The 57,671-nt window shown below is 58.6% G+C and carries 48 protein-coding genes and 2 tRNA genes (2 of these 50 only partly in view); 12 read left to right on the forward strand and 38 right to left on the reverse strand.

Annotated elements, in window-relative coordinates; translation table 11 throughout:
- From JJO78_RS06900 to JJO78_RS06915, 4 genes are all read right to left on the reverse strand, one after another.
- Positions 1–6,014, reverse strand: the 5' portion of a protein-coding gene (locus tag JJO78_RS06900; RefSeq protein ID WP_075194963.1) for a non-ribosomal peptide synthetase. 3,691 nt of this gene lie to the left of the window's left edge; only the first 6,014 of its 9,705 coding nucleotides appear in the window; it begins with the start codon at positions 6,012–6,014; its stop codon lies off the left edge, out of view.
- A 68-nt stretch (positions 6,015–6,082) separates the two neighbouring features.
- Positions 6,083–7,396, reverse strand: coding sequence for a lysine N(6)-hydroxylase/L-ornithine N(5)-oxygenase family protein (locus tag JJO78_RS06905; RefSeq protein WP_075194962.1), 1,314 nt, complete (start codon positions 7,394–7,396; stop codon positions 6,083–6,085).
- A gap of 134 nt (positions 7,397–7,530) precedes the next feature.
- Positions 7,531–9,195: a multidrug ABC transporter permease/ATP-binding protein gene (locus tag JJO78_RS06910; RefSeq protein ID WP_075194961.1), complete on the reverse strand. Its 1,665-nt coding sequence runs from the start codon at positions 9,193–9,195 to the stop codon at positions 7,531–7,533.
- Between the two features lie 39 nt (positions 9,196–9,234).
- Positions 9,235–9,828, reverse strand: coding sequence for a sigma-70 family RNA polymerase sigma factor (locus JJO78_RS06915; protein ID WP_126810535.1), 594 nt, complete (start codon positions 9,826–9,828; stop codon positions 9,235–9,237).
- Between the two features lie 279 nt (positions 9,829–10,107).
- Between JJO78_RS06915 and JJO78_RS06920 the strand changes: the two genes are divergently transcribed.
- Together JJO78_RS06920 and JJO78_RS06925 are read left to right on the forward strand one after the other, a co-directional pair.
- A tRNA-Met gene (locus JJO78_RS06920) sits at positions 10,108–10,184 on the forward strand.
- A 111-nt stretch (positions 10,185–10,295) separates the two neighbouring features.
- Positions 10,296–10,721 carry a PACE efflux transporter gene (locus JJO78_RS06925; protein WP_075194959.1) on the forward strand — a complete coding sequence of 142 codons (426 nt, stop codon included), beginning with the start codon at positions 10,296–10,298 and terminating at the stop codon, positions 10,719–10,721.
- Here the strand turns inward: JJO78_RS06925 and JJO78_RS06930 are convergent.
- The 7 genes from JJO78_RS06930 to JJO78_RS06960 form a co-directional block, all read right to left on the reverse strand.
- Positions 10,714–11,325, reverse strand: coding sequence for a transporter substrate-binding domain-containing protein (locus tag JJO78_RS06930; protein WP_226909953.1), 612 nt, complete (start codon positions 11,323–11,325; stop codon positions 10,714–10,716). The two genes, JJO78_RS06925 and JJO78_RS06930, sit on opposite strands and share 8 nt — an antisense overlap.
- A gap of 196 nt (positions 11,326–11,521) precedes the next feature.
- On the reverse strand, positions 11,522–11,959 hold the full coding sequence (locus tag JJO78_RS06935; RefSeq protein WP_075194957.1) for a VOC family protein: 438 nt from the start codon (positions 11,957–11,959) through the stop codon (positions 11,522–11,524).
- A 104-nt stretch (positions 11,960–12,063) separates the two neighbouring features.
- Entirely contained in the window at positions 12,064–13,068 is a 1,005-nt protein-coding gene (locus JJO78_RS06940) for an oligopeptide/dipeptide ABC transporter ATP-binding protein (RefSeq protein WP_075194956.1), read from the reverse strand.
- Positions 13,065–14,033: an oligopeptide/dipeptide ABC transporter ATP-binding protein gene (locus JJO78_RS06945; RefSeq protein ID WP_036203948.1), complete on the reverse strand. Its 969-nt coding sequence runs from the start codon at positions 14,031–14,033 to the stop codon at positions 13,065–13,067. Before JJO78_RS06945 ends, JJO78_RS06940 begins: the two co-directional genes overlap by 4 nt.
- A gap of 19 nt (positions 14,034–14,052) precedes the next feature.
- Positions 14,053–14,985, reverse strand: a complete 933-nt coding sequence (gene oppC, locus JJO78_RS06950; RefSeq protein ID WP_087148987.1) for an oligopeptide ABC transporter permease OppC — start codon at positions 14,983–14,985, stop codon at positions 14,053–14,055.
- Positions 14,985–15,905, reverse strand: coding sequence for an oligopeptide ABC transporter permease OppB (gene oppB, locus JJO78_RS06955; protein WP_036203943.1), 921 nt, complete (start codon positions 15,903–15,905; stop codon positions 14,985–14,987). The genes oppC and oppB overlap by 1 nt, the downstream gene beginning before the upstream one ends.
- Positions 15,906–15,913: 8 nt before the next feature.
- On the reverse strand, positions 15,914–17,656 hold the full coding sequence (locus tag JJO78_RS06960; protein ID WP_075194955.1) for a peptide ABC transporter substrate-binding protein: 1,743 nt from the start codon (positions 17,654–17,656) through the stop codon (positions 15,914–15,916).
- A 145-nt stretch (positions 17,657–17,801) separates the two neighbouring features.
- Here JJO78_RS06960 and JJO78_RS06965 point away from each other — a divergent pair, with 145 nt between their 5' ends.
- The 3 genes from JJO78_RS06965 to JJO78_RS06975 all read left to right on the forward strand — a co-directional run bounded on the left by JJO78_RS06965 (position 17,802) and on the right by JJO78_RS06975 (position 22,857).
- Positions 17,802–19,079 (forward strand): O-acetylhomoserine aminocarboxypropyltransferase/cysteine synthase family protein, encoded by a 1,278-nt coding sequence (locus tag JJO78_RS06965; RefSeq protein WP_036203937.1) that lies wholly within the window; start codon positions 17,802–17,804, stop codon positions 19,077–19,079.
- A gap of 140 nt (positions 19,080–19,219) precedes the next feature.
- Positions 19,220–20,266, forward strand: a complete 1,047-nt coding sequence (gene lipA, locus JJO78_RS06970; protein WP_075194954.1) for a lipoyl synthase — start codon at positions 19,220–19,222, stop codon at positions 20,264–20,266.
- 104 nt (positions 20,267–20,370) lie between these two features.
- Positions 20,371–22,857: an efflux RND transporter permease subunit gene (locus JJO78_RS06975; protein WP_075194953.1), complete on the forward strand. Its 2,487-nt coding sequence runs from the start codon at positions 20,371–20,373 to the stop codon at positions 22,855–22,857.
- A 181-nt stretch (positions 22,858–23,038) separates the two neighbouring features.
- Here JJO78_RS06975 and JJO78_RS06980 read toward each other — a convergent pair whose 3' ends face one another.
- Positions 23,039–23,479, reverse strand: coding sequence for a Spy/CpxP family protein refolding chaperone (locus JJO78_RS06980; RefSeq protein WP_036203929.1), 441 nt, complete (start codon positions 23,477–23,479; stop codon positions 23,039–23,041).
- A gap of 220 nt (positions 23,480–23,699) precedes the next feature.
- Between JJO78_RS06980 and ylqF the strand changes: the two genes are divergently transcribed.
- Positions 23,700–24,587 carry a ribosome biogenesis GTPase YlqF gene (gene ylqF / locus JJO78_RS06985; RefSeq protein WP_041333456.1) on the forward strand — a complete coding sequence of 296 codons (888 nt, stop codon included), beginning with the start codon at positions 23,700–23,702 and terminating at the stop codon, positions 24,585–24,587.
- On the opposite strand, the gene JJO78_RS06990 is transcribed toward ylqF, so the two are convergent.
- On the reverse strand, positions 24,560–25,381 hold the full coding sequence (locus tag JJO78_RS06990; protein ID WP_226909954.1) for a helix-turn-helix transcriptional regulator: 822 nt from the start codon (positions 25,379–25,381) through the stop codon (positions 24,560–24,562). The two genes, ylqF and JJO78_RS06990, sit on opposite strands and share 28 nt — an antisense overlap.
- 40 nt (positions 25,382–25,421) lie before the next feature.
- Complete coding sequence (locus JJO78_RS06995) at positions 25,422–25,946, reverse strand: Mpo1 family 2-hydroxy fatty acid dioxygenase (protein WP_075194952.1); 525 nt, start codon at positions 25,944–25,946, stop codon at positions 25,422–25,424.
- Positions 25,947–26,164: 218 nt separating this feature from the next.
- On the opposite strand from JJO78_RS06995, the gene fabB reads away from it, so the two are divergent.
- Positions 26,165–27,373, forward strand: a complete 1,209-nt coding sequence (fabB, locus tag JJO78_RS07000; protein WP_075194951.1) for a beta-ketoacyl-ACP synthase I — start codon at positions 26,165–26,167, stop codon at positions 27,371–27,373.
- 13 nt (positions 27,374–27,386) lie between these two features.
- Here the strand turns inward: fabB and JJO78_RS07005 are convergent, their stop codons facing one another.
- A complete protein-coding gene (locus JJO78_RS07005) occupies positions 27,387–28,265 on the reverse strand; it encodes a sugar nucleotide-binding protein (RefSeq protein ID WP_075194950.1) in 879 nt (292 codons plus the stop codon).
- 249 nt (positions 28,266–28,514) lie between these two features.
- Here JJO78_RS07005 and JJO78_RS07010 point away from each other — a divergent pair, with 249 nt between their 5' ends.
- A complete protein-coding gene (locus JJO78_RS07010) occupies positions 28,515–28,874 on the forward strand; it encodes a hypothetical protein (RefSeq protein ID WP_075194949.1) in 360 nt (119 codons plus the stop codon).
- Positions 28,875–28,878: 4 nt separating this feature from the next.
- On the opposite strand, the gene alr is transcribed toward JJO78_RS07010, so the two are convergent.
- The 8 genes from alr to rnr all read right to left on the reverse strand — a co-directional run bounded on the left by alr (position 28,879) and on the right by rnr (position 37,184).
- The gene (gene alr / locus JJO78_RS07015) at positions 28,879–29,979 is read right to left on the reverse strand and encodes an alanine racemase (protein WP_075194948.1); all 1,101 of its coding nucleotides are present in this window, start codon (positions 29,977–29,979) and stop codon (positions 28,879–28,881) included.
- Positions 29,979–31,376: a replicative DNA helicase gene (dnaB, locus tag JJO78_RS07020; protein ID WP_036203907.1), complete on the reverse strand. Its 1,398-nt coding sequence runs from the start codon at positions 31,374–31,376 to the stop codon at positions 29,979–29,981. Before dnaB ends, alr begins: the two co-directional genes overlap by 1 nt.
- 183 nt (positions 31,377–31,559) lie before the next feature.
- Positions 31,560–32,006, reverse strand: a complete 447-nt coding sequence (gene rplI / locus JJO78_RS07025; protein ID WP_036203904.1) for a 50S ribosomal protein L9 — start codon at positions 32,004–32,006, stop codon at positions 31,560–31,562.
- A 20-nt stretch (positions 32,007–32,026) separates the two neighbouring features.
- Positions 32,027–32,893 (reverse strand): hypothetical protein, encoded by an 867-nt coding sequence (locus tag JJO78_RS07030; protein WP_273623170.1) that lies wholly within the window; start codon positions 32,891–32,893, stop codon positions 32,027–32,029.
- A gap of 27 nt (positions 32,894–32,920) precedes the next feature.
- Positions 32,921–33,151 carry a 30S ribosomal protein S18 gene (rpsR, locus tag JJO78_RS07035; RefSeq protein ID WP_007154918.1) on the reverse strand — a complete coding sequence of 77 codons (231 nt, stop codon included), beginning with the start codon at positions 33,149–33,151 and terminating at the stop codon, positions 32,921–32,923.
- Positions 33,152–33,180: 29 nt separating this feature from the next.
- A complete protein-coding gene (gene rpsF / locus JJO78_RS07040) occupies positions 33,181–33,597 on the reverse strand; it encodes a 30S ribosomal protein S6 (protein ID WP_036203898.1) in 417 nt (138 codons plus the stop codon).
- 233 nt (positions 33,598–33,830) lie between these two features.
- A complete protein-coding gene (rlmB, locus tag JJO78_RS07045; protein ID WP_036203896.1) occupies positions 33,831–34,568 on the reverse strand; it encodes a 23S rRNA (guanosine(2251)-2'-O)-methyltransferase RlmB in 738 nt (245 codons plus the stop codon).
- 3 nt (positions 34,569–34,571) lie between these two features.
- Entirely contained in the window at positions 34,572–37,184 is a 2,613-nt protein-coding gene (gene rnr, locus JJO78_RS07050) for a ribonuclease R (RefSeq protein ID WP_127400800.1), read from the reverse strand.
- A gap of 273 nt (positions 37,185–37,457) precedes the next feature.
- Here rnr and JJO78_RS07055 point away from each other — a divergent pair.
- A tRNA-Leu gene (locus JJO78_RS07055) sits at positions 37,458–37,544 on the forward strand.
- Between the two features lie 120 nt (positions 37,545–37,664).
- On the opposite strand, the gene JJO78_RS07060 is transcribed toward JJO78_RS07055, so the two are convergent.
- The 4 genes from JJO78_RS07060 to mpl all read right to left on the reverse strand — a co-directional run bounded on the left by JJO78_RS07060 (position 37,665) and on the right by mpl (position 43,020).
- A complete protein-coding gene (locus tag JJO78_RS07060) occupies positions 37,665–39,518 on the reverse strand; it encodes a hypothetical protein (protein WP_075194966.1) in 1,854 nt (617 codons plus the stop codon).
- Positions 39,519–39,671: 153 nt separating this feature from the next.
- Positions 39,672–40,817, reverse strand: coding sequence for an acyl-CoA dehydrogenase family protein (locus tag JJO78_RS07065; RefSeq protein WP_036203889.1), 1,146 nt, complete (start codon positions 40,815–40,817; stop codon positions 39,672–39,674).
- Positions 40,818–40,935: 118 nt separating this feature from the next.
- Positions 40,936–41,583, reverse strand: coding sequence for a flavin prenyltransferase UbiX (locus JJO78_RS07070; RefSeq protein ID WP_036203886.1), 648 nt, complete (start codon positions 41,581–41,583; stop codon positions 40,936–40,938).
- Positions 41,584–41,625: 42 nt separating this feature from the next.
- Positions 41,626–43,020: a UDP-N-acetylmuramate:L-alanyl-gamma-D-glutamyl-meso-diaminopimelate ligase gene (gene mpl / locus JJO78_RS07075; protein WP_075194946.1), complete on the reverse strand. Its 1,395-nt coding sequence runs from the start codon at positions 43,018–43,020 to the stop codon at positions 41,626–41,628.
- Positions 43,021–43,174: 154 nt separating this feature from the next.
- Here mpl and JJO78_RS07080 point away from each other — a divergent pair, with 154 nt between their 5' ends.
- The gene (locus JJO78_RS07080) at positions 43,175–44,437 is read left to right on the forward strand and encodes a 6-phosphofructokinase (protein WP_036203882.1); all 1,263 of its coding nucleotides are present in this window, start codon (positions 43,175–43,177) and stop codon (positions 44,435–44,437) included.
- A gap of 63 nt (positions 44,438–44,500) precedes the next feature.
- Here the strand turns inward: JJO78_RS07080 and JJO78_RS07085 are convergent, their stop codons facing one another.
- Together JJO78_RS07085 and JJO78_RS07090 are read right to left on the reverse strand one after the other, a co-directional pair.
- Positions 44,501–44,752 (reverse strand): GrxA family glutaredoxin, encoded by a 252-nt coding sequence (locus JJO78_RS07085; RefSeq protein WP_036203869.1) that lies wholly within the window; start codon positions 44,750–44,752, stop codon positions 44,501–44,503.
- A 185-nt stretch (positions 44,753–44,937) separates the two neighbouring features.
- On the reverse strand, positions 44,938–47,064 hold the full coding sequence (locus JJO78_RS07090; protein ID WP_075194945.1) for a methyl-accepting chemotaxis protein: 2,127 nt from the start codon (positions 47,062–47,064) through the stop codon (positions 44,938–44,940).
- 105 nt (positions 47,065–47,169) lie between these two features.
- Between JJO78_RS07090 and JJO78_RS07095 the strand changes: the two genes are divergently transcribed.
- Complete coding sequence (locus JJO78_RS07095; protein ID WP_036203863.1) at positions 47,170–47,610, forward strand: YqaA family protein; 441 nt, start codon at positions 47,170–47,172, stop codon at positions 47,608–47,610.
- Here JJO78_RS07095 and JJO78_RS07100 read toward each other — a convergent pair.
- Positions 47,553–48,995: an ABC1 kinase family protein gene (locus JJO78_RS07100; protein ID WP_075194944.1), complete on the reverse strand. Its 1,443-nt coding sequence runs from the start codon at positions 48,993–48,995 to the stop codon at positions 47,553–47,555. The genes JJO78_RS07095 and JJO78_RS07100 overlap by 58 nt on opposite strands.
- 259 nt (positions 48,996–49,254) lie before the next feature.
- Here JJO78_RS07100 and JJO78_RS07105 point away from each other — a divergent pair, with 259 nt between their 5' ends.
- Complete coding sequence (locus JJO78_RS07105; protein WP_075194965.1) at positions 49,255–50,343, forward strand: GGDEF domain-containing protein; 1,089 nt, start codon at positions 49,255–49,257, stop codon at positions 50,341–50,343.
- A gap of 36 nt (positions 50,344–50,379) precedes the next feature.
- Here JJO78_RS07105 and lipB read toward each other — a convergent pair whose 3' ends face one another.
- The 8 genes from lipB to rlmH form a co-directional block, all read right to left on the reverse strand.
- Complete coding sequence (gene lipB / locus JJO78_RS07110) at positions 50,380–51,018, reverse strand: lipoyl(octanoyl) transferase LipB (RefSeq protein WP_036203857.1); 639 nt, start codon at positions 51,016–51,018, stop codon at positions 50,380–50,382.
- A 4-nt stretch (positions 51,019–51,022) separates the two neighbouring features.
- Complete coding sequence (locus JJO78_RS07115) at positions 51,023–51,292, reverse strand: HP0495 family protein (RefSeq protein ID WP_036203854.1); 270 nt, start codon at positions 51,290–51,292, stop codon at positions 51,023–51,025.
- A 32-nt stretch (positions 51,293–51,324) separates the two neighbouring features.
- On the reverse strand, positions 51,325–52,491 hold the full coding sequence (locus JJO78_RS07120) for a D-alanyl-D-alanine carboxypeptidase family protein (protein ID WP_075194943.1): 1,167 nt from the start codon (positions 52,489–52,491) through the stop codon (positions 51,325–51,327).
- A 31-nt stretch (positions 52,492–52,522) separates the two neighbouring features.
- The gene (locus JJO78_RS07125) at positions 52,523–53,392 is read right to left on the reverse strand and encodes a septal ring lytic transglycosylase RlpA family protein (protein ID WP_075194942.1); all 870 of its coding nucleotides are present in this window, start codon (positions 53,390–53,392) and stop codon (positions 52,523–52,525) included.
- Positions 53,392–54,417 carry a lytic murein transglycosylase B gene (gene mltB, locus JJO78_RS07130; RefSeq protein WP_075194941.1) on the reverse strand — a complete coding sequence of 342 codons (1,026 nt, stop codon included), beginning with the start codon at positions 54,415–54,417 and terminating at the stop codon, positions 53,392–53,394. Before mltB ends, JJO78_RS07125 begins: the two co-directional genes overlap by 1 nt.
- A 138-nt stretch (positions 54,418–54,555) precedes the next feature.
- Entirely contained in the window at positions 54,556–55,698 is a 1,143-nt protein-coding gene (gene rodA / locus JJO78_RS07135; RefSeq protein WP_075194940.1) for a rod shape-determining protein RodA, read from the reverse strand.
- A complete protein-coding gene (gene mrdA, locus JJO78_RS07140; protein ID WP_075194939.1) occupies positions 55,698–57,590 on the reverse strand; it encodes a penicillin-binding protein 2 in 1,893 nt (630 codons plus the stop codon). The genes rodA and mrdA overlap by 1 nt, the downstream gene beginning before the upstream one ends.
- Positions 57,591–57,604: 14 nt before the next feature.
- Positions 57,605–57,671: the final stretch of a 23S rRNA (pseudouridine(1915)-N(3))-methyltransferase RlmH gene (gene rlmH, locus JJO78_RS07145; protein WP_075194938.1), read on the reverse strand. 404 nt of this gene lie beyond the right edge of the window; the window shows 67 of its 471 coding nt (coding positions 405–471); its start codon lies beyond the right edge, outside the window; it ends in the stop codon at positions 57,605–57,607.

The raw sequence follows: 57,671 nt of genomic DNA on the forward strand, positions 1-57,671 counted from the left end.
AACCAGCCCACCGTGCGACTTACGTCCGGCGCCCCATCCGGGGCATTGCGGCCATGACCTTCCAGCGTGATCACATGGCGGCTGCGGCCGGACCACTCTCCCAGTGCCTGGGCCAATGCCGCCAGCAGAAGATCGTTGATCCGGGTGCGGAAGGCCGTCGGCGCGTCGTTGAGCAGTCGCTGGGTCTGCCCTTCATCGAGCGTCATTCGCAAGTGATCGCCGTCGGCAACCCGCGCTGTGCCATCCGGGTTGTCGCAAGGCAGAGCCGCGTCTTCGGCAGAAAATGCCTGCCAATACGCCAGTTCCTCATCGAGGCGACCATGGGCCAGATCCCGGTGCAGGTAATGCACCCAGTCATGCAGGCCGTCAATGTCCCCTTCGAGCTCAATGGCCCTGCCGCCTGCGGCCTGCTCATAGGCAAGCTGCAGATCCTCAAGCAACACCCGCCAGGAAACACCGTCCACCGCCAGGTGATGGGCGGCGATCAGTAATTCCTGACGCTCGCCCGGCTGAGAGACCAATACACAGCGCAGCAGTGGTCCGTTCGACAGGTCGAGACTGCCCTGCGCGTCGTTGAAGGTCGCCAGTAGGGTCTGTTCATCGTCGGTTTCCAGGGTCCAGAGCAAATCAGCCTTTTCCTCGCGGCTGTAGGCCTGCGTGCGCTGGTCTGCGTCAAAACGTAACCGCAAGGCCGGATGGATATTGACCACGGCGGCCAGGGCCTTGCTCAGGGGCTCCGCCTCCAGCGGTGAACGGATACCCAGGCGCAGCGCCTGGTTCCATTGGTTGCGATCATCAACGGGCTGATTGAAAAAACGTTGCTGGATCGGGGTCAGCGGGAAGGCCTGCGGAACCGACTCCCGGGCCGCCGATTTCGGCGCGGCAGCGGCCTCCTGGAATTCGGCCACGTGAGCCAGTTCAGCAATGGTCTGCTTCTCGAACAACTGCTTTGGGGTGAGCTTCACGCCCTGCTTTCGCGCTCGGGCAATCACCTGGAGGCTGATGATGGAATCTCCGCCCAGGCTGAAGAAGTTGTCGTTACGGCCGACTCTCTCGACATGCAACAGCGACTGCCAGAGTTCTGCAAGCATGGTTTCCACACCCGCCAGCGGCGCAGCGAAATCCTCACCCTGACGCTCCGGTTGCGGCAACGCCTTGCGGTCGAGCTTGCCGTTCGGGGTCAGCGGAAATTCAGCCAGCGGCAGGATATGCGCCGGTAACATGTAGTCCGGCATTTGCAACGCCAACGCGGAAAGCATGGCTTCAGTGTCCAGTTCGGCCGCCAACGGATACGCCACGATCAGGCCATTATCGTCGACCTGGACATGGGCATCGCTGACGCCGTCGAACGCGCGGATGCGCTGAGCAATCTCTCCCAGTGAGACCCGGTAGCCGCGAACCTTCACCTGGTCGTCGTTGCGGCCGTGAAAGCTCAGCCGCCCATCTTCCAGCAGCCGTACCCGGTCACCGGTGGCATAAAGCCTTTCCCGCGACGACTGGGGATCATCCACAAATGCGGCGGCCGTCTGTTCCGGCTGACCAAGGTATCCCCGCGCCAGGCCGGCGCCGCTCAGATAGAGCTCGCCGATGGCACCCAGGGGCAAAGGTAAACGCTCTTCGCTCAGCACCTGCGCACGGATGTTCGGCAGTGGCGTGCCCAACGGAACGATTGAATCCTGCTCGTCGCCCGGTTCCGTGGTCAGCACGCCCACGGTGGACTCGGACGGCCCGTAATGGTTAAACACACGGCAGTCTGGGTTCAGTTCCCGAACCTGGCTCAGCAACGCTGATGGCAACGCTTCACCGCCCAGCACCAAAGCCTCACGGGGCAGCACCCGGGCCGGCTCGGCAGCCTGCAGTAATCCGGAAAGGTGGGGGGGCACGATCTTCAGGATGTCGACCTGATGCTCCGCCATGTAGCTGGCAAAGGCGTCCGCGTCCATAACCCGGTCGGCACTCAACAGGTGCAGCGTGCGACCACTGCATAGGGCCCCGAACAGCGTGGTATGGCCCAGGTCCGCCGCGACGGTGGATACCATCGCCATGGTGGCCTTCGGCGAGGGATCGATGACCTCCAGAACACCCTGTACATAGTTCGCAATGGCACCGTGGCTGACCACCACGCCCTTGGGAGTACCACTGGTGCCGGAGGTGTAAATCAAATAGGCTGCCTGGGCCGGCTCAATCAGCGTCCCCAACGGTTCAACGGGTTCGCTCCGCCAATCGGCCGCCGCGTTGAAACCTATCAAGGCGCCTTCGAAGCCGGGCACGGCTTCATGACCCAGCAGCCACCCGGCACCGCAATCCTTCAGTACAAATGCCTGGCGGTCGGAGGGCCATTTCGGGTCCAGGGGAACAAAAGCCCCGCCCGCCTTGAGCACCGCCAGAACGCCAACCACGAATTCCGGTGAACGGTCGAGGCAAAGCCCCACCGACGACTCCGCTGCCACGCCCTGCCTTTGCAGGTGCTGTGCCAGCCGGTTGGATTCCGCCTCCAGCCAGCCGTAGTCGAAAGACTGGTCCTCGTATTGCAGAGCCTGTTGCCCGATGGTGGACTGAATATGTCCATTCCAGAGCGACACCAGGTCCCCTACGGGAAAGTCCGCCTTCGGTCCTTCCAGCGCCGACGGTGTCGCCAGCAACTCCAGCTCGCCCAGCGGCCGCGAGGGATTCGCGGTGACCTGCTCCGCCAGGTTGACCAGTTCCTCGGCAAACTCCCGAATACGCGGCTCGTCGAACAGGTCACACGCGTAGGTGAGCACACCCTTAATACCTTCAATTCCCTCAGTGCCCTCAATACCCCCCGGCTGATCGGTGATATCGAAGCCCAGATCGAAGTGCGCGCTGTCGTCGTCCCGCTGGCGCATGGTGAGTGTCGCCCCGGGTAACCCGACATTCTCGGGCAACGGGAACTGCTGGGTGAACTTCACCTGGCACAGGGGGTTGTGGCGCAGGTTACGCTCCGGCTGCAGCGCGTCCACCAGTTGTTCGAACGGCAGATCCGCATGAGCCTGCGCCCCGAGGGTAGCGTCGCGGACCGAGGCCAGAAAATCAGTGAAGCCCTGCGTCGCGACGGGCTGGCTGCGCAACACCAGGGTGTTGACAAACAGACCGACGAGACCTTCGGTTTCCGGCCGTGACCGACCGGACACAGGCACACCTATCCGCAGGTCCCGCTGGCCGGAATAGCGATACAGCTGGGTTTTATAGAGCGCCAGCATGACCATAAAGAGCGTAACGCCCTGATCCCTGGCCAATTGCCGAAGCTTCTCACTGAGCGGTTCCGGGAAGGCAAAGGCCACCCTGGCGCCACGATGGCTCTGGGACTCGGGGCGCGGCCGGTCAGTTGGAAGTTCAAGCACCGGGTGCTCGTCGCCCAACTGCTGCTTCCACCAGCTCAACTGGCGTTCGGCTTCGCCAGCCTCCATGGTCTCCCGGTGCCAGTGGGCGTAGTCGGCATAACGGATGGGCAGGACCGGCAGATCCGGGTCATGTCCCTGTGCAAAGGCGGTGTAAAGCTGCCCGAACTCCTTCACCAGCACCTGCGCCGACCAGCCGTCGGCGATAATGTGATGAATCACCATCAACAGGCGATGGTCGCTGTCCCCGAGGCGTACCCGGTGCACCTGCCATAACGGACCCTGCTCGAGATCCATGGGCTGGCTGACCAGGGCTCGACTGAGGTTGTCCAGCGCGCTTGCGGGAGAATCCTCGCCGCTGAGGTCATGACTTTGCACAGTTACCGGTGCCGCTGGCTGTATCCGCTGCAGGCCACGGTTTTCATCCGTTTCGGCAAACACCGTGCGCAGGCTTTCATGACGCTCCGCCAGGGCGTCCAAACTGCGCTGGAGCGCGTCTTCATCAAGACTGCCCATGAACTGCCATTCGCCGCACAAGTGATAGGCGCTGGAGCCGCCTTCCAGTTGGCCCAGAAACCAGAGCCGCTGCTGGGCGAAGGATTGCAGGGGCTCCGCGTCGTCCGGAAGAAGTGTGATTGGGTGGACTTCCTGGCCATTGGCACTCTGCTTGGATACCCAGCGGGAGAAGTCACCAAGGCGGGGATGCTCGAACAGGACCGCCGGTTCAATGGTCAACCCCAGGTCACGCTCCACCCGGGACAACATCTGCATGGCGCCGACCGAATCGCCGCCCCAGGTGAAGAAGTGGGCGTTGCTGTCCAGGTCGTCGCGCTCAAGCGCCGCCTGCCAGGCCGCCACAACTTCCGGGAGCAGTGTCGGCCCTACTTGAGCCGATGTTTCAGCCGGGGCCGAGGCGCCCTCTTCCAGCATGCGACCGTCCTGCCAGCCGGCAAACACGGACAGCTCGCCGCGCTCCCATCCCTGGCGACAGGCCGCACGTTGCAGCTTGCCACTGGTAGTGCGCGGCAGGGTTTTGGGCTCCAGCAGCAGGATCACCTGGGGCGCAATGCCGAGGGTGTCGCTCATGGTTTCCGCGATGGTGGCGCAGATCATGGCCGGCTTGATCATTCTGCGGGTGGTCCGGCCCACTTCAAGGGCCAGCCCTATACCTTCCGCCTGCCGGGCTTCCGTGGTGGCAAAGGCGGCCAACCGACCGGGCATCAGGAGTTCTATCTCCCGCTCCAGGGTGCTCTCGATATCCTGGGGATACAGGTTCTGGCCATTTACGATGATGACGTCCTTCTGACGCCCCGCCACGTATAGGTGGCCGTCCTCGACGATGCCGAGGTCGCCGCTGCGCAACCATCGGCTATCCCGCCACTGCACAAAGGTTTCCGCCGTAGCCGTGGGTTTTTCCCAATAGCCCTGAGCAACACTGGGGCCGGATATCCAGATTTCGCCCACTCGACCGTCCTCGACGGGCTCCCTCGTCTGGGAATCAACGATGCAAAACGTGTCTTCCCCATATGCATCCCCACACCCCACCAGCCTGCTGGGCTGATGGGCACTGCTAAGGCCTGCCGTGGAAAGCTGCTCCGGCTCAAAGGTACGGGTCTGGACATCGCCGTTGAACCCATGGGTGGTTACGAACAGGGTGGCTTCTGCAAGACCATAGCTGGGCGCAAAGACATCACTGCGAAAACCATGGGGCGCCATACGATCGGCAAAGCGCTCCAGGGTTTCCGGGCGAATGGGTTCCGACCCGGTGAAGGCCAGGCGCCAACTGGACAGATCCAGGCCTTCCAGTTGTTCATCGGTCACCCGCCAGCCACAGAGCATATAGGCGAAATCCGGGCCGCCGGAGTATGTCACCCGGTACTGGCTGATAGCCTCCAACCAGCGTGCCGGGCGGGCCAGGAAGAACTGCGGTGCCATCATGTTGGCGCAGTGGCCATGCAGGATCGGCAACAGCAAACCCGACATCAGTCCCATGTCGTGAAACAGCGGCAACCAGGTCATCCAGACATCGTCATCAGTGGCCTGGAAGGCTTTGGCCATGGTGTATTCGTTGGCCATCAGGTTGGCGTGGGACACCATGACCCCCTTGGGTGCAGAGGTCGACCCTGAGGTGTACTGCAGGAACGCCAGATCCTGGCTTTGGGGTGGCACCACCTGCAACGCATTCTGCCAGTGCAGCCCGATGCGGTCCGCCGCCACCACTCGCCCACCGTCCGGCAACAGCGGCGCCAATCGAGACTGATAACGCCGGATGTCCTGCTCCAGGGCAAGGACGGCCATCGGTTTCGAGTCCCCGATCATACCGCCGAGGCGATCAATATAGGCCTGACGGTCGTGCTCCGGTGGGTACGCGGGTATGGCGATAATGCCGGCATAGAAACAGCCGAAGAAAGCGGCCGCGAAATCCGCGCCTCCTGGCAGCATCAACAAGCAACGTTCACCCGGTGCTAACGCCAGTTCGTTCTGTAGATATCCCGCTAGCGCCTGTGCCTTCTGGTAAAGCTCACTGTAGCTGGTTACCAGGGGTGGCGCGTCATCCGAGACCAGTTGCCGGATGGCAAGTGATTGGGGTTGCTGCTCTGCGTAAAAACGAAGGACATCGGCGAAATTCGGAAACCGTTCCGCGTGTAGGCTCATCTTGTCACCTGCATGATTTCAGAACACATTACCGCGAGGACTTGCTCCCCGCGGTTTCCCTCAGGCCATCACACCATGGGGGCGGCGTGGGCTTTGCGATCAGCAACGGCGGAGTGCCCGCGGTCCCGACCTTCGAGAATCGACTCGAGCACTTCCCGTGACCGAACAGCGAGCACGGACAACAGCGTGTCGCTCAGGCCGTGCGTGGTCTCGCAGCAGCCCTGGAGATAAATCCGGGCATCGCTGTCCCGCAGGTTGAGACAGTACTGACGGTCAGGCGTGAGGTTTTCCAGGTGGCCACCCAGCCCCGCCAGCAGTTCGTGGTGCTGATTCCGGCGGTAACCGGTGGCCAGGATGACAGCATCAAATCCCAGTTCCTGCTGGCTATCGGTAGCCAGGTCGTGCAGGGTCAGGCGCAGCTCACCGTCACCCACGTCAACCCGGGCAACATCCCGGCGGGTCAACATTTGGTGTCGCTCCTCTCCCCGCAGCTTCTGGAGATAGAACATCTGGAAGATGCGCTCGATCAGCTCAAGGTCGACCACCGCGTAGTTGGTGTTGCGGAACTCTTCAAGCAGTTGCAAGCGTCGCGACTCGGGTTGCTGATAGATCTGGTCGATAAACGACGGGTTAAAGATTTCATTGACGAACGGGCTATCATCCGAGGGCTTCAGAGCGGTTCCACGCAGAATCATGGACGCATCCACCTGGGGGAATCGCTGGGTAAGGTCTTCGAAGATCTCCGCCGCACTCTGGCCGCCCCCGACCACGGCAATCCGCGCCTTGCGACCCTGGTCGGCAAGCAGGGTGTCAATGCGCCCCCGATACTGCGACGAGTGCACGATGCGCGGGTCGGTTATTCCTTCAAACGCAGCAGGAACCTGAGGCGCACCGCCCATACCAAGTACCAGGTTACGGGCCCTGCGGCTTTCAAGCTCGCCCCCTGCGGTTCGGGAGAGCACGTCAAACCCGATCAACCGGCCGTCTTTCAGGAAAGGCTCAACACCCTCTACCTCGCGACCGTAGTGCACCTGATCGTCAAAGTGACTGGCAGCCCACTGCAGGTAATCGTTGTATTCCTCCCGCGCGGGGAAGAACGTCTGAATGTTGATGAAATCTTCGAGCCGCCCCTGCTCCTTCAGGTAGTTGATGAAGGTAAAGCGGCTTTGCGGGTTCCGCAGGGTGGCCAGATCCTTGAGAAACGAAATCTGCATGGTGGAGCCGTCAATCAGCATACCTTCATGCCAGTTGAATTCTGGCTTGCGCTCCAGAAAACAGGCATCGGGCGAAGACCCGCCCTCAGCGTACTCCTGTGTCGCTATTGCCAGCGCCAGATTCGACGGGCCAAAACCGACGCCAAGAAAATCATGCATGTGGCTCATCACCGTTCTCCCGTAATAATGGATTGCGAAAACATTGCCTGAAGGCCTGTCGATACCCGGCCAACAAAGCAAATAATTCTCATTTACATACAGACGAACTGGAACGCCGGATGTTTAGGCCTGGCCGGAAAAAGTCACTCTCCGATCATCTGCAAGGCGTCATGGCGTGACTGCTGGCGATCCTCGGCTGACAACTCGACCAGTCGGCCACTGTCCATCTTCAGCAGCCGGTCCGCGTGGTGGAAATAACGGTCGTCGTGGGTAATGGCGAAAATGGTTTTGCCCTGCGCTTTCATCTCCGGTAGCAGCTCCTGGTAAAACAACCGGCGGAAAACCGGGTCCTGGTCGGCGGCCCATTCATCCAGCAGCAGGATGTCCCGCTTTTCCAGCAAAGCCAGCAACAGCGCCAGCCGCTTTCGCTGCCCCTGTGAAAGCCGGGTATCCTGAAGACGGCTGCCGGCCACCTTCACCTTGTCCTCCATGCGGAGGCGTCCAAGCCAGTAATTCACGTCCGCCGGGTCTGCGTTCTGACCCTGCTGGGCGATGAGCTGGTCAAACAGAAAGAAGTCGGTAAACACGGAACCAAACAGGCGGCGATAGCTGCTCCAATCCTCCGGTCGCAGGGGCTGGCCGTCGATCTGGATCTCGCCCTGGTGCGGCAGATAAAGACCAGACAGCAAACGGGCCAGAGTGGACTTACCGCTGCCATTACCACCGACCAGGAAGAGGGTTTCGCCACGACGGATCGTCAGGGTGACCGGCCCCACGTCGAACCCCTGCTCACCATGCTGGGCCGGATAGCGATACCGCACCGCATGCAACTGCAGTTCCTGCCATTCACCCGTCGGATCACGGCTCATATCCTGGAAGCCGGGCTGATACTCCGCCAGCGCCAGGGTATCGAGCTTGTCGAGCGAGACCCGAGCCGACAGCAACGCGGGCAACGCCGCCACGGCAGAAACCAGAGGGGTACGCATGAAAAGAATGGTCAGGGCATAGGTAGGCGCCACGGAGGCCGCTGCCCACCCCAGGCCATTGACCAGATAGAACACCAGGCCAATGGTGCCGAGCACCATGATGTTGGCCCAGTTGCTGGCGATGCTGTGATAGCGGTCCGCCAGCGTGACATGGCTGCGATAGGTTTCTGCGCTCAGATCAAACTCGTCGTCGTAGTAACGGCGAGCACGGTCACGGTTGAGGCTCAGCTCTTTCCGCCCTTCAATAGCCGCCTCGTAGTCCTGATAAATGCGATCTTCAGATTCGCGAAGCTGCTGGAGATGGTGACTCAGGGCCCTGATCAGCACCCACCCCACACCAATGGTGAACGTCATCCAGAGCAACGTCATGACAAATAGCGGCAGTGACAGGTAGGCCAGGTACGCGAACGCTGCGACACTCAGGCCAAGGCCGTATATCAGCTGAGGCAGATTGACAAATGCCAGGGTGATATTACGGATATCGCTGGACAGACTGGCCAGAATATTCGCCCCGCCAATCTCTTCCAGGCGCTCAATTCCGGTATCAAGAACCCGCTTGACCATCGACCGCCGCAATCCGTAGACAAACCGATGACCAAGCGCCGTCAACAATATCTGGGCGTAGGAGGCGATGATCAGCAGTACCACCAGCAGGCCGGTAAACTGCCAAAGCAGACCTGCCCCGCCTTCTGTCGCAGACACCAGGCGCTCGTTAATAAACGCCACCACCCCGACACTCAAAAGCGCACTCACAACGCTCAGCAAAAGCGCAACGGTCAGCGCCCCCGGGTTGTGACTAAATACCAGACGGATCAGTCTCATGAACAACAGTCCCCAATTCGCGAATGAGAAAGGCTTGGATTAAAACGGATAGGATTGGTCCAGGCTGCCACGGCAATGAGCCAGCGCATCCTTCAGCATGAAGTTGATCAATGTGGGAGAGACCCCAATAGCGAGAGCCACCTCCCTCTGGGTCAGACCTTCAACCCGGGTAAGCATTAACACCTTCTGTACACGAGCAGGCAGCTCTGCGAGAGAAGACAGCGCATGGTGCAGTGCCCGGGTTCCAGCCAACTGCCGTTCTGGTGAAGCCGAAAGCACACCGGCTTCCTCCTCCACATCGACATCGCAGGCTGCGAAGCGGTTTTCCAGGGCCAACCGGCGAAGACGATCGATGGCGAGGTTACGCACCACCCGGTGAAGAAAGCGGCCCTCGTCCCTGACATTGTCGGCGAATCCCTGGTCCCACACTTTCAGGAACGCATCCTGTACCACATCCTCAGCCTTTGCCCTGCACCCAAGGAGATATTGAGCGGTGTCCACCAGGGGTTTTCGATGCTGCTGGTAGGCCGCTACAAGGCGCCTCTCCCAATTCGGCGCTCCGGTAACGTCAACGGATCTTAGGTCGGACAGGTTGCGAGCCTGTTGATCCAATTCGTGCCTGAAAGAACTCATAGCAAGCCGTCCCTGGGTAGTTTATAAATGACAATCATTTGCATTTAACCATCATTAACATTTGGGATTCAAGGCCTGAAAATGAACAACCGGCAACAATCACGGAATGAGTCGAAAACCCATGCTTTACAGCCGGCTCGTTTAGATCATTGTTTATATGGGTGTTTTCAGGCGAGAAATGCCAAAGACAGATAAAAAAAGAGTCGCGGCGCAGGCTAGGCTCTTGACAGCCCACACCCCCAACCATAAGATACGCGCCGCTTCCATTGGTGAAGTGACGGCAAGGTAGCTCAGTTGGTTAGAGCACGGCACTCATAATGCCGGGGTCGGCGGTTCGACTCCGCCCCTTGCTACCAGAATTTAAAAGGTCGCGACTCACGTCGTGACCTTTTTTCGTTTCGGGGACGCCCCCGCCCTTCCCGGGAATTGAACGCGGGACGACCCGCCTCCATTGTTCCTGAATTTCCATGAGAACCACTAAAGACAGAATCCGTCAGGCCGTCTCGTTCGAGATCATCGGCCTGCTTATCGCCATCCCATTAGCCGCACTTGTGTTTGGCTTCGAGCTCGACAAAACCAGCGTCCTGGCTGCCATAGGTGCAACCATGGCAACCGGCTGGAACTACCTCTTCAATCTCATGTTCGATCACGGCCTGAAACGGCTTACCGGCTCTACTCGTAAGTCACTGAAGATGCGGTTATTTCATGCGCTCAGCTTTGAACTTGGCCTGATGATAACCTTCCTTCCGGTCATCGCCTGGTGGATGGGCATTGGGCTGGTTGAGGCACTGATCGTCGACATCGCCTTCGTGGTCTTTTATCTGGTGTATGCGTTCGTTTTCACCTGGTGTTACGACACGGTGTTTCCTGATGACGACGCCAGCCTCAGTTGAGATCGTTTCGATACCGGCACCATCGAATGGCATTGCGCAGCTCTTCCGTCAACTGGCCATTCCCATGCTCATGGGAAACGTATAGGGAAAGGTCTACCCAGGCCGCCCTACGCACAAAATAATCGCCCTCATAATTGTCCATAAACTTGTCCACGAGCACCCAGGGAATGACCACAACATCTGCCCGGCCCAACTTGAGCAGGTAGACTGCCTGGCGCCATTCGGAGACGTGTAGAATCTTTGCGTTTTCGCCTTGAACCAGTTGATCCCCGACGAACTTCCTGACGAACGCGTAGGTGAGGCCAGCCGTCTGGTTGAGGGGAGGCATCTCTTCCAGAAACAGGTAAACGTACTCTGTCTGGAAGAGTCGCCCACCGAAATCAGCGTAGCGGTCCCGTTCAGAGGTCTGGACCAGGGGAAGGCCTACCGCAACACCGCCCTTTCGCAGTTGGTAAAGCAGCTGGGCCAAAGGCATTTCAACGAACTGAAAATCCCCGGGAACCCGTTCGAACACGCACCGATAGAAACCGGAAAAGCGCCCCTCCAACGCTCCCTCCGAAACCGTTATTTCCCGCTCTATCCCAGCAGCAATTCCGACGCGCACTGGTTCCTGCGCGTGCGAAAGATTCAAGGGCATAGCGATCGCGAGGAGGGCGATTAGTAGAGGCTGATAGCGCGCAGACTTCCTGTCCATAAGAGTGACTCGTCAACGGAGATCCATTCACACCGCAAGCTTAGTTCAATTTTTCATCGCGCTCCACGTAATGACAGGCCACCCAGTGCCCGGCCTGGTCTTGCCGTCAAGCACCGGCACTTCCCTGGCCTTCGTCATTGGCTCCGGGAATCGCTGTCGGGTCCATCCACATGGCTTCCCATACGTGCCCGTCCGGGTCGGCGAGATTTCTGTTATACATGAACCCCAGGTCCTGTAACGGGTTGATGTCTGCAACGCCGCCGTTGTCAGCGGCAGCGTTATTCATCGCGTCGACGGCTTCGCGGTTGCTGCAGGAGATGGCCAGCATCACCTCGCTGGAGGTGGTCGGCGGAATTGGGCGGTCAGTAAACGTGCGCCATTTGTCGTGGGTGAGCAACATGACGTGAATGGCCTCGCTCCAGACCATGCATGCGGCAGTATCGTCGGTGAACTGGGGGTTGTTCCTGAAACCAAGCGCCTCGTAGAAGGCCATGGAAGCATTGAGGTCTTTTACCGGCAGGTTTACAAAAATCATTGATGTCATGGTTCACGCTCTCCAGATTGTAGGTGGTAGAAACAGGTTGTTAGTGCCCTGTTACCTTCTTGTCGGTTCACCATTGCGAATTTCGACATCGTTTCCACACTTTATTACGACTCCTGTCGTTCTACGTAGTGACAGGCCACCCAATGCCCTGCCCCGGTTTTGTCTTCCAGTGCCGGCACTTCCCTACTGCAATAGTCCGTCGCCAGCGGGCATCGTGTACGAAACACGCAGCCGCTGGGGGGATTCATCGGCGACGGCAGGTCGCCTTCCAGTTCCGCCGGGGGCTTGGCCCGTTCCCTCTCCGGGTCAGGGATCGGCACCGCGGCCATCAGAGCCTGAGTGTAAGGGTGCCGGGGGTTGGCAAACAGTTCAGCACGGGGGGCGTTTTCGGCCACATTGCCCAGGTACAGCACCATCACCCGGTCACTGATGTGTTTGACCACGCTCAGGTCGTGAGCAATGAAGATCAATGACAGGCCCATGTCCCGCTGCAGGTTTTTGAGCAGATTAATCACCTGAGCCTGTACCGACACATCGAGGGCGGAGACGGGCTCGTCGCAGATGATCAGTTTCGGCTCCAGTATCAACGCCCGGGCAATGCCCACCCGCTGGCACTGGCCACCGGAGAATTCGTGGGGGTAACGGTTTTTCTGGTGAGGGTGCAGGCCAACGCGATCCATGATGGCATCCACTTTCTCCCTCAGCTCGGCGCCCTTGATATCCGGGTAGTGGGTACGCAGGGGCTCAGCAATGATGTCGCCGACGGTCATTCGTGGCGACAGAGAGGCAAGCGGATCCTGGAACACCATCTGCAGGCGTTGGCGACGCTTGCGCAGTTGTTTCAGGTTGAGCCCCCGCAGGTCCTCGCCCAACCACACCACCTTTCCCGCCTGGCTGGGCACCATGCCCATGATGGCCCTTGCCAGGGTGGACTTGCCGCAGCCGGACTCTCCCACGATGCCGAGGGTTTCGCCCTCGTTGAGGGTGAAGCTGACGTTGTTCACCGCTTTTAGTGGCTGCGGCCGGGTCCAGGGCCAGGCGTTGCGAGGCATGATGTCGAAGGTAACCCGCAGGTTTTCCACCGTCAGCAGGCGCTGTTGTTCGCTCATCGAATCGCCTCCCTTGGCAGATTGCATACACGAATCCGCTCTGCCCCGAATCGCTCCGGTGGGTCGAGTTCGTGATAGCAGCGCGGCTCCGCCACGGGGCAACGGTCGCAGAATGGACAGCCCGGCGGCAGGTTCATCAGGTTGGGCGGGTTGCCGGGGATGGTGACCAGTTCATCCATCTGCTCATCAATACGCGGAATGGCGCCCATCAGGCCTTTGGTATAGGGATGGGAGGGATCCCGGAACAGGTCCCGGGTGGCAGCGAATTCCATCATCTGGCCACCGTACATCACCAATGTCTGGTCGCAGCTTCCGGCCACTACGCCCAGGTCGTGGGTGATCAGGATAATCGCGGTATTGAATTCCTGTTGCAGCTCCTGCAACAAGTCCATCACCTGAGCCTGTACCGTAACATCCAGGGCGGTGGTGGGTTCGTCCGCAATCAGCAGGCGCGGCCGGCACAACAGGGACATGGCGATCATGACCCGTTGACGCATACCCCCGGAGAATTCATGGGGGTAACAATGAATTCGGTTGCGGGCCTCGGGGATACGAACCGCTTCCAGCATCTGCAGGGATTCCTGAAGAGCCTGTTTGCGGCTGATGCCTTTGTGTTGCACCAGCACTTCGATGAGCTGGTCGCTGACTTTCATGAACGGGTTCAGGGACGTCATCGGGTCCTGGAAAATCATACCGATGCGGGCCGCACGGATCTGATTCATCCGCTTTTCCGGCAAGTTAAGCAGTGGCTCGCCTTCAAAGATCACCTCGCCATTGACCCGGGCGTTGTCCGGGAGCAGGCCCATCAGCGCAAATACCCCCTGGCTTTTACCCGCGCCGGACTCACCCACGATGCCCAGAGTCTGCCCAGCCTCCAACTGGTAGCTGAGCCCCCTCACTGCCTGCAAGGTGCCATCCGGTGTATCGAAGGCCACTTCGAGATTATTGACTTCCAGCATTGCCATAGATCGAGTTCCTGCCGGCTCAGCGGTCTTTAGGGTCAAGGGCATCCCGCAGCCCGTCGCCGAGAAAATTGAAACAGAACAGGGTGAGCACCAGCATCAGCATCGGGAAAATCAGGGTCCATGGCGCGGTCCACATGGCATCCGCGCCTTCGGAAATCAGCGCACCCCATGACGTGTAGGGTTCCGACACCCCAAGCCCCAGGAACGAGATAAAGGATTCGAACAGGATCATCTCCGGCACCAGCAGGGTTGCATAAACAATCACCACGCCCAGCACATTGGGCACGATGTGGCGGAGCACGATCAGGAAGGGATGCACACCGACGGACATGGCGGCCTCAATGTACTCCTTGCGCTTCAGGCTCAGGGTCTGGCCCCGCACAATCCGGGCCATATTCAGCCAGCTCACCGCGCCGATGGCTACGAAAATGAGCAGTACATTGCGTCCGAACACCGCCATCAGAACGATCACCAGGAACATGAAGGGAAAGGCGCTGAGCACTTCGAGCGTCCGCATCATGATGGCGTCGGTACGGCCACCCACGTAACCGGAAATGGCCCCATAAAGCGTGCCGATGACCACCGCCGTCAGCGCTCCGAGAACGCCGACCATGAGGGAAATACGGCTGCCCTGCACAGTGCGTTGGTAGAGGTCCCGGCCGATGGGATCAAGACCGAAATAGTGCTGGCTCGCCAGGCTGGGCAAGCCATCTTCATCCAGGTTTGGCAAACTGGCCCAGTCGATGGACTCGTTATCCCAGGGTGACAGGTACTGGCCGAAGGCCGCGAACAACAGCAACAGTGCCAGCACGACCAGGCTAGCCACCGCCGCACGGTGGTTCATAAAACGCCGTCGCGCGTCACGCCACAGGCTGCGGCCTTCGGTGTAGGCGTCTTCCGCAAGGGTGTCCGCCAGTTCGCCCATGCCCGCATGTTTGTCGGAGAAAAACATCAGTAACGCACCCTCGGGTCCAGCCAGGTATAGAGAATATCCACCGCCGCGTTAAAGACGATGGTCAGTACGCCCACCAGAATGGTGACCCCGAGAATCAGTGAGTAGTCCCGGTTGATGGCACCGTTGACGAAGTGCTGGCCAATGCCGCCCGTGGAAAATACCTGATCAATGATCACCGAACCGGTGATGATGCCCACGAAAGCCGGCCCAAGGTACGACACCACCGGAATCAACGCGGGCTTGAGGGCATGACGCAATACGATCTTGTGGCGGGGAATGCCCTTGGCTCGGGCGGTGCGGATGAACGGACTGCGCAGGGTCTCTATCATGCTGCTACGGGTAATCCGCGCCACCTGCGCAATGTAGGACGTCGCCATGGCGATGATCGGCAGCACGATGTATTCCACCTGACCGCCTTCCCAGCCGCCGGCAGGCAACCAGCGCAACGTGACGGCAAACAGCAGCACCAGCAACGGCGCCATCACGAAATTGGGGAACACCACCCCGGTCATGGCGGCGGTCATCACCGTATAGTCCGGCCAACGGTTTTGTTTCAGGGCCGCAACCACACCCAGCCCCACCCCGAACACAACCACGAACAGGAAGGACCAGGCACCGATGTAGGCGGACCGGGGAAAGCTGGATTCGATCAGCTCATTGACCGTGAAGTCCTTATAACGAAACGAGGGCCCCAGGTCGCCCTGGGCGACGTTGCCCACGTAAATGAGGTACTGCTGCCACAGGGGCTTATCCAGGTTGTATTTGGCCTCGATGTTTTCCATCACCGCTTCCGGCACATTACGCTCGTTGGTAAACGGGCCGCCAGGTGCCGCGTGCATCAGCACGAACGAGACAGTGATCAACGCCAGAATGGTTGGTACCGCTACCGCCAGACGCCTGATGATAAAACTGAACATGGCTTCCCTCAGTCCGCAGTGATGTACATATCCTTGCTGTAAACAATGTTACGGGGATTCTTCTCCGGATAGCCCTTCAGGGACGGGCTCACCAGCGCCACCGTGGTGTTGAAGTACACCGGCACCACCGGAAACGCCTGCCACAGGATCTCCTCGGCCCTGACATAGTAGGGATTAGGGTCGTCGCTGGAACGGGCATCCAGCAGCAACTGGTCGTATGTTTCATTGCTCCAGCCGCCGTCGTTATTACCGCTGTCGCTGGTTAGCAGGGTCAGGAAGGTGGAGGCTTCGTTGTAATCCCCTTTCCAGCCAAACCGGGCGATACCATAGTTGCCAGCCTGCTTCTCGGAGAGGAAGGTTTTCCACTCCAGATTGCTGATGGTGACCTTTGCCCCCAGCTTCTCTTTCCACATCTGGCTGACCACGATGGCCAGCGCCTTGTGGCTCTCGTCGGTGTTGTAGAGCAGTTCGAATTCCAGTGGGTTGTCTTCATTGTAGCCGGCTTCCTCAAGGGCTTCGCGCGCCTCTTCGTCGCGGCGGGTCTGGGACCAGGTAGCGTACTCCGGCTGCCGGAAGTCGAAACCGCTGACGTAGGGCGGTGTCAGTGTGAATGCCGGCATCTGGTTGCCCCGGGTGATGTAGCTGACGATGATATTGCGGTCAATGGCGTAGGTCAGCGCCCGACGCACTCTCACGTCGTCAAAGGGCGGCCTGTTGACGTTGAACGCATACATGTACGTGGCCATGCTGGGTACCATCACCAACTCTTTGGGCCGCTCTTTTTTCAACCGGGCCATCTGGGACACCGGCACCGTGGAGGTCATGTGCAGCTCGCCACTGGCGTAGCGCTGAAGCTCGGCGGACGAAGATTCGATCGGCAGGTAAACCACCCGGTCGATGATGGTGCTGTCATCCCCCCAGTAGCGGGGATTGCGAGCCGCCACCAGCTTCTCGCCAATATGCCAGGCGTTCAACGTATAGGCTCCGTTGGAAACCATCTTGCCAGGCCTGGTCCAGTCCTCGCCGTGGGCCTCGATGGCCTGGCGGGGGGCAGGAAACATCGTGTAGTGGACGGTCATATCCGGCAGGTAGGTGATCGGCTCGTCCAGGGTCACCTCGAAGGTGAAGTCGTCGACAGCGCGCACACCCAGCGTATCCGGTGTCTTTTCCCCTGCGATGATCTCGCCGGCATTGGCCACCCCGGCAGACTCGATGTAATACGCATAGTTTGAGCCTACCTCCGGGTCGACCGCCCGGCGCCACCCATACACGAAATCCTGGGCGGTAACGCGACTGCCATCGCTCCAGCGGCCGTCTTCACGGAGCTGGAATGTCCAGGTCAGGTTATTGTTCGATGAGGCCCAGGACGTCGCCATCGCCGGTTCGGTATCCCCTCTAGGGCCGCTGCGGGTCAACCCTTCGAACAGGTCAACCACGATGGCGCCACCCACGCTGTCCTGGACCAGCTGGGGGTCCAGGGAAGCAGGTTCACTGGCATTGCCACGAACAAGCACCTGCCTTTCGGCCAGTCTCTCACCGGTTTCCGGATGTTCCAGCAGACGGCTTTTCGGAGCGTTTACATCAGCGCCGGCTGGGGCCCGCCCACCATCATCTTCCGGATAATCATCACTGCAAGCGATCAGAAACAGGGAAAGCAGGACGGCCCAAGCGGCCCTCGTCTTGGAGCCAAGGGGGGGCGTTGTTGTCTGGCGGATGATGCCTGTTGTTATTTGCAGGTTTGTGGCTGTCATATCTGTTCGAACCTAGCGCGGAAACACGGAAGTCACAAGCCGATGAGGGTCAACATGAAACAATGCTCACGTTCCTGTGCCTGTGGCATACTCAATCGGGATGTTCGACCTCAACAACAACGCTTGATAAAAGGGATGCTCAACCATGAAACCGGAAACTCTCGCCCTTCACGCTGGCTTCAACGGCGATCCGACAACCAACGCCGCGACCACGCCCATCTACCAGACCACCTCCTACACGTTCGACGACACCCAACACGGTGCGGACCTGTTTGACCTGAAGGTACAGGGCAACATCTACACGCGCATCATGAACCCCACCAACGCCGTACTGGAGGAACGTATGGCGCAGCTTGAAGGTGGTGTGGGTGCGCTCGCAGTAGCCTCGGGCATGGCGGCCATCCTTTACTCGCTCCAGACCATCTGCAAAGTGGGGAATAACATTGTCAGCACCGGCCAGCTCTATGGCGGCACCTACAATCTGTTCGCCCACTCGCTGCCGAACCAGGGCATCAACTGCCGCATGGTACGACACGATGATTTTGACGCGGTGGAGAAAGCCATTGATGACAATACCCGCGCCCTGTTCTGCGAATCCATTGGCAACCCGGCCGGTAATGTGGTTGATATCCAGCGCTGGGCGGACATTGCCCACAAACACGGCATTCCGCTGATCGTCGACAACACCGTGGCAACGCCTTTCCTGTGCCGGCCCTTCGAACACGGTGCAGACATCGTGGTGCACTCGCTGACCAAATACATCGGCGGCCACGGCACCACCGTAGCGGGTGTGGTGGTCGACTCCGGGAAGTTCGACTGGGCCGCCAACAAGGCGAAGTTCCCCATGCTCAACGAGCCGGACCCGTCCTACCACGGCGTGGTCTATACCGAAGCCCTTGGCGCAGCGGCTTTCATCGGGCGCTGCCGCGTGGTTCCCCTGCGCAATACCGGCGCCGCTCTGGCTCCGTTCAATGCCTTTTTGATCATGCAGGGCCTTGAAACACTCGGCCTGCGCATGGAAAGACACTGTGAAAACGCCGAAAAAGTGGCCAATTTCCTGCAAAACCATCCGTCGGTGGAATGGGTAAACTATGCCACCCTGGACGACAGCCCCTACAAAGCCACCTGCGACAAAATCTGCGGCGGCCGTGCGTCAGGCATTCTCAGTTTCGGCATCACCGGCGGGCTTGAGAATGGCGCGAAATTCATCGATGCCCTGCAACTGATCTACCGCCTGGTCAACATTGGTGATGCCAAATCCCTGGCCTGTCACCCCGCCACAACGACACACCGGCAGCTCAATCCGGAGGAACTGGCAAGTGCGGGTGTCAGTGAGGATCTGGTGCGCCTGTCCATTGGCATCGAACACGTGGATGACATCATTGCCGATATCAGCCAGGCGCTGGACAAAGCAACCGCCTGATGTGATTGCCGGGTACGACGAAAGTCGTGCCCGGAACCCCCGTGATTGTCCGTACCTGCCTTGTATCCTCCGCCGGCGCAGATTACCCTTTAGGGTCAGCCAAGCCCTTTATCCGCCGCCGAGAAGAGAGTCCCCCAGTAATGAGCGACAGTGCCAAATCACGCGTCACCAGTGGTTCAAAGTTCCGCAACGAACATGGATTCTCAGCGATCAAGGATGGCATCAAGCGCTCGGGCTCGGGCATCATCGACACCAAAACCCAGCGTAAACCGTCCTGGCTGCGTGCACGCATGCCCGGCGGCGAGCGCTATGAAGCGGTGCGCAAGAACGTCAGCGAACACCGGCTGAGCACGGTCTGCCAGGAATCCCATTGCCCGAACATCGGCGAATGCTGGGCCAACGGTACCGCCACCATTATGGTGATGGGCTCCGTGTGCACCCGCGCCTGCCGCTTCTGCGCCGTTGATACCGGCAACCCCAAAGGCTGGCTGGACCATGAGGAACCGGAAAATACCGCGAAATCCGTTGAACTCATGGGCCTGCGCTATATCGTACTAACCTCCGTAGACCGGGACGATCTGGACGACGGCGGCGCCGCTCACTACGCAGCCTGCGTGTCCGCCATCAAGCAGCGCACTCCCCATGTCGCAGTGGAAGCCCTGACACCTGACTTTGACGCCGTCATGGCGCACGTTGAGAAGGTCGTGGACTCGGGCCTGGACGTTTTCGCACAGAACGTGGAAACCGTGAAGCGCCTGACCACTCGCGTGCGGGACCCCCGCGCCGGCTACGAGAAAACCCTCAGCGTACTGGCGCACGCCAAGCAATACCGTCCGGACGTGCTCACCAAGACCAGCCTGATGCTGGGCCTCGGTGAAACCGAAGAGGAAATCCTCGAAACCATGGACGACCTGCGGGCTATCGGCGTCGACATACTGACCCTGGGCCAGTATCTGCGCCCCACTCAGAACCACTTGCCGGTGGAAAAGTACGTAACCCCGGACGACTTCAATCGCTACCGCGAGATTGGCCTGGAAAAAGGTTTCATGGAAGTGCCGTCGGGCCCCATGGTGCGCTCCAGCTACCGTGCCGATCGCGTGTTCGAAAAGAACAACCTGGGCCTTGCGGTGCCAGACGTACCTGCTTCCTCCAACGCCCAGCAGATTCCGGTCAAAGCGGTAGACTGAACCACTGATCAATTCCCTGGAATAGACCTCAAACAGGGGCACCGTCGACGGACAGTTTGTGGCACACTCTGCACTCGCTTTCACTGTGTAGGGTAATTCTTACGATGTCCTGGCTTCGATCTTTCTATGACCGGCTGATTTTCCCCCGTCCTGTTCTGGTACTTCTGCTGTTTGGCGCCCTGCTGTTGATCGCCAGCCTGCGGCTGGACCAGTTCCGCCTGGATGCCTCGGCCGAGTCGCTGGTTCTTGAGGATGATCGCTCCCTGGAGCAGTACCGGGAAGTGAATCGCCGCTTCACCACCTCTGACGATTTTCTCGTTGTCACCTACACGCCGGACCAGGAATTGTTCAGCAACGAGGGCCTGGCGTTGCTGGCGTCGTTGCGAGATGAGCTCGCAGCCCTGGAGAATGTCAGCTCCACCAACAGCATCCTCAACGTCCCCCTGCTCCACAGCCCGGACCTGACCCTGGACACCGTCGACTCAGAAATCCAGACCATTGACGAGGATGACGTTGCGCCGGACACCGCCAAAAAAGCGCTACTCAACAATCCGCTCTACCCGAACCTGCTGATCAGCGAAGACGCGCGCACCACTGCGATACAGGTGAACCTGCCCACTCCCGAGCGCTATTTTGAACTGCTCCGGGAGCGCAACGAGCTGCGGGATAAAGTGCAGAGCGGCCAAGCCTCGGCAGAAGAACAGCAAAGACTGGAAACCGTCAGCCAGGCATTCATCGAGTTCACCGAGGCCCAGGGCGAGGAAAGGGACCGCACCATCAAACGGGTCAGGGACATCCTCGACAGCTACCGTGACCGCGCCGAGATCTACCTGGGCGGCGTACCCATGATCGTTGCCGACATGATCCGTTTCATCCAGAACGACCTGTCCACCTTCGGTGTTGGTGTGCTGATCTTCCTGCTGTTGACCCTGGCAATCATTTTCCGCCAGTGGCGCTGGGTGCTGGTACCACTGTTGTGCTGCAGCTTTACGGTGTGGCTGGTGATCGGCTATCTGAGCTGGGCGCAATGGCCAGTCACGGTGATCTCATCCAATTTCGTGTCGTTGCTGCTGATCATGACCCTCTCGCTGACCATCCACCTGATCGTTCGCTATCGGGAGTTCCAGCACGACGACCCTGAAGCCGAATCACGGGATACGCTGCGGCACACCTTGCTGGCGATGATCAAACCCTGCTTCTACATGGCCATCACCACCATTGTTGCTTTCGGCTCGCTTACGTTCAGCGGTATCCGCCCGGTGATCGATTTTGGCTGGATGATGACCATCGGCCTGACCGTGGCCTTCCTCATCACATTTATCATCTTCCCGGCCCTGCTGGCACTGCTGCCACCGCCGGTGGACGACCGGGTTCGCTCCAACCGAATTCCCTTTACCGATTGGTTTGCGCGGTTTACCGAGCACTACGGCAAAACCGTACTAGTCGGCTCCGCCATCCTCGCGGTGCTCTGCGTCATCGGCCTAAACCGCCTGACGGTGGAAAACAGCTTCATCGACTACTTCAAGTCCAGCACCGAAATCCACCAGGGCATGATCACCATTGATGACCGTCTGGGAGGCACGACCCCACTGGATGTGGTAATCACAGACGAGAAACCACCCGAAAGCGAAGCCGGCGGCGACCCCTTTGCCAGTGATTGCGATCCGTTTGTGGAGGACTGCGAGGGTGCCGAGGAATACCGGGACACCTGGTTCACCTATCAGAAGATGGACCGCCTGGGTAAGGTTCACGACTACCTGGACAGCCTGCCAGAGACCGGCAAGGTCATGTCCATCGACACCACCCTGGACATCCTTGCCCAGGTTAACGGTGGCGAGGCCCTGAATGCCCTGGAACTGGCGTTCGTCCCCTCGGCGGTGCCGGACGGTCTGAAGGACATTCTTCTGACCCCCTACATCAGCGAAGAGCATGACCAGGCCCGCTTCAGTATCCGCATTCTGGAGACTTCCCCTGACCTGCGCCGGCAGGCATTGCTGGACCGCATACGCACTCACCTCACCGAAGAAATGGGCTTTGAGGACGATCAGGTGAAGCTTACGGGCATGACGGTGATGTACAACAACATGCTGCAAAGCCTGTTCGATTCGCAGATCAAGACCATCGGCATTGTCTTCCTGGCCATCATGGTGATGTTCCTGATCCTGTTCCGGTCGATAAAGCTGGCGCTGATCGGCATGGCCCCGAACCTGATCGCGGCGGGTTCGGTGCTGGGCCTGATGGGCTGGCTGGGGATTCCGCTGGATATGATGACGATCACGGTGGCGGCCATCACGGTGGGGATCGCAGTGGACGATACCATTCACTACATCCACCGTTTCAAGACGGAATTCGAGAAAGACGGCGACTACCTCGCCACCATGCACCGCTGCCACCGCAGTATCGGACAGGCGATGTTCTTTACCTCGCTGACGATTATTACCGGCTTTTCGATCCTGGTGCTGTCGAACTTTATTCCGACCATCTACTTCGGGTTGTTTACCGGCTTTGCCATGTTCATGGCACTGGTGGGGGCGCTTACGTTGTTGCCTCGGCTTATTGTGCTGGTTAAGCCGTTCGGGGCTGAATTGTGAGTAACACTCTCCTAGCCTTCACAATTTGGTGATTGTCGCACCGATGTAGGCCCTTCCCGCCGCGACCTGACTCCCAACCAGCAGGCTACAGTCACAAAAAAACCGCCCAAGCCAGAGGCAAAGGCGGTTCTTTCAGGCCCCGGGCGTTAACCCGGAAGGCAGCAGTACGAGCTATTGGTGCTTACTGCATGCCCTGCTGCATCTGACGCTGCTGTTGCATCTGCTGCTGCATTTGCTGCATACGCTTGTTCAGTTCATCACGCTGCTCCTGGGTGAACACCGCATCAACCTTCGCCTGCATCAGGGTAGACATGGCCGTCATCTCGCCAGTTACATCACCCAGCTTCTCGGCGTTGTCACGAATCGCGTCTTCGTCGTAATCCGGCTTGATCTGAGCCTGGATCTGCTGCTGCAGTTGCTGGGCTTCGCCCTGAAGCTCCTGAATCTCAGCCTGCATCTCTTCAATGATGCCGCGAATTTCTTTCTGCTGGTCTTCACTCAAGCCAACCATCTGAGCCAGCTGATCAACCTGGTCCGGCTGCCCGCCAGATTGCTGCGCCATCGCCGGAGAAGACAGCCCGATAGCAATCAGGGCAATTCCGAACAGTTTCACGAGCTTCATAGAAATCTCCACTAATCGATTATTTAAGTCGCTTTGGGTTTTCGAGCCCTACACCCTAAATCAAAACAACCGGGTATTTCACCCCGAACCCCCTTCTTTTTGTACATACTTCACACCCTCACATGCCTCAGCTCCCACCATGGGCGGGTTGAGAGAAATGTGAAAATTTAGTCATTCCCGTCCATAATGGCGCCGTTCAGCCACTTCAGGAGTATCAACCATGGCCATTAACTGGTTTCCAGGGCACATGCACAAGGCCCGCAAGGAAATCAAAAAGGTAATGCCCCAGATGGATCTCATTATCGAGGTCGTGGACGCGCGCCTGCCGTTCAGCAGCGAAAATCCGCTGGTCCCTGCCCTGCGCGGCGATACGCCCGTCATCAAGGTGCTTAACAAGCGAGACCTGGCTGACCCGGCCATTACCGAACAATGGCTCGGCTGGCTGGAAAAGGAACGTGGCGTTCGGGCCATCACCATGACCCACAACCAGCGCGCGGAAGCCCTCGACATCCTGCGACTGGCCGGTGAAATGACGCCGGATCATGATCGCCAGAAACGGGCGCTGCGGGTGATGATCCTGGGCATCCCCAATGTCGGGAAGTCCACGCTGATCAATACCATGGCGGGCCGGCCGGCGGCCAAGACTGGAAATGAGCCCGCAGTGACCCGGGCGCAGCAGGCCATCAAACTGCCAGACAACGTTCTGCTCTATGACACACCGGGGTTTCTCTGGCCCAAGCTGTCTCCGGAAGCCTGCGGATACCGCCTGGCTATTAGTGGCGCCATTCGCAGTGCGGTGATTGAGTTTGAGGACGTGGCGTTATTCGAGGCGGATTACCTGCTGGACGCGTATCCCGAACTGGCAATGGCGCGCTACGGGTTTGAAGAAAGGCCCCGGGACGGCCTGGCACTGATGGACGGCATCGCGGAAAAACGACGGTTCCTGGGGAGAGGTGGGGTTCCGGACCTGCACAAGGTGTCGGAAATACTGCTTAACGAATTCCGCTCCGGGAAGCTCGGGCGAATTTCGCTGGAGACGCCCGCCATGGTCGAGCAGGAAGCCCGGGAAGAGGCTGAACGTCAACGCGAGAAATCCGACAAAGCCTGATCATCGAGACCACAACGGCATACGTTGAACCATCCCGCCGCCACATAGGCGGACGGCAGTGCGTCGAACATATCACGTGCCGTGCGAACCAGATGGGGCTGGTCGTAGAACCCGGCCTCTGTCGCCAACCGGGAGACGGATATACCCGGTTTCCAGAACGCCAATGCCCGGTTGATCTTCAGGTGCAGGAGAAAGCGGCGCAGCGGCACGCCCGTTTCCTGGCGAAACAGATGCGTCAGCCGTGACGAGGACAGCCCGACACTTTGAGCCAGAGAGTTCAGTTCCAGGCGTTCCGGCAGTTCTGCCCTCAGCTTCCCGCAAATGGCCGCTATACGGTCGTCCAGCGCAACGGGCGCGTGCCCGCTCCGGGAGATTACTTTTGCCAGCGCGCCGGCCATGGCCTCGCAGCCTGTCTCCCCGGGGTCAGGCAGATCCACACCGGTCAACGAAAGATCCGTGGAGGCCATGCCTGCCGTAACAGATTTCAGGGACCGCCAGTAAACGCTGTCGGGGTCGAGCTGGACGCTCCAGATTCTGGCCTCCCCAGGCTCCAGTGCCTGGGGAACGTCAGGGGCGACGATGGCGGCGCGGGTTTCCCGCCATTCACCGTCCACAGCCAGCCGAAAGGGACGGTCGAGCCCCACCAGCAAAGAAGCGCTTATGTGGCGGTGGGAGCGGTTGGGCATCAATTGCCCGAGTACCTGCCAGTGATCCTGCCACAAAAACACGGTGCCCTTGTGGCTCTGATCGCTGGTTGGTGTTTTGAAGGGCGGTGCCTGCATGGTGTCACTCAACTCTGCATTTCCCTGCAAGCATACCTCAAGCAGCCTTGTTTCAGTGACTCTGAGGCTGGCGCCCACCGTTATGGCCACCTTGGGCATGAGGCACCGGTATTCCCAGCTTCGCCGCAAGCTCGATGCTAACGAAGATCGGCCCGATCAGCAGGAACACAAGGTCTTCCACGAACGACGGCTTCTTGCCTTCAATTTTATGGCCGACCACCTGGACCGCCCAGGCAACGATCCAGACCACAAGACTGGTCCAGAACAGGGACAGACCACTGGCCAGCACACTCTGTATGGCCCACAAAGACAGTACAAACCAGCCCGCCATCAATACGAACACCCAAAGCGACAAGCGCAGATAAACGATACCCGACAAGCCCGCGAGAATCGTGGCGCCGTTGACCCAATAGGCCCCAGAGCCAGAAAGGCCAAGCCAACTGCCTACCGGTATCAGCCAGAACAATCCCAGTGTTGATATCAGGATTGCCGGAACGCAGGCAATATGGACCCACTGGTTGACGGTGTTCTGATGGCTATCGCCGTAGTCATGCAGAAATTGAGACAGTGAACGCACGGTGAATCTCCCTCGGGTTATTGTTGATAAACGCCATCTTACCAACGTCCATGATCGCCGCCTTGTACGTAACGGCTATGCCGGCTCGCCTGGCCTCTTCTTGCACCTTACCAAGGTCAAATATCGCCGCAGCGCCAAAGCGCCTAGACTGATGGTTATAGTCAGAGACAGAGGGGACCGGCCCGGTTCGCGGTGCAGGCCCTGCTAAGGAGGAAAGTATGAGACGGGTTGTAGTTACCGGAATGGGCATTGTTTCCTGCCTCGGCAACTCCACGGATGCGGTGCTGGAAAGCCTCAAGGCCGGCAAATCGGGCATCCGGTTCAATGAAACCTATCGTGACATGGGCTTCCGCAGCCAGGTGGCAGGTTCTGTTGATGTGGATACGTCGGTCATCGACCGTAAAACCCGACGCTTCATGGGCCAGTCGGCGATGTACAGCTACCTTGCCATGGAGCAGGCCATTGCGTCCTCACGATTGACAGACGATCTGGTCTCCAATGACCGTACCGGCCTGATTGCCGGCTCCGGCGGCGCGTCCAGTGCCAGCCAAGTGGAGGCCGTCGACATCATGCGTGAAAAAGGTGTCAAACGCATCGGGCCCTACATGGTGCCACGGATCATGACCAGTACCGTGTCGGCCTGCCTGGCCACCGCGTTCAAAATTCGCGGTGTGAACTACTCCATGTCGTCTGCCTGCGCCACCAGCGCCCACTGTATTGGCCACGCCGCGGAGCAGATCCAGTCCGGCAAGCAGGACATCGTATTCGCCGGCGGTGGTGAGGAAGAAGACTGGAGCCTGACCATGTTGTTCGACGCCATGGGCGCCTTGTCCACCAAGTATAACGATGCCCCGGAAACCGCATCCAGGCCCTTCGACGCCGGTCGTGACGGATTCGTTATCGCAGGCGGTGGCGGCATGGTGGTAATGGAAGAGCTTGAGCATGCCCTCAAGCGCGGTGCCCCCATTATTGCCGAGCTGACCGGTTATGGCGCCACGTCCGACGGACACGACATGGTCGCCCCCTCTGGCGAGGGCGCCATGCGTTGCATGCAACAGGCGCTGTCCACGGTTGAAACACCGGTGGACTACATCAATGCGCATGGCACCAGCACGCCGGTAGGCGATGTGGCGGAGATGAAGGCGGTACGGAACGTCTTCGGTGATAAAGTGCCGCAGATTTCGTCCACAAAGTCGCTATCCGGCCACTCTTTAGGCGCATCGGGTGTTCATGAAGCGATCTATTCCCTGATCATGCTGCAGAACGGATTTATTGCGGGCACTAAAAACCTGACAAACCTGGATGACACCATTGCCGGAATGCCGGTTGTGGGGCCTGATTCCAAAGCGGCGCCACTGAATACAGTGATGTCCAACAGCTTCGGGTTCGGCGGCACCAATGCCTCGCTGGTATTCGGAAAAGCCTGACTTCCTGACGAGCCTAGCTTGTGGGCTCGTCCGTGAGTTCCTTGCCGCCGTTCAGGGACAGTAGCTCCAGCTCCTCGGCCAACCCCGAACGCCACGGGAGCTGCTTGACGCCAAAGGTGTTGCGGATCTTGGTGCAGATCATGGTGGCGTTCGCGGGCTCCAGGGTTGCCCATGCGGGCGTTTCATCCACCACCCGGATACCATCGGGAATACCCCTCAAACCGGTGATTGCAAGCCCCAGCTCATAGAGAGAGATATCTTCCGCACCGGCATACTGATAGGTGCCCCACACCTCCGCACCACAGTCTATCTGCTGCACAATCGCGGTAATCACCCGGGCAAGATCACTGACAGTCACAGGTTGGCCACGGCATTTACCGGGTAACTTGATGGTGTCGGACCCTGCGGCAACGGACTGCACCTTGCGGACAAAGCGCCCCAGGCTCCAGCCCGTCCTCAGAATGATATGCCGCGGCAACAACGTTCTCAGCGCCTGTTCGCATTCCCACTGCCAGTTACCCAGCTCGTTACAGGGCTGACCGGGATTGGAGGCAATATAGGCACTCTGCTTTCGGCCGTCGAACACGTAGGAAGACGACAACTGCAACAACGCGATATTGTGCTCACAGGCGTGCTCAGCCAGTGCCACAGGCAACGAAAACGACGCCTTGTGGGCCAACTCGGGGTTCTTTTCCGCACTTTCAGGGTCCGCAAGCCAAAGCGCGTTCACGATCAGATCAGTGTCGTCGGGAACCCAGCCTTCCAGCGCCGAAAGATCCGCGGTTTCAAGCTCGCTGATCAGCAACGGGCTGACATGGAGCGAGGTATTCCTTAAACGCTCCAGCAATACCCGCCCCAATGGGCCATAATCATGAACAACAAGAACGTGCACGAGCGCTCATCGCCTCCGGTTTCTATCTTCGCAACGGGTAACAATACCGTTGCCACTTTATCGGTATGCTGCTGTAAGTCTTTACCACACTGTAATCGTTCCCACAGCTTGTTGGAACGCGTGCACGGGATATCACTGATATGACGGGCACCCGATACCGTTCGAGCCAATGGCACGCGGTGTACACCCCATAGAATACGTGTCGGAGTACTGAGCAGACCTGACGAGCATACAACAACAGGATCCTACATGCTGAAACAACAAAGCCATATCGTTGCCCCCATTCCGGATGAGCTCCGCACCCGCGCACTTTATACCGTCAATGAGCTCCGGGAGCGGGGAAAGGCGGACAAGATAGCCATCGACAAACTGTTCGAACTGATTGTCGAGATGACCGACAACGGTCTGGATTTCTTTTTCCTGGAACCCCTGCGCCGGCTGAATGCCAGCAGCATGCTGATGGGTATGGCCAGAATGGGCATCGGCAGCATGCTCAAAGGCAGCAAGATGGTCGTCCACAAAGTCCTGAAGAAACTGGACGACCGCAGCCTGGCCGCGATTCTCGACTTCATCGAGGAAATCATCCACGAGCCGGAACCCGCTTCCTGATCACCTACCCTGCTGCGGTGTTGCCCGAATCCTCGTACAGCCTGGGCACCCGGGCTGTAATACCCGTTAGCAGTTCGTAGCCAATGGTACCGGCGTGTTGCGCCACTTCATCCACACTGACATGCCGCCCCCAGAGCTCCACAGAGTCGCCAGGACAGGCGTCAGGGGCGCCCTTCAGGTCCACGGCCAGCATGTCCATGGACACCCTGCCAATCAGGCGTATGCGGTTACCGCCGACCCACGCCGGAGTGCCCGTGCCGGCATGGCGAGGATAGCCATCACCATAGCCAATGGCCACAATCCCCATTCGTGTTTCCTGAGTCGCGGTCCAGCTGTAGCCATAGCCCACGGACTCTCCCGGTTGTAGCGTTCGCACGGCGGTTAAAGGGGCTTCCAGTGTCATTACCGCTTCCAGTCCCAGCTCCGGGCCAGTCTTGCCCAAGGTCGGGGAGGCGCCGTAAAGCATGATGCCGGGACGGGTCCAGTCGAACGACGGCTGGGCAGGAAGAAAATGGGCGGCGGAATTGGACGCGCTTTTCTCAAGTTTTGGCCAGTCCACCACGGCTTCACTGAATATTCGCGTCTGCTGGTCCGTGTCATCGCTGGAGATATCGTCCGCACAGGCAAAGTGCGTTACGAAACCCGCCACCTTCTCCGCCGCGGCAATGGTACCCAGTCGTGCCATAACATCGGCCAGTGCGCTCGGCGCGAAACCAAGCCGATTCATGCCGGTATTCACTTTTACCCAGACCGTCGGCGTCCCACCAGCCTGCTCCAGCCAGTCCAACTGATAATGACTGTGGACCACCACTTCAAAACCTTCGCGAACACACATCGCGACGTCCTCGGCACTGTGCATGCCCTGCAACAACACCACAGGATGGTCAACACCGGCCTCACGGATCGCCAGGGCTTCTTCCAGACAGGCAACGGCAAATTTGGGTGCATCGCTCGCCAGGGCCCGTGCGACTTCACGGATGCCATGGCCATAGCCATCGGCCTTGATAACGGCCATCGCCCGGGCCGGGCTGGCCAGCCGACAGGCGAGGCGATAGTTGTGGCGGAGTGCACGGGTATCAATACGGGCAAGGGTCTTCCGTGGCATTAATAATCCCCGCCGTAATCGCCGTGGGCCAGATCCTCGAACTTGGTGTACTTGCCGATGAAGGCCAGTCGCACAGTGCCAATGGGGCCGTTACGTTGCTTACCGATGATGATTTCGGCAATGCCCTTGTCGGAGGTGTCTTCGTTGTAGACCTCATCCCGATAGACAAACATGATGACGTCCGCGTCTTGCTCGATCGCACCGGATTCCCGCAGGTCCGAGTTGACCGGGCGCTTGTTCGGCCGCTGCTCCAGGCTCCGGTTCAGCTGCGAAAGCGCCACGACCGGGCAGCTGAGCTCCTTGGCGATCCCTTTCAGGGACCGGGAGATCTCGGAAATCTCGGCGGTCCGGCCCTCGGTGTTGCCGGGCACCCGCATCAACTGGAGGTAATCGACCATGATCAGGCCAAGCTTGCCTTCGTTCTCCCGGGCAATACGACGAGCCCGGGAACGCATTTCGGTTGGGCTCAGACCAGGCGTGTCGTCGATATAAAGCGGCTTGTCTTTCAGCAGACTCACCGCGGATGTCAGCCTGGGCCAGTCGTCCTCTTCAAGCTTACCGCTACGAATCCGGCTCTGATCAATACGCCCTAGTGACGACAACATACGCATGACCAGCGCATCCGCCGGCATTTCCATACTGAACACCAGAATCGGCGCGCCGGTGCTTATCAAGGCGTTCTCGACGATATTCATGGCAAAGGTGGTTTTACCCATGGACGGTCGCCCCGCCACGATCAACAGATCCGAGGGCTGCATCCCCGACGTCCACTCGTCCAGGTCCTTGAAGCCCGTGGTCAGACCCGTTGTAGTCTCGCCGGACTCGAACAGCTCCTCAATGCGACTGAGGGCCTTGGTGAGAATCGGGTTGATGGCCTGGGGGCCAGAGCCTTCCTTGACCCGCGATTCGGCGATCTGGAAGACGTTACGCTCGGCTTCATCCAGGATCTCGTTGCTGTTCCGGCCCTGGGGGTTAAACGCCGAATCGGATATCTCGCCGGACACCTGCACCAGTTGTCGCAGAATAGAGCGCTCCCGCACAATCTCGGCATAGGCGCGGATATTGGCGGCACCGGGTGTCTTCTCGGCCAGCTCTGCCAGGTAGGAAAGCCCACCCGCGTCTTCGATATCACCGGCACGCTCCAGGAATTCGGTCAGCGTGACAACATCAAGCGGTTCGCTTTCGCCCGCCAGTCGCTCGGCAGCACCAAAAATGAGGCGGTGATCCTGGCGATAAAAGTCGCCAGCGGAAATGATCTCCGAGATTTCATCAAATCGGCGGTTGTCCAGCATCAGGCCACCAAGCACCGCCTGTTCGGCCTCCACGGAATGAGGTGGAACCTTGATTCGGCTGGTCTCAGGGTCGCTGTTTACCGGTTTGAAATTCGGGTTGGCCATGGAAACGTCTTCGTCTGGGCATCACATCCGTGACAGTTTACGGGGATTGTCGATGCGATGGGAGAGCTACGGAAAACACAAATCATACACCAGAAAGCAACAGGCCCGGAATCCACCTGAGTGGATTCCGGGCCTGTATGGCTGCACCGGGTAGTAACCCGATGTTCAGACTAAACCGTCAATTTACTCGGCCACAACAGCCAGGTTAATGTGAACGGTTACGTCAGAGTGCAGCTGAAGCTCGATTTCGTACTCGCCAACCACGCGGAGCGGGCCTTCGGGCAGACGAACTTCACTTTTCTCAACGTCGGTACCGGTGGCGGTAATCGCATCTGCGATGTCACGCACACCGATGGAGCCGAACAGCTTGCCTTCTTCACCAGCCTTGGAGGTAATGGTGACTGAGGCGCCTTCCAGAGCTTCGCCACGAGCCTGGGCCGCAGCCAGCTTCTCAGCTGCCGCTTTCTCCAGCTCTGCACGGCGCTCTTCGAACGCTTTCAGGTTGTCAGCGGTTGCCGCAACAGCTTTGCCATAAGGCAGAAGAAAATTACGACCGTAACCGGCCTTTACCTTGACCTTGTCACCCAGTGAACCAAGGTTTGCTACTTTTTCGAGCAGAATAACATCCATCTCGTTAACCTCTTCGTGCTTTATTCAGCCGGGCCGGAGGGCTTCATTCGCCTCCGGATGTCCAGCCAGCTATCCACAAAAGCCAGAACTACCAACAGAATCATCAGGCTTGGACCAAGCAGTACCAGTGCCAGGTAGAACAGCACCAACCACTGACCACTCAGGTTTTTACGACCGACAACACCATGAACCAGGGCCAGGCCCGCAACAAACAGCGGCAAACCTCCAACCCAGCCCAGCAGCATGGAATTCAACCCGAGAACGGGCCCTGCCACCATGGTAATCACACAGATAACCGCGATTGCCGGTGACAGCCGGAGCGAGTGAAACTCGGTCCGGAATCCGCCGGGGTTGTACAACCCGGCCTGCCAGGATCTTGCCAGCATGGTCATGCACACCCCGATTACCAGGTAGATGCCCGCCATGCTCGCATTCATGGTTTGCCGAATGACTGTTTCCAGCTCACTGCCAAGACTACTGGCAATTTCGGCGTTGTACTCTTCGTAAAATCTCACCCCGGCCTGCACCAGATCGTTCAACAGATCCGGGTACACCAAGGGCAACATCAAGCCTGTCACAATCCCCAGGAAACTGCCTGCGAGCAGCGCTTTCTCCCACGACAGGGTTATTCTCAGGATGGACGCCATCAACATTGCCTGAAGCAACACCACCAGGGCCGTCGGGTCCTGCCCGAACCAGCTCCAGCCGAGTGCCGGAAGCAATGCCCAGAGGCCGATACTAAGCCCCTGGCTGATACCCAGTCTGAGAATGACCAGGCCAATAACCGCCGCACCTATCCAGAACAACAAGGGTATTGCAGTGGTAACTGCTGCCACCCCGCCTGCCTGCAGAGGACCGCGCATTACAAACTGTGCCAGTGCACGCATGGTCCCGGGTCCTGTTTATTCTGTTACTTAGTTGTCGTGGCTGTCCGAATACGGCAGCAGTGCCAGGTAGCGGGCACGCTTGATAGCGGTAGCCAGCTGACGCTGATAGCGTGCCTTGGTGCCGGTAATACGGCTGGGCACGATCTTGCCGGTTTCAGTGATGTAACCTTTCAGGGTGTCCAGATCCTTGTAATCGATCTCTTTAACACCTTCTGCCGTGAAGCGGCAGAATTTACGACGTCTGAAAAAACGAGCCATAACTTAACTCCTCAACTCCGGTGATGGTTTTACTCTTCTTCGTCCTGGGTTTCAGCCTGCTGACGTGGCTCGTCAGATTCAGCTGAACGACGCGGACGATCATCGCCGCCACGACGGTCTTCACGGGACTCGGAAGCTTTCATCGGGGACAGTTCGATGTCGGCACCATCGCGGCGCAGGATCATGTCGCGGATGATGGCATCGTTGAAACGGAAGTTGTGAGTCAGCTCGTCCATCGCTGCCTGTGAACATTCAATGTTCATCAGAACGTAGTGAGCCTTGTGAATCTTGTTGATCGGGTAAGCCAGGTGACGACGGCCCCAATCTTCCAGGCGATGTACCTTGCCGCCATCTTCATTGATGACGCCGGTATAGCGCTCGATCATCGCGGGCACCTGCTCGCTCTGATCCGGGTGTACCATAAATACGATTTCGTAGTGACGCATGAGTTCTCCCTACGGTTTAAACAGCCTCCAGCACAGGCACCGGTTTCAACAAACAGGGCAAATGCAGAAAGCAAGGAGGTGGCAGGCAAAGCTGCCGGCTTCTTTTTGCTTTTATCAACAAGACATTACGTATAAAGCCTGCTCAAAAAGCCGATATTGATCACCAGGATTTCAGGCAATACAACATCGCCCCCTGAAAAAGGGGGTCACGTATTCTAGGCGTGTGGCTGATACTATGCAAGCCGTTGACGCAAGGCTTCGTAAAGGCAGACACCGGTAGCCACCGACACATTGAGACTGTCCACGTGGCCAAGCATGGGGATATTGATCAACAGATCACAGTGTTCCCGGGTCAGGCGCCGCATACCTTTGCCCTCGGCACCCATTACCAGAGCGACCGGGCCGGTAAAATCCGCTTGATACAGGGTATTGTCCGCCTCGCCGGCGGTGCCAATGAGCCAGACGCCATCATCCCTGATCGTACGCATAAACCGCGCAAGATTGGTGACACGTACCAGAGGTACGGTTTCAGCCGCGCCACAGGCCACTTTCCTGACGGTCGGCGACAACGACGCAGACTTATCCTTGGGCACGACCACAGCCTGGACACCCACGGCATCAGCGGTTCGCAGGCAGGCGCCCAGGTTATGGGGATCGGTAACCCCATCCAGGATCAACAGAAACGGCGGCTTGTCAGACCCTGACAGCATGGCCAGGAGATCGTCCTCACTCCATTCACGGCTTTCGGAAACCGCGGCCACAACACCCTGATGCACGCCGGCTACGCGCTGATCCAGTTCCTTGCGATGAACCACCTGCCAACGGACTCCAAGCTCATTCAGAGTTTCCGTTACCGTTTTGACACGGCGATCTTCGCGGCCAGTCTGGATCCACACCTGCTGCAAACGCTCCGGCTCACGTTTGAGGACGGCCTCAACCGCATGCCAGCCAAAAATGTACTCTTCAGACACGGCCTATTTTCCTGACTTGCGGGGCTTTCGTTTCTTGTCAGCGCCGGCGGTTTTAGCCGGCGACTTCTTGCTCTTGCCCTTACCCAGTGCAAGCTTGGCCGCTTCCGCCACCAGCTTGTCACGGGCCGACATTTCGCCATCATCATCGAACGTTGGCGTGACCGCGTCGGACGCCCCCGATTTGCCAGAGGGCTTTGAACCAGTCGCTTTCCTGCGGCGAGGTTTAGCGGCCGCATCACCAGCCGTGTCCCGGTCAGCCCTTGGAGCACGGCCAGCGGTGGATTTGCCACCCTTACCTCGTCCCTTACCTTTGCCCTTGCCCTTATCCCGCGGCTCTCGCTTGGTGACCTCCAGTGCATCCCGGTCGGCTTGGCGATGCTGTGGCTCGCTTACCAGCTCCAGGTCCACCTTGCGGTCTTCCATGCCTACACGCATCACCTTCACGCGGACCTCATCGCCCAACCGGAAGCTCATAGCGGTACGCTCGCCGATCAGGCGATGTTTGGCAGCGTCGTGATGGAAGTAGTCACCACTGAGGGTAGACACATGCACCAGGCCCTCAATGTAAACTCCGGAAAGCTCCACAAAGAACCCGAAAGGCACAACGGCTGCAATCACGCCGTCGTACTCCTCGCCTACGTGATCCTTGAGGTATTCGCATTTGAGCCAGGCCATGACGTCCCGCGTTGCGTCGTCGGCGCGGCGCTCCGTCATCGAGCAGTGCTCACCCAGTTGATGCATTCTGGGAAGATCATAAGGGTAATCCGCCAGTTCCGGGTCACGCTTGGGCGGCACCGATACGTCTTTGCTACCGTCCTCGCCGTGAATCACGGACTTGATACCGCGATGCACGATCAGGTCCGGATAACGGCGAATCGGCGAGGTGAAGTGGGCATAACTGGCAAACCCCAGGCCGAAATGGCCACCCTCATCCGGGCTGTAGACGGCCTGACTGAGAGAGCGCAGCATCACCGTCTGAATGACATTCGCGTCGGAACGGTCTGCAATACTGGACAACAGCGCCTGATAATCAGCGGAGGTTGGCTTGTCTCCACCCCCCAGCTGCAGCCCCAGCTCACCCAGGAAAAGCCGCACCGCATTGAGACGCTCCTCGGATGGGCCATCGTGCACCCGGTACAGTGATGGCACCTTGTGCTTCTTGAGGAATCGCGCCGTCGCCACGTTGGCGGCGAGCATACACTCCTCAACGATCTTGTGGGCGTCGTTGCGCTTGACCGGAACGATTTCCTCGATTTTGCGACTGGCGTCGAATATGACCCGGGTTTCCGTGGTTTCAAAATCGATGGCACCACGCTCAGTCCGGGCTTTGCGCAGCAATTTGTAGAGGTTGTAGAGGTTATGCAGGTGCGGCAGCACATGCGCGTACTGCTCCGACAGCCTGTAACCCGGCTCGGAATCCGGCCGCTCAAGCATGTCACTGACCTTGTTGTAGGTCAGTCGCGCGTGGCTGTGCATCACCGCCTGATAGAAGGTATAGCCACTGACGCTACCGTTGGCACTGATGGTCATGTCCGCCACCATGCACAGCCGATCCACACCCGGGTTCAGTGAACACAACCCGTTGGACAGCTTTTCCGGCAGCATCGGCACCACGTGATCCGGAAAGTAGACGGAGTTGCCACGGTTAATCGCTTCTTCATCCAGCGGTGAGCCGGGACGCACGTAATGGGACACATCTGCGATCGCTACCAGCAGACGGTAGCCACCACGCGGGCGCGGCTCACAATAGATCGCGTCGTCAAAGTCCCGGGCGGTTTCGTCGTCGATGGTCACCAGGCGCAGGTTGCGGATATCCACCCGATTCTGCTTGTCCTTTTCGGTCACCTCATCGGCAATGCCGGCAATCTGCTCACCGACGGCCGGCGGCCAACTGTGAGGGATATCGTAGGAACGGATGGCCACGTCGATTTCCATACCCGGTGCCATGTGCTCACCAAGTACTTCTACCACCTTGCCCGTTGGCTGGGTACGCACCGTAGGCTGGCGCAGGATGTCGACCACGACGTATTGGCCGTGCCGTGCATCATTAATGTGCTCTGCCGGAATCAATACTTCGTGGTTGATGCGAGCGTTCTCCGGAACCACAAAGGAGATGCCGCTTTCCTGAAACAGACGACCAACGGTTTGATGGGTACGATACTCCAGCACCTCTACAATCACCCCTTCGCGACGACCACGATCGTCCACCCGGTCCACCCGGGCGGCAACGCGGTCACCGTGGAAAACCTGGCGCATCTGGCGGGCTGTAAGGAACAGATCCGACCCTCCATCATCCGGGATCAGAAAACCGAACCCGTCTTTGTGCCCCGTGACACGGCCTGTAACAAGATCCGCTTCTTCAATGGGCAGGTAGGCTCCCCGGCGATTACAGATCAGTTGTCCGTCCCGGCACATGGCAATCAGCCGGCGCCGAAGGGCTTCGATGCCCTCCTCGGACTGCTGCCCCAACTCGCCACACAGAGTCTCGTGAGTGGCCGGCGCGCCCCGTTCCTTCAGATGGTCGAGTATGAACTCCCGGCTCTGAATCGGGTTGTCGTATTTGCTGGCCTCACGCTGCGCATGTGGGTCTTTGTCCGTCTTTTTTCTGGAAACCATTCGTATCCTTAGTCTGACTTCCCTGTTGGAAATCATTCGTTATATTGCGTTTGCCAAGGAGTATAACGCCGCCAGCACCCGCCTGCCTAACCGACCACCTAAAATAGACGTAAAAACCGGCCCCGGCGGGACAAAAAATATTTGACAGGCTTTTTCCGAATGATTAAAGTACGCGCCATCGGTTGACGGCAATGCCCGTAGCTGCGGCAGAAAGCCCGGAAATTCAACGAAGTAAAACGTTTGAATGCCCACCGGGAAGACTGCAAATCACCTGCCGAGGTGGTGAAATTGGTAGACACGCTAGCTTCAGGTGCTAGTGGGGGCAACCCCGTGGAGGTTCAAGTCCTCTCCTCGGCACCACTTCCTCCCTCAGGAAGTGTTAAGAATCCAACACCTTTATAAGCACATGTCGCAACAGATCTGCGCTCGAAAACGCGTGACTCTCCGCACTTTCGCGAAGAGCCTGACCGCAGCCCTGGCTTACTCCACCAGCCCCGACAAATACTCCGAGAGCCGTTGATAGGTGTAATTCACCCGGGCATAGGCCGCAGAAGGCGCTCTTTCGAACTCCCGCCCACAGGCCCGGCTGCCGCCATGACGATTCAGGTAGGCGATGTTGATCAGGTTGGGCTGGTCTGCCACGAACTCGCTGGAATTGTCGAACGGGTAGTAGAACGCCCAGTCAAACCCTTCTGTATTGCTGACCCCAGGCGTGGAACTCATTTCTTCATCCAGGAAGCCAAACCTTAGCGGCCTGAAACGGTCATTGCGAGTATCGAACTCCAGCGCCGGCGAGGTGAACTCGTCCGGTAGCGTGATACTGCCGGTGACCGTGAAAGGCTGCTGAGCAGACACCACCTGCGCCGCATCAACGTCCTCCGGATCAATATCCCCTTCGCAGGATTGGACGCTACTCGTGAGCGCCACAATCTCCTCGTTCAGGCCATCGACGGAACGCGTGAAACCGAAAAAGGCATCGTTGGCGAACTGATAGTCGGGGCGCAAAATTTCCGTCTTGCTATCGGAAGTTGCTGTCAGGGACTCGACCCGGGCATCCGCCATGGTCCACTCGTAACGGATCGCCGGCGGGCCACCCAATGCCGAGGACGACGCCAGTCCAGGATGGCAGGTGGTGGTGGTTTCGAACGTCGCGGTACGGTCCTGCCAGTTGAATGTCAGCCGCTCATCGGCCCCTTCAACCTCATGGTAGCTGGCACTCTCCTGGGACAATGATATCGAAGGCATCCACTGCACATCGGTATCGGCGATTCTGCCACGGGCATTGATCAAGCGGGCCATCTCTCTCATTGACGGCATCATGCACCCGTTTGCCGTCACAGCCGTTAACCGGCCATCTTCCGAGTAGTCGAACTCCAGTTCAGCGGACACGCTGAGGTTAGACATTGTGGCCGGCAACTCGCTCCCCTCCCCCCGGGCGAGAACTGTCTGGCGCTCAAGGATAACCGGATCGTCCAGCTCAACCGGCACTTCCGGCAATTCCAGTTCATCAATGTTGATGTTCTCGTAATTGCCTTGGGAGGCAGCGGCATCAACCACCTGAACCACCTCGAGGGCATTGCGGGCAAAGGATATACCCAGAAGATACACCGCCTCTTCACTCAGGTAGCGTTCACGTCCGTCACCATTGCGCAGGAGATTGGCGTACTCCGGCGGGAACTGGCTGGCCATGAAGCGGGCGAAGGCGCGGGCGTAGGCGTGAGCACGGTGATCACCGGACCGGATATAGTTACTGACCAGGTTCACGTTGCCGAGAGCATCAGACAGATCGGTACTGATGACCGAAAGATCCTGCAACCCAATCAGGCGGCGCTGCCGCACCAGGTGGCTCAATGGCGTGACATTGCGCACGCCAGGTGGCGCACTAAGCAGGTAGGCGTCTTCCAGCACCACTTCCCCGATGCGGGTCTGCTCCATGGTCTGGCCAGGCAGCACCACGGCAAACAGCGGAAAGTCCCTGGGATCGATATCCGGGGATATGGACGGGTCCTGCACCAGTTCCGCAGTATCCAGCGAGAAGACGCCACCTTCTCCCGTTAACGCGGTAGGCTCTCCGTCCCGCAGGGTTATTTCCGTGCCGGCGCTGTTTTCAAAGGTCATCGGGCCCGGCGTGTATTGGCTGTCACCGTCCATGTCCAGCCACACCCTGGCATTGCGCAGGTAGCCGTCAATCACCCGGCCTGTATAGGGCTCGGGCTCGCTGTAATCCTCGGCGTCAAAGTCACGGCCATCGACCGGTGACTTGTCGGATTCCTCGCCGCAACCGGCAAGGGCCAGCGTGAACAGGGCAACTGTAAAGGAGAGCAGACGTTTCATCGCGGCAACCATTGTCCTTGTTAGAGGTTGTGCCGCTACTGTAGGGGATGTTGCCGGGGGGAACCTTGATAGGTTTGGCAATTTGTAAACTTAGGTAACGAAAACGCGCCGCGGGAGCTGTCCCTGCGGCGCGCTAACGGGCACAAGCGCCTACTAGAACGAGCGCGCAACAATCTCTTTCATGATCTCATTGGTGCCGGCGTAGATACGCTGTACCCGCGAGTCCGCCCAGGCGCGGGCGATGGGATACTCCCACATGTAGCCGTAGCCGCCGTGAAGCTGCACGCACTCGTCCATGACTTTGCACTGCAGGTCGGTGGTATGCTGTTTCAGCATGGCTGCCGTTGGAATATCCAGCTTCTTTTCCAGGTGCAGTTCCAGACAACGGTCACAGAAGACGCGGGCAGCGGTGATTTCCGCCTTCATCTCCGCCATTTTGAAGCGGGTATTCTGGAACGCTATCACCGGTTTGCCGAACGCCTTGCGCTCCTTCACGTAATCCAGCGTCCACTCCCACGCGGCTTCCGCAGCAGCGACGGCGGTCAGGCCCACCTGCAGGCGCTCCGCCGGCAACTCCGCCATCAGTTGGAAGAAGCCCTGGCCTTCCATTGATCCCAAAAGCTTATCCGCAGGCACCTGAACGTCCTGGAAGAACAGCTCGGAGGTGTCCTGCGCTTTCATCCCCACCTTATTCAGGTTCTGCCCTTTCTCGAACCCTTCCCAGGCGGTTTCCACCAACAACAGGCTGGTGCCCTTGGCGCCTTCTTTCGGATCGGTTTTGGCCACCACGATCACCAGGTCCGCCAGCTGGCCGTTGGTAATAAAGGTCTTGGAGCCATTGAGTACGTAATGGTCGCCAGAAGCGTTTTTCACCGCCGTGGTTTTCACCCCCTGCAAGTCGGAACCTGCGCCCGGCTCGGTCATGGCGATGGCACCGATCATTTCGCCGGTTGCCAGTTTCGGCAAGTAATACTGTTTCTGTTCTTCGGAGCCGTAATTGAGGATATAGGGGGCAACGATGTCGGAATGCAATGTCCAGCCGATGCCGGACAGGCCCGCCCTGGACACCTCCTCCATGATGACAGCGCTGTAGCGGAAGTCCGCGCCTACGCCGCCGTATTCTTCCGGCATGGTCGGGCAGAGGAAACCAAGTTCGCCGGCCTTCTTCCAGAGCTCCCGGCTGACCTGGCCATCTTTCTCCCACTGTTCATGGTAGGGCGCCGCTTCCTGTTGCAGAAACTTGCGGACGGAATCCCGGAAGCCGTCAAGGTCGGCGTCAAAGACTGTGCGTGGAATCATGGTGTACCTCGGTGAATGACTGTGTTGTGGTTGTCGTTCACCAAGTCTCGGGGGCGCGGCGTTTTCGCTCAATGATGAAAAGCATCAATCGGGCTGACCAAAACCATCGCCCATCGGTTCAGTCGGGCTGTTTCGCCTTCGCCCTCTCCTCGCCCCAGCGCGGCATCAGATCCTGGGGCAGGCCCAGGTGATCCAGAAGTCGGGCAACGATGAAATCCACCAGGTCACTCACGGAATTCGGCCTATGATAGAACCCCGGACTGGCCGGCATGATGACCGCCCCCATGCGGGTCAGGCGCAGCATGTTTTCCAGGTGCACTTCCGAAAAGGGCGCTTCCCGGGGCACCAGGATCAATTGCCGCCGCTCTTTAAGGGCGACATCTCCGGCGCGCTCGATCAGGTTGTTACTGGCGCCGGTGGCCAGGGCAGACAGGGTGCCGGTACTGCAGGGACAAATCACCAACGGGGCTTTTTCACCCGAACCAGAAGCCGGCGGGGCGAACCAGTCTTCACGGCCGAACACCAGCACCTGCCCCGGACGGGCGCTGGCATAGCTGGCAAGCGCTTCCTGCATGGCGGCGGTGTTGCCCGGTAATTTCAGATCGGTTTCCGTGGCGATCACTACCTGTGCCGCCTTGCTGACCATCACATGCACCCGGCAGTTCGCCGCCACCAGGCACTGCAACAAACGCAAGCCGTACTGGGCGCCAGAGGCACCGGTAAAGGCCAGATTGATCACCCGCTGTTTTTCGGACGCTGCCGTCATAACTGAAGTTTCCTGATTGGATAGCGGAGGCAGGATGCCCCGTCAGCCGGATTCGCGTTCCAGTTCGGCAATCAGCTTCTGGTGAATACCGCCAAAACCGCCGTTACTCATAATGACAATATGGCAGGGACCGGATACCTGATCCAGAACCTGGCCGATCAGTTCCTCAACGCTGGCCCCGACACGATGGCGATCCGGTGTTGCCGACTCGGGACTACGGCCCTCAACTAATGCTGGCAACCAGTCCATGCCATTGAGATTGGCCCAGAATACCTGATTCGCCGCTGCAGCACTGGGCAGCAGGCTCTCCTGGTGAAAACCTTGCTGCATGGTGTTGGAGCGTGGCTCGATCAGCGCAAGGATGGTCTCATCGCCCACCTTGTGGCGTAGGCCCTCCAGCGTGGTAGCGATGGCCGTCGGATGATGGGCAAAGTCGTCGTAGACACAGACACCACCAACATCCGCAAGCAGCTCCATCCTGCGTTTGACGCCCGAAAAGCGGCACAGCGCCGCCACGGCATGGTCCGGGGTAACACCCACATGGCGGGCTGCTGCGATGGCCGCGAGGGCGTTGCGCACGTTGTGCAGGCCGGTTTGAGACCAACTGACTGAAGCCACCGGCTGTTCGTGGTGCACCACCATGAATCGACTGCCATCCTCAGCCAACAGCTCCGCCCGCCAGTCGGCCATATAGGGCACTTCGCTGCCCACAGAGGTAGCCTGCACGCTGCTCCAGCAGCCAAGTTCCAACGCCCGATCAAGATGGGCATCCAGGGCCGGGCGCACAATCAACCCACGGGACGGCACCGTTCTGACCAGATGATGGAACTGACGCTCGATGGCTTCAACGTTGTCAAAAATATCCGCGTGATCAAACTCGAGATTGTTGAGGATTAGGGTATGGGGACGATAGTGGACAAACTTGGAGCGCTTATCGAAGAAGGCGCTGTCGTATTCATCGGCCTCAATAACGAAAAAGTCGCTACTCCCCAACCGTGCCGAAACCGGGAAATCATTGGGGACCCCACCTATCAGATAGCCCGGTTCCAACCCGGCCTGCTCCAGGATCCACAACAACATGGCGGTTGTGGTGGTTTTGCCGTGGGTCCCGGCAACCGCCAGCACCCAGCGGTGACGCAGAACCTCTCGCGCCAGCCATTCCGGGCCGGACATGTAATCAATATTCTGGTTAAGAACCGCTTCCACCTCCGGGTTGCCCCGGGACATGGCGTTACCAACCAGAACCAGGTCCGGCTGAGGCTTGAGGTTGTCAGGATCGTAACCTTCCATTAACCCGATTCCCTGGGCCTCCAACTGGGTACTCATGGGCGGGTAAACCCCCTGATCGGAGCCCGTCACGGTGTGCCCGAGCTCCCTCGCCAGTACGGCCAGACTGCCCATGAAGGTGCCACAGATTCCCAGGATATGGATGTGCATTCGGTTATCGACCTCTTAAATGAAACCTGCAAAGCGTCCCGTATAGAATGCGGGTCGTCAAGCGTTCCTTATGACGTTTGATGTCATGAAAAAAAAAAGCGATTGGCGTATCATCTGCCGCACTTGATGAAACTGCAGGAGGCACCAGCCGGAAATGGCCACCAGAAACGCATTCTATGCCCAATCAGGCGGTGTGACCGCCGTCATTAACGCCAGTGCCTGCGGGGTTATCCAGACCGCCCGCAAGCACCCCGATCAGATCGGTAAGTTGTACGCCGGGCGTAACGGAATCATCGGCGCGCTCAAAGAGGAACTGATTGATACCAGCCTCGAAAGCGATGAGGATATCCAGGCGCTGATCCACACTCCGGGCGGTGCGTTCGGGTCATGCCGCCATAAACTGAAGAACTTTTCCGAGAATAAACGCGAGTACGAGCGCCTGATCGAGGTGTTCCGCGCTCACGACATTGGCTATTTCTTCTACAACGGTGGCGGCGATTCCCAGGATACCGCGTACAAGGTGTCCCAACTTGCTGAAAAAATGGGCTACCCGATTACCTGCATCGGCGTACCCAAAACGGTGGATAACGACCTGCCCTTCACCGACTGCTGCCCCGGTTTCGGCTCGGTGGCCAAGTACATCGCCACCTCTACCCTGGAAGCCAGCCTGGACATTCGCTCCATGTGCGACACCTCCACCAAGGTATTCATCCTGGAAGTGATGGGGCGCCACGCTGGCTGGATCGCGGCGTCTGGTGGCCTTGCCGGGAAAGGCGAAGGCGAGCCGCCTCACGTTATCCTGTTCCCGGAAGTGCCCTTCGAGCGTGAGCGCTTCCTTGAACGTGTGGATTTCTGCGTCAAGGAGTACGGCTACTGCGTGGTCGTCGCCTCGGAAGGCGCCCAGTATGAAGACGGCCGCTTCCTGGCCGACGCTGGCGCCAAGGATGCCTTCGGTCATACCCAGCTCGGCGGCGTCGCGCCAGCGCTGGCCAATATGGTGCGCCAGGCCCTGGGCCACAAGTACCATTGGGCCGTAGCCGATTACCTGCAGCGCAGCGCCCGCCACATTGCGTCCGCTACGGACGTGGAGCAGGCCTACTCCGTAGGCAAGGTGGCCGTGGAAATGGCGCTGGCAGGTAAACAGGCGCTGATGCCAACGATTGTGCGCGAACAGTCACGCCCCTATCGCTGGCACATTGGTGAGGCGCCGTTGAGCGAGGTCGCCAACCAGGAGAAGAAAATGCCGATCCATTACATCACGGATGACGGCTACGGCATCACGCAAGATTGCCGCGACTACCTGGAGCCACTGATTCACGGCGAGAGCTTCCCGCCGTTCGATGATGGTCTTCCGAGGGTCGCAAAGCTTAAGAATCAGCTGGTCGAGAAAAAACTGAAAGCCGACTTCCAGTTCTAAGCCGCTGACCTACAAAAAAGGCGCCACCGAATCATCGGCTGGCGCCTTTTTTTGCAGAACCGTTTATCCACCGGCAGCTTCAAACCTCTGCACGTACTGCGAGAAATGGTCGAACCCGCCAACGTGTTCTTCGCCCACAAAGATCTGGGGCACCGTATGTACGGGCTTACCAATGGTTTTTTCCAGATCCGCCTTGCTGATGCCTTCCTCGATCATGTCCACGTAGCGGTAGGGAATATCCCTGATCTCGCAAAGTTGCCGGGCGCGCATACAAAAACCGCAGGATGCACGACCGTAGATGGTGACATGATCCATAAACTCACTCCTGTTCGAAACAATGGGCGACCCTGCGTATCGTGTTGCAGTCGTCGACAAGCTGTACCGTATGGTGGCACGCCCAATGAAAAAATAAAATTAATGAACTGAATGGCGCCGATAGCCTGGACTGATGTATCCAGCGCTACCGGTGTTTCTCGGTGCAGCCTTACCCAACCGTGTGTTCAGGTTTTCAGGCGGCTCAACTCCGTCTCCAGCACTTTCACTTGCTCATCCAGTGTCTGCCCGCTGCCACTGACCCGTTGCGCCAATGCCCGAAGATCGTTGGCGGCGTCACCGATACGGGTGAGGTTGCGGTTGATCTCTTCACTGACAGAACTTTGCTCTTCCGCTGCCGTGGCCACATGGGTGACGTGTTCCACAATGGTTGCTATGCGCTCAACTACTGAGGCCAGAGAATGGTCCGCTTCACGGGTTCCCTCCACCGCTCTGGTGGCGCGATCAACGCCACCCTTGATCACGGTAACGGCTCCGCCCACGTCGCTTTGAAGGCCATCAATCATCTGACTGATCTCATCGGTGGACTCACGGGTACGGGACGCCAGTGTTCTGACCTCGTCTGCCACAACCGCAAAGCCACGCCCCTGCTCCCCCGCTCGCGCCGCTTCAATGGCGGCGTTCAGCGCCAGCAGGTTGGTCTGTTCCGCGATTCCCCGGATCACTTCGATAATACGGTTAATGTCCTCACTGCGAGTGGCAACCTGCCCTATCGCAGTGCTGGCCTCATCCATATCGCCCGCCAATGCACCCACGCCGTCGAGGGCAGACGTCAGCGTATCCTGGGTAAAACGGATGCCATCCTGGGCCATCTGCGCGTTTTCAGCTGCCTCACCCGCGAAACCTGCCACTTCACTGGCAGCGGCGGACATTTCGTTCATGGCGGTAACCACGCTTTCGATGTCCTGATGCTGGCTTTCGGTTTGCTCATCCGTTTCCTTGGCGATCACATCCACGTCTGCCGCCTGCTGGCTGACCTTGGCGTTGACATCTTTCAGGTCGTTGATCATTTCCCGTAACCGGCCCAGGAACTGGTTGAACCCGCCGGCCAGCTCGATCAGCTCCGAGTGGGTATCAATGTTCAACTCACTGGTCAGATCCCCTTCAGCACTGGCCAGGTTCTTCATCCGGTCACGGATTTCGTTCAAGGGTTTGGTTACCGAGCGAACCAGCACCACCAGAATCAGGATCGCCACTACCGACACCAGTACACCCACCATGGTCTGACGCCCGGCGGTGGTATCCACCTCGCTGGACAGCAGGCCGGTGATTTCGGCGACATCAGCCAGCGCGGTCTGACGTGGTAATTCGATCAACAGTGACCACTGGGCATCCGGCAGGTCAATCTCGATGGGGTAAGACACCGCCAGCGTGTCGCCATCGTCGTAGGTACCGCCGTCATTGTGCAGGGAAGCGTATGTTTCAGCCTGCTCAGGCAATGCTTCTGACAGTGGCCTGCCTAGATGTTCACTGTAGTGGCTGGATGCAGCAATCAGCCCCTTACTGCTCAGCAGGGTCACCCTTGATGCGCCGTCATAGAGGTTATCGCTGACATTCTGGATCGCTTTCTGGAGCGTTGACAGGTTGAGGTCAACGCCGGCCACGCCCGCAAACTCGCTCCCGCTCATAATGGGCACGACCAGGCTGGTCATCAGTTCGGTATAGCCCTCTTCAATTTCGTATTCGTAAGGCTCCATGATGCAAGGGGACAGGGTATCCTTGGAACACAGGTACCATTCCGCCTCGCGAATACCGAACTCATTCCGGTTATCCAGATACTTGGTAGCCGGATCCTCAGTGCGACTAAAGACCACATCGCCCTCGGGAGAGCGGTAATAATAGATTTCCAGGGTGCCTTCATCGCTGCTGTGCTCTTCAACGCCACCGGTGAAGTAGCGGTCCTGGCCGTCGTAGGCGTCCGGTTCGAACTGGGCATAGATCGAGCTCAGCCCATCCTGCTCTTTCAGTACTGCACCCACCGTTTCCTGAAGGGCAACGCGGCTGATGCGGCCGGAGCTGTCCGTCTGTATATTCCGGCTGATGACGTTGCGGACGACTTCCGGTGTCCGATACGCTGTGGCAAACATGCCGCTGACAACCTCACCGTATTTCCCGGCGGTTGCGCTCAACCGGTCGACGGCAAGGCTGCGCACCGTGTCACGGGTTTCGGAGGTGATTCGCTGCTCCATCTGTCCCAGGGAAAGCTGGGCAGTCACCACAATACTGATTCCCATAACCAGCAGCAGCGTAATAACCAGGGCATAGAGTTTGAAACGCAGTGACAGTTTTTTCATTGGTACAGCAACCTGTCTCAGATAGGGATTCATTATCAGCTTAGTGCCCTGAAGGCACGGCTGCCATTAGAGCCTGATCGGCATTCATCTCACCAGGAGCGTCCATTGGCCTATCTCACTTTGTTCATGACCGCACTGGCCGCAGCAACAATACTGCCGGCCTATTCGGAAATTCTCCTTGGCGGCATGGTGACTCAAGGCTATTCGCTCTGGTGGATATGGTTCTGGGCAACGGCGGGCAACACCGCAGGTTCGGTTATTAATGGGGTTATCGGCCGGCAGGTGGATCGCTTTAAGCACAAACGCTGGTTTCCGATCTCCGAATCCCAGCTCGAAAAGGCCCGCACCCGCTTCAACCGTTACGGGCAATGGTCACTGCTTCTGGGCTGGCTGCCACTGGGAGGCGACGCACTGACCCTGGTTGGCGGGATCATGCGCGTGCCATGGCTCAACTTTGTGATCCTGGTGGCCATTGGCAAGGGATTGCGCTACGGCTTGGTCATCTGGTTGGTGCTGGAAGCATCGGGGGTGCCGGGATCACCGTAGAGGTATTCCCGGAGCAGATCCTCACCGTTGAATTCCGCATTCAGCACCGCGATGAACGTATAGACACCAATCAACTTTCGGTTCAGGAATACAAATTCTTTCGGCGGCACCTTGAAATAGCGGCTGATGGCTGATCGCGCGGCCTGGCGCGCCACCCGCGACGGCAAGTCACTCTGCTTCCAGCGGTACTGGCCGCGGTCGTTCACTGCCTCATCGGGCCAGTTGCTGCGATCCCTGGAGAGAGGTTCCAATACCGACATGCAAACCTTGCCGAACGTGTCCAGAACGTCCTCGGGCCAATCCTGGCTCATGAAACGTAACCGGATACCGCCATCAACCACCCCCGGCAGGTCGCCCTCGTAGGAGGAGCGGATCATCTGGATGACCGGGTCCAGGAAGCTCGCGGAGTAGGCCTGTACCGCCCCGAAATCCAGTAGCACTATCTGGTCAGTTTCGCTGTTCGCGCCTTCCTCGCCAGCGATGCGGATCCGATAATTGCCGAAATTGGGATCGGTCTGGATTTCACCCCAGATGAACAGCTCACGGAAGAACAATTCCAGTGCGGCGCGGCCCAACTCGCTGCGACGATCAAGAGCAAGCTCCCTTACCGCCACTGAACTCACTGAGTGGCCCGGCTCGTAGGTGGAGGCGATGACATGGGCCGTGCAGTACTCGTCCAGAACACGGGGCACCACAAAACGAGGATCGTCCAGCAGCATCTGGCGGAACTTTTCGGTGGTACGGGCTTCAAGGCGGTAATCCACCTCCCGGTGCATCATGTCCCGCACTTCTTCCAGCCAGTCGTTGAACTCGGGGCCGAAGGAGACCAGGCGGGCTATCTTGAGCAGATGTGCCACTGCGTTTAGGTCACTGTCGACTGCTTCGTCAACGCCGGGGTACTGGACCTTGAGCACCAGTTCCAACCCGTCGCTACGCCGGCGCGCTCGATGAACCTGCCCCAGCGAAGCCGCACCAATCGGGTCCGGATCCACGTCCAGTTCCGCCAAACGGTCAGCACCCAGTTCAGCCTTAAGCACACGCTCGATCGACGGCCATTCCAGCCAGGTGGTCTGGTCTTCCAGGGTATGCAGTGCTTCGGTTACTTCCTCAGGCAGGAAGTGCTCGCCATAGAGAGCCATCACCTGCCCGATCTTGACGACACTGCCCTTAAGCTTGCCCAACTCGTCCACCAGGAATTCCGCCTGGCTGGATAGCATGGCCCGGTGCCGAGCCTCCCGCTTGTCCTTGCTGCTGAACCAGTTGGTGGCCATATGGGAGGCCATCCGGGTGCCTGCGAAAAGCCCCGCCCTGGTGAGGGTAAGCCGACGCTCAAAGCTGCCGGTCTTGATACGTGCAACAGATGTGCTTTTGGGTCTGGATGCCATCAAAAACCTGCTCGGTTCTGTAAGTGTTGGCGCTATCAGCCTTTATAACCATTATACGGATACCCGGGCCCGCAAACCTAACCGGCGTGCCGTCGATTCATTGCCCTTGGGGCCAATGCAAACCGCCTCTTCTGTGTTTACTTCTGTGGTTGGCGAAAGGTTTTACGTTTTTACACAGACCCCACGTCCAAAGCGGTTTAGTATAAAAATGTGGTCGATGACCTGGCCACTGATGCCCAAAAACAACAAGACAGCAACAATGACTCAGACCACCAGCAGACCCTCCGACACCAAACTGTCACAGTTCCGGGTGAAGGGTGAAATTCCGGTTCCGATGTTGATCGGCTGGCTTACTCTGGCAGCGGTCCCCATCCTGCTGTTTTTCGCATGGCGATCCCTGGATCGCGGAATTCCCGGCTCCGCCACAGCCCTGATCGTCTTTGCCGTGCTGCTCAGTGTCAATGGTATTGTTTATCTGCTCAGTCGCAACAGTACTCTGCAACGCCGCGGCTTTATTACCGCGATCACGATCCTCTTCACCTATCTGGCAGTCAATGCGGTGGAGGACGGCTCTGCCATTATCTGGCTGTTTGCCTATCCACCCATCATCTTCTACATCAGCGAAGCGAAAGTGGGCGTGCTTGCCTGTTCCGGCGGACTTGCGGGGGTTGCCTTGCTATTCAGCCCACTCGGGGACCTGGTATTCGATTCGCCGTACAGCACCAGCTTCCGACTCACCATGCTTGCGGTACTGGGGTTTGAGATGTCCACCTGCTACGTCCTGGACCAGAGCCGGCGGCGCAGCAAACTGGGGCTGCTGAAACTGGCTGCCGAGTTTGAATATGCGGCTAAACACGATGCGTTAACGGGGCTCGCCAATCGACGTGAAGCCCACGAGCAACTGGAAGCTGAGTATCAGCGTTACTTACGCAATTCGCGCGGTTTCTCAGTGTTGTTGATGGACATTGATCTGTTCAAGTCTGTCAACGACAACCATGGTCATCAGGTGGGGGATGAAACCATTGTGATGGTAGCCAGGACCTTGCGGGAACACAGCCGGAAGGTCGATACGCTGGCGCGCTGGGGAGGAGAAGAATACCTGGTATTGCTGCCTGAGACCGATACCGTTGAGGCCGTCCAGACGGCCAATCGCATACGCCAGACCATTGCATCAACGCCGATAGAGACCCAGGGCGGGAGCATCAACACCACTATCAGTGTCGGAGTCGCCACTATCCACGGCGCAGAGTCTGTGGACCGACTGCTACAGCGCGCCGACGAAGCACTTTATCGAGCCAAGACCCTGGGGCGTAACAAGGTGTGTGATTTCGAGGGTATACACGGCTAGCAAGGCAACCGCCTCAATCGGTACTTGGGCTTCGCGTTACCAGCCCGTTACCCGTCGAACAGCGCCACCCGCCAGGCCATTAACCAACTCATCCGACAGAGCAGGAGCAAGACCGGCAACGGTTGCCCCGGGGACGAAGTCGCTGACCTGACACATCGCCATGCCAGCATAGCCACAGGGGTTGATCCGGCGAAACGGCTCCATGTCCATGGCCACGTTCAGGGCCAGGCCGTGGAACGAACATCCTCGCCTTACACGCAGCCCCAGCGACGCAATCTTCGCTTGTTCCACATAGACACCCGGCGCATCCGGACGCGGCGCTGCCGCCACACCCATCCCCGCAAGGGTCCGGACAATGGCCTGCTCAATGACATCAACCAGGGAGCGAATTCCCAGGCGGTGGCGAGTCAGGTCTATCATCAGGTAAACCACAAGCTGGCCAGGGCCGTGATACGTTACCTGGCCACCGCGATCCACCAGTATCACCGGGATATCACCGGGGGCCAGTATGTGCTCGGCTTTGCCGGCCTGCCCCTGGGTGTAGACCCTTGGGTGTTCCAGCAGCCAGAGTTCATCGGGCGTGGAGGCGTCTCGCGAGGCCGTGAACGATTTCATCGCCTCCCAGGTTTCCAGGTAGGGCTGTTCACCCAGGTCACGAACGATCAGCTCGGCCATCAGGTTACAGCACCATATGAACCCGGCCGCTGGCCTTGAGTTCCTCGAACAGAGCTTTCAACTGCGGCTCGCCCGTGGCAACGATCTTGAGGTTTACCGAGGCAAACCGACCGCCGCGACTGTCTTTCACCGTAACGTCATCGTTCGAAATGCCAGGTGCATGCTGCTCCACGACGCCCACCACAAACTCCACAAAGTCTGGCGCGGCGTCCCCGATAACCTTGATCACGTAGTCACAGGGAAACTCGATTTTGGGTGCCTTTGGTTCGCTCATCCCGGTTTATCTCCTACAGGCCACTCGCGCCCTTACTCAAAGAGCTGAACAAAGAATAGTTTGATGGCGTCCCAGATCCGCTTGAAGAAACCACCTTCCGGGATATCGCTGAGTGCCAGCACCGGCTGATCCACGACCACATCATCGCCGAGCTTGACGGTCACCCGGCCCAATTCGTCGCCCATGGAAATGGGCGCCTTGATCACTGAGTCGAGTTCAACGGTGGATTCCAGGGAATCCCTTGAGCCTCGGGGAATGGTGACGTAAACATCTTCTGTCAGCCCTACGGACAGGCTATCGCTTGCCCCGCCCCATACGCGCGCTTCCAGCAGTTCCTGGCCAGTGCGGAACAGGCGCTCGCTCTGGTAATAGCGGAAGCCGTAGTTCAGCATTTTCTGGACTTCCTGGGCGCGGGACGAGGTGCTGTCTGTTCCCATCACCACAGCAATCAGGCGAGTGTCGTTGCGCTTGGCTGACGCCACCAGGCAGTAACCGGCTTCCTCGGTATGGCCGGTCTTCAGCCCATCAACACTGTCGTCACGCCACAAAAGGCTGTTCCGGTTTGGCTGACGGATATTGTTGTAAGTGAAGTGTTTCTGGGCATACAGCGGGTAGTTTTCCGGATAGTCGTTGATAATCGCCTTTGCCAAAAGGGCCAGATCGTAGGCAGTGGAGAAATGATCCGGGGCAGGCAAGCCGGTAGCATTGGCAAAACTGGACTCGTTCATCCCCAGTATCTGCGCCTGCTGGTTCATGATGTCGACGAACGCCCCTTCACTGCCGGCAATATACTCGGCCAGCGCCACTGAGGCATCGTTCCCAGACTGAATGATGACGCCCTTTAGCAGGTTCTCGACCGACACTTCCGTCCCTTCTTTAACGAAGGTCCGTGAACCCTCGGTTCGCCAGGCGTTCACGCTGATGGGCACCATGTCGGACAGGGAAATCCGACCCTCGTCCAGCTCCCGTTCCACGATATAGGCCGTCATCATTTTGGTCAGGCTGGCCGGGGGCAGACGCTCATGGCTGTTCTCTTCCATGATAATCCGTCCGGAAAGCGGGTCCATCAGGATATAGGAACTCGCCGCGATCTGCGGTGATGACGGAATCAGAACAGCCTGGGCCGCAACCGGCATAGCCGGAAGCAGAATCAGGAGCAGAACAGCAGAGAAGGCTCGGAACGCTTTATTTAGTGCCATGGGTCCATTCAGTTTCAAGTAAGTGACTGGTTCAATGAGTGTCGGTCAGAAGTATTGACTGACCAAATCCGTGATTTTCAAGCAGGCTCTGGGCTCTCAGGGCTTCATCCTCGTCCCTGAACGGCCCGACCTGAACGCGGTGAAAGCGGCCAGAAGCCGTTTCCACTTCCCTCACCCGCATTGGGTTTGCGACTGCACGCCGCGCCCTGTCTAGAAGGGCCTCGGCCGGGTTACGCTGGCTGAACGACCCCAGTTGCACAAACAGGGCCTCGCTGCCCGCCCCGGGATCCTTCAGGCGTTCGGCATCCACCGGAGCTCCAGATTCCGGGAACGGCTTGCCGGCAAGCGTCATCGAGCCGTCACGATTCACCGTGATGGCGGCCACCTCAACCCTCGCCGTACCCCTGCCCTGATAACCCAGCTTTTTGGCCGCGGCATAGGAGAGGTCAATCAGGCGATCCCCGTGGAAGGGGCCACGGTCGTTGACCCTAACGACCACCGAGCGACCGTTATCGAGGTTGGTCACCCGGGCGTATCCCGGGATTCTCAGACTTTTGTGCGCCGCCGACATCTCGTACATGTCAAAAACCTCTCCATTCGAGGTTTTGTGTCCATGGAACTTCTCACCATACCAGCTCGCGGTGCCGCGCTGAACATAACCATCGTTATTGCCCAGAACGTGATACTCCTTGCCCCAGACCTGATAAGGGGATTTGTTTCCAGCGCGGCGCGGCTCCTCAAATCGAGGCGTGGCATCGGCAAGCCCCGATGCATCAAAGTTGCCTGAAGGCGCACGGTCCTGGCTCAGGGTGTAGCGGGAGGAATGGTCAGGTTCGGGCGATGATGCGCACCCGACCAGCACCAGCACCCCGAAAACCAGCAGTAAAACATGGCGTTTCATCACGAGTTGTTACTATCCTCATTGTTTTCATTTGCCAGCGGCCGCATCCGCTCTTCGAGCGCACCTGCCAACTGGTGCACCGCCATGGCGTATAGATGACTGTGATTGTAGCGGGTTATCACGTAAAAGTTATGGTAGGTCAGCCATAGTTCAGAGCCCTCGTCCCCGACGAGACGGATCACTCTGGCTTTGGCGTCGCCGGGCGCATCCATTTTCGGGACGATACCCGCCTGCCGATAGTCATTGACCGTCAACGTCGGCCGCAGTTCCCTGGTCAGCAATGGTGAGCTCTTTGGCAGACTGTCACTCACCCGTTCTGCCACAGGCTCACCCGTTTGCCAACGATGGGCGTGGAAATAATTGGCGACACTGCCGATGGCATCCACGGGATTGGTCAGGATGTCTGCAACGTCATCACCGTCAAAATCAAGCGCGTAATGCCGGTAGCTGCTGGAGATAAACTGACCGTACCCCATTGCCCCCGCATAGGAACCCGTCAACGCCATAGGGTCGAAGCCCTGTTCACGGGTCATCAGCAAATACTGGGCAAGCTCGCTGCGAAAAAAACGACTCCGGGGCGGATAGTCGAATGCCAGAGTGGCAAGGGCATCGAGCACCCGATACTTTCCTTTGTAGGTGCCATACCAGGTTTCGACGCCGATAATCGCCGCAACGATTGACGCCGGTACACCGTACTCACGTTCGGCGCGCTCAAAGGCTTCCTGATGTTTCCTGAGGAAACTGACGCCCTGCTCTATGCGTTCATCACGCATAAAGATCCGACGGTATTCGTGCCACTCAAGGGTTTTCTCAGCCGGTCGGCTGATGGCTTCCAATATCGAATCACGGCGCTGCGCGTTGGCCAGTATTGCAGACACACGTTCGGCCTCAAATCCGTAGCGTTCCGACATCTCACGAACAAATTCACGGCTTTCAGGTGTTTCATTGTAGGGACCGGCCTGTAAAGGGGAGGCAAAGCACACCATCACCCATCCGACACCTAACCAATACCTGACAGCTTTCATGAATCCCCTTGACTGGCTTCGACTCGAGAACCTTATCAATACAACGTCACCACAGCTGCGGCCCGTTATCGCGGCCAAGATTACCATGGCTGCGGACCCGGCAACCATTACTCCCTGTCCATGGTCGGTGCCCGGTCATCACGCACTGATCATCCGTCTATGGGTATGAACCGACATCAACACCCCAAACGCCGCCATCAGCGTTACCCCTGACGTTCCACCATAGCTGACCAACGGTAGCGGCACGCCCACCACCGGCAGAAGGCCACTGACCATACCCACATTGACGAAGACGTAGATAAAAAACGTCATCGTCAGCGCGCCCGCCAACAGCCGGCTGAAGGAATCCTGTGCCGTCGACGCAATGTACAGGCACCGCAGAACAATCAGGAGATAGAGCACCAGAAGAACCAGCATGCCCACAAAGCCAAATTCTTCCGCCAGCACCGCAACGATGAAGTCGGTATGGCTCTCAGGAAGAAACTCAAGATGGGACTGTGTGCCCTGGAGCCACCCCTTGCCATCCATGCCCCCCGAGCCAATAGCGGTCTTGGACTGGATAATGTTCCAGCCGGCGCCAAGCGGATCGCTCTGAGGATCCAGCAAAGTCAGTACGCGCTGCTTCTGATACTCGCGCATAACGAAGAACCACATCAGTGGCGCCGCCACTGACACCATGGCAAGAAAGGCGCCAATCAGGCGCCAGCCCATACCGGCAAAAAACACCACGAATATCCCTGCGGCGCCGACCAGTAACGAGGTCCCCAGGTCTGGCTGCAGGATGATCATTGCCATCGGCGCCAACACAATGAGCAACGCCACCGCAACATGGCGGAGTCTGGGAGGCAGGTAATGGCGCGAAAGGTACCAGGCGGCCATCATCGGCACCACCAGCTTCATCAGCTCCGAAGGCTGGAAACGGGGCAGCCCGGGAATGGCCAGCCAACGCTGCGCGCCCTTGGCACCAACGCCAACCAGCAATACCGCTGCCAGTCCTATCAGGCCGGCAGCAAACAACCAGGGCGACCAACGCCGGAACACAGCCGGGTCGAGCTGGGCGAACACGAACATTACCACAAGGGCCACGCCCATCCGGATGCCCTGTGCTTTCACAACCTCCAGGTTGCGGTCGGCCCCGCTGTACAAAACAAATAACCCGCCTGCAATAAGGATCAGCAACAGGAACAGTAGAATCGGGTCAATATGCAACGCCGACCAGATCCCCCTCGGGCTAGACAGGGGGTGACGCGCAGATTGGTTAAACAGGCTTCCCGCTGACATCAGTTACCCCTCTCCCCGGATGAACCCACAACGAGTTCATCGCCTTCTGCGGGGAAATCCAACAACCAGGCGTCAAACATCGCCCGAGCGACAGGCGCAGCCGTTCCACTACCACCTCCACCGTTTTCTACAATGACAGCAACGGCAATCTGGGGATTCTCTACCGGTGCGAAGCCAACAAACAAAGCATGATCCCGTAATCGCTCACGGATCTCCTCTTCGTCGTACTCTTCATCTTCCGCCAGGCTAAATACCTGGGAGGTACCAGTTTTTCCGGCCATTCGATACGTCGCGCCGCGGGCCGCCCCTCGGGCCGTCCCGCGGCTACCATGCATGACTTCAGCCATGGTCTCTACAACAAACTCCCAGTCGTCCGGGTTCTCAAGCTCAATCGATTGATGGGTGCCGGTGGGCAACACTTCCTCAACCGAATGGTCACCCTTTACATCTCTCAATAGCCTTGGCTCGGCCCAGTTCCCACGGTTCGCGATCACCGACGTGGCCGTTGCCAATTGCAGTGGCGTCGCCAGCATAAACCCCTGACCGATACCGAGGTTTACCGAGTCTCCCGGATACCAGGGCTCATTATGTATAGCGCGTTTCCAATCGCTGGACGGCAGCAAACCGCTCAGGGCCCCGGCAACGTCCAGGGTAGCATCCTCACCAAAGCCGAAATCGGACAAGTAGCGGTGCATGGTATCCACCCCCATATCGACTGCGACTTCGTAGAAGTAAATATCACAGGATTGAGCCACTGCTGACTTCAGGTCGACCCACCCATGACCACCCCGTTTCCAGTCCCGCCAGCGGCGCCCGCCGGGTTTCAACTGGTAATAACCCGGGTCCCATATCGTCCTGTCACGGGTGGTGGCATTGCTGTCGAGTGCTGCGATTGCCAGCATAGGTTTAAGCGTCGACGCCGGAGAGTACTGCCCACGCAAAGCCCGGTTGAACAGGGGCTTATCGGGACTCTGACTGAGTGATCGATAGGCCTCCACGCCGATGCCGGTCACAAATAGATTGGCGTCAAAGCCCGGAACGCTCGCCAGCGCCAGAATGCCTCCAGTGGAGGGCTCAATAGCAATAATGGCACCACGTCGGCCATCCAGCAGCTCATGGGCCAGCCGCTGGAGCCGCAGATCTAGATGTAGCTGTATATCCTCACCTGCTACCGGGTTTTCTCGCTCAAGCACACGCAGAGTTCGGCCCCGAGCATTGGTTTCTACATGCTGGTAGCCGACTTGCCCGTGCAGGAGCTCTTCGTAGAAACGCTCCACTCCGGATTTGCCAATATAGTTGGTGCCTGCGTAGTTCACCGGGTCAATTCGCTGAAGTTCCTGACGGTTGATACGCCCGACGTACCCCAAGGCATGGGCCGTCAGCTCACTATGGGGGTAGTACCGAACCAGTTCCGCGGATACCTCAACCCCCGGCAATTCGTGGCGGTGAACCGCCAGGCGCGCGATTTCCTGTTCATCCAGATCGTAACGCAGGGGCAATTCCTGGAACGGACGGCGAGGCTCAAGCAGCCGACGCTGGAAGCGCTCCATATCTTCCTCGGAAATACTCAGCATGCCCTGGAGTTTTGCGAGGGTTTGTTCCATGTCGCCGACACGCTCCGGTACCAGCGTCACACTGAAAACCGGGCGGTTCTCGGCCAGCAAGACATCGTTGCGGTCATAGACCAACCCGCGGGGAGGCGCCACGGACTGTACCTGAACACGGTTTTTGTCGGAAAGCGTGGTGTAGATGTCGTGTTCTACAACCTGCAGTTGATACATCCGGGCAATCAACACGCCCAGCAATACAAAGACCAGTAACAGCATGACGAATGCACGACGCTGGAACAGGCGCCGTTCGGCTGCGATGTCTTTGAACTCTCCCCAGGGCATATTGGCTTGGCTTCCTAGGCCCGGTGATAAGGATGGTTGCGAGTGACGGACCAGGCGCGGTAGAGCTGCTCGGCTAGAAGG

This window comes from Marinobacter sp. DS40M6 (assembly GCF_028581595.1).
Lineage (GTDB): Bacteria > Pseudomonadota > Gammaproteobacteria > Pseudomonadales > Oleiphilaceae > Marinobacter > Marinobacter salarius.

What these genes read in the sequence shown, in the direction of transcription:
- JJO78_RS06905 (WP_075194962.1), bottom strand. Translation starts at nt 7,396, where the DNA reads ATGAGCCACATGCATGATTTTCTTGGCGTCGGTTTTGGCCCGTCGAAT.
- JJO78_RS06910 (WP_075194961.1), bottom strand. Translation starts at nt 9,195, where the DNA reads ATGAGACTGATCCGTCTGGTATTTAGTCACAACCCGGGGGCGCTGACC.
- JJO78_RS06915 (WP_126810535.1), bottom strand. Translation starts at nt 9,828, where the DNA reads ATGAGTTCTTTCAGGCACGAATTGGATCAACAGGCTCGCAACCTGTCC.
- JJO78_RS06925 (WP_075194959.1), top strand. Translation starts at nt 10,296, where the DNA reads ATGAGAACCACTAAAGACAGAATCCGTCAGGCCGTCTCGTTCGAGATC.
- JJO78_RS06935 (WP_075194957.1), bottom strand. Translation starts at nt 11,959, where the DNA reads ATGACATCAATGATTTTTGTAAACCTGCCGGTAAAAGACCTCAATGCT.
- JJO78_RS06940 (WP_075194956.1), bottom strand. Translation starts at nt 13,068, where the DNA reads ATGAGCGAACAACAGCGCCTGCTGACGGTGGAAAACCTGCGGGTTACC.
- JJO78_RS06945 (WP_036203948.1), bottom strand. Translation starts at nt 14,033, where the DNA reads ATGGCAATGCTGGAAGTCAATAATCTCGAAGTGGCCTTCGATACACCG.
- oppC (WP_087148987.1), bottom strand. Translation starts at nt 14,985, where the DNA reads ATGTTTTTCTCCGACAAACATGCGGGCATGGGCGAACTGGCGGACACC.
- oppB (WP_036203943.1), bottom strand. Translation starts at nt 15,905, where the DNA reads ATGTTCAGTTTTATCATCAGGCGTCTGGCGGTAGCGGTACCAACCATT.
- JJO78_RS06960 (WP_075194955.1), bottom strand. Translation starts at nt 17,656, where the DNA reads ATGACAGCCACAAACCTGCAAATAACAACAGGCATCATCCGCCAGACA.
- JJO78_RS06965 (WP_036203937.1), top strand. Translation starts at nt 17,802, where the DNA reads ATGAAACCGGAAACTCTCGCCCTTCACGCTGGCTTCAACGGCGATCCG.
- lipA (WP_075194954.1), top strand. Translation starts at nt 19,220, where the DNA reads ATGAGCGACAGTGCCAAATCACGCGTCACCAGTGGTTCAAAGTTCCGC.
- JJO78_RS06975 (WP_075194953.1), top strand. Translation starts at nt 20,371, where the DNA reads ATGTCCTGGCTTCGATCTTTCTATGACCGGCTGATTTTCCCCCGTCCT.
- JJO78_RS06980 (WP_036203929.1), bottom strand. Translation starts at nt 23,479, where the DNA reads ATGAAGCTCGTGAAACTGTTCGGAATTGCCCTGATTGCTATCGGGCTG.
- ylqF (WP_041333456.1), top strand. Translation starts at nt 23,700, where the DNA reads ATGGCCATTAACTGGTTTCCAGGGCACATGCACAAGGCCCGCAAGGAA.
- fabB (WP_075194951.1), top strand. Translation starts at nt 26,165, where the DNA reads ATGAGACGGGTTGTAGTTACCGGAATGGGCATTGTTTCCTGCCTCGGC.
- JJO78_RS07010 (WP_075194949.1), top strand. Translation starts at nt 28,515, where the DNA reads ATGCTGAAACAACAAAGCCATATCGTTGCCCCCATTCCGGATGAGCTC.
- alr (WP_075194948.1), bottom strand. Translation starts at nt 29,979, where the DNA reads ATGCCACGGAAGACCCTTGCCCGTATTGATACCCGTGCACTCCGCCAC.
- dnaB (WP_036203907.1), bottom strand. Translation starts at nt 31,376, where the DNA reads ATGGCCAACCCGAATTTCAAACCGGTAAACAGCGACCCTGAGACCAGC.
- rplI (WP_036203904.1), bottom strand. Translation starts at nt 32,006, where the DNA reads ATGGATGTTATTCTGCTCGAAAAAGTAGCAAACCTTGGTTCACTGGGT.
- JJO78_RS07030 (WP_273623170.1), bottom strand. Translation starts at nt 32,893, where the DNA reads ATGCGTGCACTGGCACAGTTTGTAATGCGCGGTCCTCTGCAGGCAGGC.
- rpsR (WP_007154918.1), bottom strand. Translation starts at nt 33,151, where the DNA reads ATGGCTCGTTTTTTCAGACGTCGTAAATTCTGCCGCTTCACGGCAGAA.
- rpsF (WP_036203898.1), bottom strand. Translation starts at nt 33,597, where the DNA reads ATGCGTCACTACGAAATCGTATTTATGGTACACCCGGATCAGAGCGAG.
- rnr (WP_127400800.1), bottom strand. Translation starts at nt 37,184, where the DNA reads ATGGTTTCCAGAAAAAAGACGGACAAAGACCCACATGCGCAGCGTGAG.
- JJO78_RS07060 (WP_075194966.1), bottom strand. Translation starts at nt 39,518, where the DNA reads ATGAAACGTCTGCTCTCCTTTACAGTTGCCCTGTTCACGCTGGCCCTT.
- JJO78_RS07065 (WP_036203889.1), bottom strand. Translation starts at nt 40,817, where the DNA reads ATGATTCCACGCACAGTCTTTGACGCCGACCTTGACGGCTTCCGGGAT.
- JJO78_RS07070 (WP_036203886.1), bottom strand. Translation starts at nt 41,583, where the DNA reads ATGACGGCAGCGTCCGAAAAACAGCGGGTGATCAATCTGGCCTTTACC.
- mpl (WP_075194946.1), bottom strand. Translation starts at nt 43,020, where the DNA reads ATGCACATCCATATCCTGGGAATCTGTGGCACCTTCATGGGCAGTCTG.
- JJO78_RS07080 (WP_036203882.1), top strand. Translation starts at nt 43,175, where the DNA reads ATGGCCACCAGAAACGCATTCTATGCCCAATCAGGCGGTGTGACCGCC.
- JJO78_RS07085 (WP_036203869.1), bottom strand. Translation starts at nt 44,752, where the DNA reads ATGGATCATGTCACCATCTACGGTCGTGCATCCTGCGGTTTTTGTATG.
- JJO78_RS07090 (WP_075194945.1), bottom strand. Translation starts at nt 47,064, where the DNA reads ATGAAAAAACTGTCACTGCGTTTCAAACTCTATGCCCTGGTTATTACG.
- JJO78_RS07100 (WP_075194944.1), bottom strand. Translation starts at nt 48,995, where the DNA reads ATGGCATCCAGACCCAAAAGCACATCTGTTGCACGTATCAAGACCGGC.
- JJO78_RS07105 (WP_075194965.1), top strand. Translation starts at nt 49,255, where the DNA reads ATGACTCAGACCACCAGCAGACCCTCCGACACCAAACTGTCACAGTTC.
- lipB (WP_036203857.1), bottom strand. Translation starts at nt 51,018, where the DNA reads ATGGCCGAGCTGATCGTTCGTGACCTGGGTGAACAGCCCTACCTGGAA.
- JJO78_RS07115 (WP_036203854.1), bottom strand. Translation starts at nt 51,292, where the DNA reads ATGAGCGAACCAAAGGCACCCAAAATCGAGTTTCCCTGTGACTACGTG.
- JJO78_RS07120 (WP_075194943.1), bottom strand. Translation starts at nt 52,491, where the DNA reads ATGGCACTAAATAAAGCGTTCCGAGCCTTCTCTGCTGTTCTGCTCCTG.
- JJO78_RS07125 (WP_075194942.1), bottom strand. Translation starts at nt 53,392, where the DNA reads ATGAAACGCCATGTTTTACTGCTGGTTTTCGGGGTGCTGGTGCTGGTC.
- mltB (WP_075194941.1), bottom strand. Translation starts at nt 54,417, where the DNA reads ATGAAAGCTGTCAGGTATTGGTTAGGTGTCGGATGGGTGATGGTGTGC.
- rodA (WP_075194940.1), bottom strand. Translation starts at nt 55,698, where the DNA reads ATGTCAGCGGGAAGCCTGTTTAACCAATCTGCGCGTCACCCCCTGTCT.
- mrdA (WP_075194939.1), bottom strand. Translation starts at nt 57,590, where the DNA reads ATGCCCTGGGGAGAGTTCAAAGACATCGCAGCCGAACGGCGCCTGTTC.